This is a genomic window from Fibrobacter sp. UWH5, from assembly GCF_900142505.1.
Lineage (GTDB): Bacteria > Fibrobacterota > Fibrobacteria > Fibrobacterales > Fibrobacteraceae > Fibrobacter.
The window spans coordinates 1-57,671 of sequence record NZ_FRBB01000018.1 but is presented as its reverse complement, the minus strand read 5'-3'; the positions used below and the strand labels follow the sequence as shown (position 1 = coordinate 57,671).

The following is a 57,671-nucleotide window of genomic DNA, read 5'->3' as shown; positions in this document are numbered from 1 at the left end:
TGAATGGCAAGAGCATTAACGGCAATAACAACCACCACGGTATCGCCGAATTCAAGGGCCATTCCTATGTGGTTTACCATGATCGCCGTATTGCCAAGGGCCACGATGGTCTGGAAATTATCCCTGCCGATGATGGCATGCCTAAGCCTAACGAAGGTTACCACCGTAGCGTTTCTGTAGACGAAATGTTCTATAACGCCGATGGTACCATTAAGCAGGTGGTTTGCACTAACGAAGGTCCGGAACAGATTGAAAACTTTGACCCGTACGATTGGTATCCGGCTCTGACTAGCTCCAAGCAGAGAGGCGTCCGTAGCCGTTCCCTGTGGGCTCCGGGTAAGGTATCTGGTAGCCTTCTGTTGCCTCTTTCTACCAAGGAATCCTGGATTCGCGTTTCTGGTGTAGACTTCGGTACTGCTGCAACTGGCTTTATCGTTGAAGCGGGTAGTGTTGCCGATGGGAACACCATTGAAATCCGCAAGGGTTCTGCAACTGGCACCTTGGCTGGTACTTGCGAACTGAAGAATACTGGTTCCAAGACGACCTATGCCGAAAACAAGTGCGAAGTTGAAGGCCTCTCCGGTATTGTGGATCAGCTGTTCCTGGTGTTCAAGGGTGCCAAGGATTCTACCATGGCTATCAAGGCCTGGGGCTTCGAAGGTAGCGGGACTACTGAACCCACGCCGCAGTCACCTTATGGCGGCACCGCCTGGGCTATCCCCGGTGTGATCCAGATGGAGGACTTTGACGTTCCCGGTGTTGGCCGCGGTAGCGATTTGAAGTCCTACTATGACAAGGATTCCGAAAACCACTCCTGCACCGATGCCGGCAAGGAAGCGGAATGCTCCGACTACCGTGACGGTACTGGCGTAGATATCTATAAGAAGGCTGGCGGTAAGCTGATTGTGGGTTACATCAACGAAGGCGAATGGCTGGAATATACGGTGAACGTTGCTGAAACTGGCACTTATACCATGTATGCCGCTGTTGCTTCTGATGGTGGTTCCAGCTTCAAGCTTTCTATCGATGACAAGGATATTACAGAAGATATCATTGTTCCCGCCAACAAGAAGAGCGAAGAATCTGCCCAGAACTTTGACGATTACAGCAAGGTTAGCGCCAATGTGAACCTGACCAAGGGCGAGCACATCCTGCGCTTTACCGCCACTGCAGACTGGTTCGACATCGACTTCATCAACTTCGTTGCTGGCGCCGATGCACCGGATGACGTGGAACTTGATCCTACTTCCATTAAGTCTATCCGTATGAACGTGACCTCTTCCAGAAGCTTCCAGGTGTTCGATGTAAACGGTCAGAAGATGGCTACCATCGAAGCCAAGGACCTGTCTTCTGCAACGGCCCAGTGGAAAAATTCTGCCAAGGGTGTCCAGGGCATCTTCATGATCCGTGGTACCAATGGTGAAAAGTCCATGATCCGTGTGGTTCGCTAAAACGCAGAAAATCGTTGAATTTAGGCGAAAATCGTCAAAAGATACCATAAACGCATCCAAAAAAGCCTCCAGAATTTGCCTGGGGGCTTTTTGTCTATGGACAATTTGTCCATGGAAAGAGGGGGTCCATAGTGGATATATGCTCCGAAATGGAATAGTTTAAGTTGCATAGGGCGAGTGGTGTCGCTCTTCATACATGGAGTATGGGATATGTGGAATAGAAATTGCTCTTGCGTAGGCAAGATTGCGTCTTTGTTTGGCGTCCTGGGCTTTTTTGCCGGTAGCGCCTTGGCTTCGACTGTTACTGTCGATGCAAATACTGAATATCAGGTAATTCGCGGTTTTGGTGGCATGGTCCACAATGAATGGCAGGGCGGTAAAGGTCTCTCCGATGCCGATGCTAAGCTTGCCTTTGGTACCGGTGATGGCCAAATTGGCTTGAATACCCTCCGTATTCCGGTTTACGGAAATTCTAACAGTTTTAACAAGGATGTTGCCGCCGCCAAGTCCGCCAAGAAGTATGCCGGCAATGACTTCATTCTCTATGCAACCCCCTGGACTTCCAACTATGCAGGTGCCGGTCAGCACATCGCCTCCAGCAACTACCAGAAGTATGTTGACCATCTGAATAGCTTTGCAGAATACATGATCAACCAGGGTGTTCCCCTATACGCCCTTTCCATCAGCAACGAACCGGACTGGTGCGGCGAATGGGCCTGCTGGTCTGCTGACGAAATTTACAACTTTACCAGAGATTACGCCGCCAAGATGCGTAAGCATGGCACCAAGGTGATTTCTACGGAATCCTTTGCCTATGCCAAGGGCATGTACGACAAGGTTCTGAAGGATGATAATGTTCTGAAGAACTGGGACATTCTTGGCGCCCACTTCTACGCTAGTGAAGCCTATACCGCAGATTCCTGGTTCCAGTACTCTCTCGCTGACCAGAAAAATGTGGAACGCTGGATGACGGAACACTATACCGAAAGCCAGGGCAGCGGCAACTATTGGCGTAAGATTATGAATACCGGTGACCAGGCAAATCAGAACAAGAAGGACACCGTCCGCGCTATGGACGTGGCCTACGATATTCATCGTGCCTTGGCTATTGGTAACTTCAATCAGTACACCTGGTGGTACATCCGTCGTTGCTATGGCCTGATCATGGAAACGGATTTTAGCAATAAGCTTTCCATTCCTTCCAACGAAGTGGGCAAGGTTTCCAAGCGCGGCTACATCATGAGCCAGTTTGCCCGATTCATCCGTCCGGGTGCAGTTCGTGTGGGTGCAACCCTGAAGCCCGAAACTGACGTTCATGCTTCCGCTTACAAGAGCGCCAATGGCGATAGCGTCATCGTGGTTCTCCTTAATCGTGATGCCAGGAACGCAAAGACTGTTACGGTCAACATAAAGGGTGCTGATGTCAAGACCGTTCGCGCCTACATGACCAGCGAAAACAAGGATGCGGAATACCTGGATGAATATGATGTGGTTAACGGTTCCGTGACCATCAAGATGGAATCCGGTTCCTCCAACAAGGACTGCATTGTGACCCTGGTTGGTGCTGCCGCCTTTGCTCCTCCTACTCCCCGTGAACCGTTCAAGGGTGAAGCCCTCGCCATCCCGGGCAAGATCCAGGCCGAAGACTTTGATATCCCGGGTACAGGTAACGCCAACAAGACTTTCTATGATACCGATTCCGAAAACCATTCTTGCTCGGATACCGATGTTTCTGAATGTTCTGATTACCGCAAAGACACCGGCGTCGATATCTACAAGAAGTCCTTTGGCAACGTGGTCGGCTACAACCGCAATGGTGAATGGCTTGAATACACCGTGAAGGTGGCCAAGTCCGGTGATTACACCATGTTCGCCTATGTGGCTTCCAACAACGGTACTGCAAGTTTCCAGCTCTTGATGGATGGCAAGGCTATTACCGATACCATCGTCGCTCCGGCAACTACTTCTAGCGAAGGCAATTTTGACTCCTTTGACAAGATCCAGAGAAATGTAACCCTTACCGAAGGTGAACATATCCTTCGCTTCCAGGTGACCTCCGACTGGCTGGATGTAGACTACTTCACCTTCGTCGAAGGCAAGGACGCAACTGACCCGGAACCGGTTGTGGATCCCGAAGATCCTGAAGATACGACTAGTATTGTCAAGGTCCGTTTTGACGTGGCTGGCGAACAGAACTACTCCGTGTTCGATATGAACGGTAATTTGATGGGTTCCTTCAAGTCTGAATCTGTGGATCTGCAGAACAAGACTGCTGACCTTGTAAAGGCAAAGGGTTCCTATCTGGTGAAGTCCGTCTCTGGTTCTGCTGTAGTGAACGTAACTAAGTAAGATTCATAAAAACTTCCATAAACCAAACCAAAACCAAAAAGGGGCGTCCTGGGAAACTGGGATGTCCCTTTTTTTTAAAATATGACGTTTTTTGGACATATAATCCATATTTTACGTGTAGAAATTTTGCTTTTTATTCCATTAAAGAATAGTTTATAGTGTGATAAATTGTACGAGGAGTGTTATGAATACAATTAAGTCTAAATTTATGAAGGCGGCGCTGGGTGTATTGGCTGTTGCCGGTTGTGCTTTTGCTGCACCCAATCCGAATTTCCATATTTATATTGCCTATGGCCAGTCCAATATGTCGGGTAACGGTGAAATCGTTCCGTCTGTGGATCAGGCTCAGGAACCCAAGAACTTTATTATGCTGGCTTCTCACACGGCAAATGCCAGCAGCCGTACTGGTTCCACAACCCAGTCTATCAAGACCGGAGAATGGTATCCGGCAATTCCCCCCATGTTCCACTCGTTTGAACAGCTTTCCCCCGCTGACTACTTTGGCCGCGCCATGGTGGACTCCCTGCCGGGTGTGACCGTGGGTATTATTCCTGTGGCTATCGGTGCTGTCAGTATCCGCGCATTTGACAAGGATCAGTATCAGGCTTATTTTGACGGCGATGGTAAGGACATTAAGTCTTGGGGCTGGCCCAAGGATTACGACAACAATCCTCCGGGACGTATTCTGGAACTTGCCAAGAAGGCCAAGGAAGTGGGTGTCATCAAGGGGTTCATCTTCCATCAGGGTGAATCTGACGGTACTGATGATAACTGGCGTAAGACTGTTTACAAGACCTACAAGGACATTATCGACGCTCTCGATCTGGACGAAAACGAAGTTCCTTTCGTGGCTGGTGAATTGCTCCAGGAAGGTAACAACTGCTGTTCCAGCAAGAACGGCGGCATTGCTCTGCTGAAGAACAACTTCAAGAAGTTTGGTTTGGCATCTTCCAAGGGCTTGAAGGGTAACGGCAAGGATGTTTACCATTTCGGACGCGAAGGTGTCATTGAACTGGGCAAGCGTTACTGCTCCGAAATGCTGAAGCTGATCGACAAGACTATTGACCCCAACGCACCCGCCGTGGATCTGGTTGACCCCAGCAAGTCTACAGTGGCTGATGAACCCCCTGAAGAATATGGCCCCTATGCAGATCCTATTGAAATTCCGGGTAAGCTTCAGGCCGAAAACTACAACAAGGGCGGCGCCGGAAAAGCTTACTATGACTTGAGCAAGGGCAACGAAGGTGGCAAGCTCCGTAAGGATGACGTGGATATTTACCAGCCGGATAAGGGTATGGCTATCGGTCATTGCCAGAAGGGCGAATGGCTCAAGTATACCGTGAACGTGGCTGCTGATGGTGAATACGAAATTTCTGCAAGAATCGCTGGCGAAAACAGCACTGGTAGCTTTGTCCTCTACATGGATGAAAAGCAGATCGGTACTGAAATGGTCAACGAGGGCTTGGGCTTTAGCGAAGAAAGCTACACGACTGTGAAGGGCGGCTCCACAACTCTCACCGCTGGTGAACATGAGCTGAAACTGGAAATCACCAACGACTGGATTGACATCGACTATGTGGAATTTGTCAAGGTGGGCGTTTCTGAAGAAGATCCCACGGCAATCCGTTTGGGTGTGAAGTCCAATCAGCAGGTGGATATGTCCAAGGCCCAGTACTTCGATATGCAGGGCAATCGCGTAAGCAAGTCTGCTACCAAGAAGCAGGGCGTTTACCTGGTCAGTGTCCCCGGCGAAAAGAACTTCATTATGCGAGTTGAAAAATAACACCAAGGAAGATTTATGGGCGCTCACGAAATTTCCATCGTAAAACAGATTGTTGTCTGCAGCATTGTAGCAGTAGCGCTTGGTCTGATTTACGGATAAAACGAAATTTTGGTGGTTAGAGGGGAAAGGGTCCGTTCGCGGACCCTTTCCTTTTTTTTGATACCTCACACCCTCTCCCCGCAAAGCAGAACCTATAGAAAACAGTCAGACGTTTATAACGACCCCCCATTGATAAAATGTTTTAGTGAGGAGTGAAAAAGACGTTCCTTTTATGCAATAACGTTCTAATCTGCTTTCACGTGGCCGGGCGGGAAAGGGGTGCGGGGGAGAGGGCTGACGGCCTTCGTAACTCCGAGTGCGGGCCCTCTCCCCGCAAAGCAGAACCTATAGAAAACAGTCAGACGTTTATAACGTCCCCCCATTGATAAAATGTTTTAGTGAGGAGTGAAAAAGACGTTCCTTTTATGCAATAACGTTCTAATCTGCTTTCACGTGGCCGGGCGGGAAAGGGGTGCGGGGGAGAGGGCTGACGGCCTTCGTAACTCCGAGTGCGGGCCCTCTCCCCGCAAAGCAGTACCTATAGAAAACAGTCAGACGTTTATAACGTCCCCCCATTGAAAAAATGTTTTAGTGAGGAGTGAAAAAGACGTTCCTTTTATGCAATAACGTTCTAATCTGCTTTCACGTGGCCGGGCGGGAAAGGGGTGCGGGGGAGAGGGCTGACGGCCTTCGTAACTCCGAGTGCGGGCCCTCTCCCCGCAAAGCAGTACCTACTGAAAACAATCAGACGTTTATAACGTCCCCCCATTGATAAAATGTCAATAAAAGCTTTTGTCTAGGCATGTTTTTTGTCCTTGGACAGAGGTAATTTATAGTCATGAAAACCGCAGGTTGTTGGTGTGGCCTGCTGAGGAGATTGATATGGGATTGTTAAAGAAGTTTTTTGCCGGAGCAGCTTTGCTCGGTTCTGCAGTTGGCGCCTTTGCCGTCACTGTTAATAATCCGGTGATCTGGTCCGATTCTCCGGACCCTTCCATTGTACGCGTCGAGGGCAACTACTACATGGTGACGACCACCATGCATTACGCTCCGGGCATTCCCATTTTCAAGAGCACCGATTTGGCTCAGTGGCGCACTATTGGTTATGTGTACGAAACCCTGACCAATAACGACAACATGAATTTGAACGGCGGTAAGGATGCCTATGGTAAGGGCTCCTGGGCTTCTAGCATCCGCTATCGAGAGAAGGACGGTTACTATTACGTCCTGACTCCGTCTTATACCACCAACAAGACTCACCTTTACAAGACCAAGGATATCGAAGGCGGCCCCTGGAGCGAAGTCCAGCTGCCCTTCTATCACGATCCCTCTCTGTTCTTCGATGATGACGGCACGGCCTGGGTTTTCTACGGTTCTGGCGATCAGATTAGCTATGTGCAGCTGAACGACGATGCGTCTGGCGTAAAGGCTGGCGGCAAGAGCGGCAAGGTTGGTGGCGTTAGTGTCAACAAGATTACCGGCAAGGGCGATCGCGATTACTATGTGCAGCAGGAAGGCTCTCACATGGAAAAGGTGAACGGTGAATACTACCTGTTTACTATTTCTTGGCCCGCAGGCGCTTGCCGTACTGAAATTGTTTATCGTTCCAAGAACCTTTTGGATGGCTTTACCGGCCGAATCTTCTTGCAGGATAATGGCGTAGCCCAGGGCGGTATTTTTGATACTCCCGATGGCAAGTGGTATGCGCTCCTGTTCCGCGATTCTGGTCCTATTGGCCGTATTTCTCACCTGGTTCCCACGGTGTGGAAGGATGGTTGGCCGCAACCTGAAGGCGGTTCCAAGAAGGCTCCCGCAACTTTGGATTTGCCTAGCGAAGTGGAACCGGGTTACGGCATGGTCACTTCCGATGACTTTGATGGCGACGAACTTCCGCTGGAATGGCAGTGGAACCACAATCCGGATAACTCCAAGTGGAAACTGGCTGATGGCAAGCTCCGCATTACCACTGGCCGTACCGATGCCCGCATTACCAGCGTCAAGAATATGCTGACTCAGCGTACCTTTGGCCCCAAGTGCGTTGGCCGTACCTTGGTGGATGGCACTAATATGAATGATGGCGATGTTGCCGGTCTTGCTGCTTGGCAGGACAACAAGGGCATGGTGGCCATTACGAAGGAAAGCGGCAGCTATAAGGTTGTCATGTACAGCGGCACCAAGGATGGTGAAAAGCGCGAGGCTTCTGAAAATCTTTCTGGCTCCAAGGTTTACCTCCGCGTCGATTTTGACATTCCTATCGATAAGGGCACAGCCTCCTTCTACTACAGCGAAGATGGCAGTTCTTGGAAGAAGATCGGTACTAATGTAAGCTTGAGCTTCGATTTGCACATGTTCGTGGGTAATCGTTTTGGCTTGTTCAACTGGGCAACAAAAACCGCTGGCGGATCTGTTGACTTTGACTGGTTCAAGATTGGTGTAGACGCAAATGATGAAATCTACCTGGATGGTGCCGGCGCAGAACCTATTCCCCAGACGGCACACAATGCAACCCAGACTCCGTGGGCACTTCCTGGCCAGATCGAAGCTGAAGACTTTGACGATCCGGGTAAGGGCAAGGGCGGTCCGTCTTACAGCGACAAGGATTCCGAAAATCGTGCCTGCACTGGTGACAAGGTTAGCGAATGCTCCGATTACCGTAAGGATACTGGCGTAGATCTGTACAAGAAATCTGGCGACCGCATTGTGGTTGGCTATATCCAGAAGGATGAATGGCTGGAATATACCATCAATGTTACAAAGGCTGGTGACTATACTTTGTTTGCCGCAGTCGCTTCCGATGGTGGCTCCAGCTTCAAGCTTTCTCTGGATGGTAAGGATCTTACTGAAGACATCGCTGTTCCTGCTGCAAAGAAAGACGGTGATAGCGAAGAACAGAACTTTGATGATTACAACAAGGTGAATGCCAATGTGGTCCTGCCTGCCGGTGAACATATCCTGCGCTTTACCGCCACCGCAGACTGGTTCGACATTGACTACTTTAACTTTGCCGAAGGTAAGGACGCAACGGATCCCGCTCCTATTGGCACCACCTCCATCAGGGACATTCGCATGGTGGTTGGCGGTCAGCAGAACTACCGCGTGTTTAACCTGAACGGAAACTTGCTGGGAATCGTGAACAGCAATGGCGCCGATATCGTGAACGTTACCCGCGATTTTGTAAAGCAGAGCGGCATGTATATCGTAAAGCCTGTCCGTGGTGGCCTGGTTCACAAGATTTCCGTGACCAAGTAAATTTCACAAACGATCTTTCATAACACATCCCATACACCAAAGCGGTACCTGATTTACGTCGGGTGCCGTTTTTTTTGCTTGTTTTGTCATGGACTTTTTATCCATAGTTGTTATGGTTTGATGTTTTCTTTTTGCTTACAACCCATATAGTTTTAAGGTGGGTTCGCGGAGTGGTGTCCGCTAACCTTAAAAATGAGGATGTGGATGTCTGGCAAAAAGTTCTTTGTCGCAGCATTTGCTGCGTTGACTGTATTTATGGGAAGTTCCTTTGGAATTCCTTCTCAGAATATCAATGTGAATGGTGCGAACCGTAATATGCTGGTTTACGCACCCACTAATATCGAAAAAGATCGCCCCCTGATTATTCAGATGCATGGCATGAATCAGGATGCCCCCTACCAGCATGATGCGGCTAAGTGGGAAGAAATCGCGGATACCGCCCGATTTGTGGTGGTGTTCCCCAATGGCGAAAATAAGTCCTGGGATATTTCTGGCGACAAGGATGTGAACTTCCTGAAAGCAATCATCAATGAAATGTATACGAAATACGGAATTGATAAGAAACGCGTATATGTTTCAGGCTTCTCCATGGGCGGCATGATGAGCTATCACGCTGCTAACAAGATGAGCGACCAGATTGCTGCAATTGCTCCCGTGTCCGGCTACCCGGTTGGAAATCCCGCTCCCGCCAGCAAGCGCATGATGCCGATTCTGCATACTCACGGCACGACGGATCCTACGGTGAACTACAACAGCGCTGTTTCCTATTTGAAGCGTTGGGTGGAATACGAAGGCTGTTCCTCCAACTCCGAAAAGATTTCCCAATATCCAGTTGGCAAAACCACTTCTGCAGCCTCCATGGAAAAATGGAGCGGCTGTAAGGAAAATAGCGATATCCGTCTGATTTCCATTAAGGATAAGGGCCATTGGTATTCCATGGATTTGGCCAGCGTCAATACCTCTGACGAAATCTGGAATTTTGTAAAGCGCTTCTCTCTCGACGGAGCGGTAGCGGAAACGCCTGCCGTACCTCCTTTTGTTGAACCCACCAACCGCGACAGCATTTATAATGGTGGTTTCGATTCTACTGCGAATGCATGGACCCTCCAGAATCATGGCGATGGTAAGTCCGTTGGTTCTGTGAAGGATGGCAAGTATGTTCTTGATATTTCCGCTGTCGGGTCGCAGCCTTATACCGTGCAGCTGATCCAGCACAATCTTCATCTTGAACAGGGTGAATGGTACAAGGTCAGTTTTGAGGCCGGTGCCGATGCAGATCGTGTTCTTGAAGTGAACGTGGAACAGCATGAAGATCCTTGGGATAGCTATTTGACCTCGGTCCAGAATTTTGACGTTAGTACTTCCATGCAGCCCCTTTCATTCTATTTCCAGATGACCGCTGCGACGGACACCAATGCCCGCCTAAGCTTTAATGCGGCGACATCTACGGGAACCCTTATGCTGGATAATGTTTCCATTGAAAAGGTTGATGAAAATGATGTGCCCATGGTTCCCTGCTGCGAAACCGCTGTGCATGCGTTGAATTTGGATCGTAATGTTTTACGAACTTATGAAGTCTACGGTTTATCTGGTGCCTACCTTGGAAAGATTGATGCCTTGAATTTCAATGAAATGAAATCGAATGTACTTTCGCTGGTAAAAAAATCTGGCGTGTATATGGTTCGTTCAGGAAGTTCTGTGAAATCGATTCAGGTTGGTCGATAATATCTAGACAAAATGTCCATGAAATATTCTGGTAGGTTGGTATTTTCAGTGACAGAAGTGGATAGTTTAATACCGAATTAAACAGGAGTGAAAAGATGTTCGGTTTGAAGAAACAGATGGGTCTTGCTGCAGCCGCTATGGCTGTAGCTGCCGTTACTGCAAATGCCCACCCAGATAGTCTGGTGCTTACGCCCCCTCTGGGCTGGAACAGCTGGAACGTATTCCACGAAAACATCAACGAAACCCAGATCAAGGAAGTGGCCGACGCCATGGTTTCTTCTGGCCTTCGCGATGCTGGCTATATCTACCTGAATCTGGACGACAACTGGATGGACACCAAGCGCGACGCCAATGGCGACCTCCAGAACCATCCCAAGACTTTCCCCAGTGGCATGAAGGCTCTGGCCGATTACATTCATAAGAAGGGCCTGAAGTTCGGCGTGTATGGCGACCGCGGTAAACGTACCTGCCATCATTACAACAGCAACTGGGTAAGCGAAAACGGCTCCTACATGCACGAAGAACAGGATGCCAAGAAGTTTGCCGAATGGGGCGTTGACTACCTGAAGTACGATAACTGCGACCCGGCTCCCGGCTCCAACCAGGAAGAAGATTACACCCGTATGTCCAAGGCTCTCCGCAATTCCGGCCGCGACATCGTGTTCAGCATTTGCGCCTGGGAATATAAGGACTGGATGCCGAAAATCGCCCATCTGTGGCGTACCACTTTCGATATTGGCCCCGAATGGAGATCTACCTCCTGGTACCGCGGCGTTTACGAAATTATCGATGCCAATGACAAGTACTGGAAGATTGCAAAGCCGGGTAACTGGAATGACCCGGACATGCTCGAAGTGGATAACAGAAACCTGACTTATGAAGAACAGAAGTCCCAGATGACCATGTGGTCCATTATGGCGGCTCCCATCATGATCAGTTCCGATGTCCGCAAGATGAGCGACCAGGTGAAGGATCTTTACCTGAACAAGGATATGATTGCCATTAACCAGGATTCCCTGGGCGTGCAGGGACATCGAATTTCTAATGTAGATGGTAAGCAGGTCTGGACCAAGCCCTTGCGCAATGGTGACCTCGCTGTAGCCCTCCTGAATGACAATACCTCTACCCAGACTATCGAAGTCAACTTTAAGGATATTGGCGTAGAAGGCGAGGTGGAAGTCCGTGATGCCTGGCAGAAGAAGGATCTTGGTCCCAGATCTAGTGTTTCGGCAGAAGTTCCTGCCCACGGTTCTGTATTGCTCCGCTTGATTCTTGAACCCGTTCCCCGCGAACCGTTCAAGGGCAAGGCCTTTGCAATCCCCGGCAAGATCGAAATGGAAGATTTTGACGTTAGCGGTATCGGCCAGGGTAACGTTTCCTATAGCGATGGCGATTCCGAAAATCAGGGCAACAGCGATTACCGTAAGGGAACTCCCGTGGACATTTATGAAAAGACTGACGGCCGCATTGTAATTGGTTACAACCAGAAGGGTGATTGGCTCGAATATACAGTTGATGTTGCCGAAACAGGTGAATACACTTTGGGCGCCTATGTGGCTTCTGCCAACGAAACTTCCAGCTTCAAGTTCTCTGTAGACGGTACTGACATTACCGAAGAAATCTCCGTGCCCAAGGGTGAAGGCGATGATAATTACGATGACTACAACCTGGTTGAAAAGAAGGTGAACTTGACCAAGGGCGAACACATTCTCCGCTTTACTGTTACTAGTGACTGGATGGATATTGACTATGTTCAGTTCGAGGGTAGTGGTACAGCTCGCATTGGTAAGAAGGTGGCTCAGAGCCGTTCTGCCGGTCTTGTGAAGGGCGAACGTAACGCCTATTCTCTGACGGGCCGAAATCTGGGCCGCGAAACAAAGAAGCGTTCCAACGGCATGTATCTGCTTCGCTAAAAAAAACAAGTCAGATTGATTTTGGTTCCTTTGACAAAATGTCAAAGGAACTTTTTTTTTGTTTGCGTTTTTTACCGCTGTGAAAAATATCTTTAGACTTGTAAACAGGATTGTGGTGGTTCCGTTTACGGTTGGTGCGTCGTGGTTGACGCAATTGAGAGGATATTATGGGGAAATTGGTTTCCGTTGCAGCATTTGCTGCTGTTTTTGCCGTTAGCTCCTTTGCGGTAACGAATCAGTTCCGCGGTACGAACTGGGCTGATAAGCGTGACAATTTCGTCTCCGATGTGCTGAAACTTTCCGGCATGACCGGCACTGAGGACTACCAGGCCGCCTACGCGCTGTCCGACCGCGTCATGAGCCAGTTCGTAGAAAAATTGGGCATCAACAGCCTGCGCATTCCTATTAACGAACCTACCGCTTTAAAGGCCTGGAGCTCCTATAAGGGCATTATCGACGGTATTCTGGCTCACGGTCGTATGCTCGTTGGCTACTGGGGCCCTGCACAGCCCGCCGGCCCCAAGAACATGGATGACTGGTGGAAAATGTGGGATACCGTCATCAAGGAATACGGTGACAATCCCAATGCCTATTTCGAAATTTTCAACGAACCCCACATGTACACCAAGGACGAACTTCGTAATCTGTACGCAAAGTGGCTGGCTCGTTACCCGGATGTACCTCGTGACCATATTTTGCTGGATGGTACGGGCCTTGCATGGAATGTACCCGAAATCGCCGACGATTCCCGTTTTGATGGATGCCTTTTCGCAGTGCACGAATACACCTTCTGGAACATGAGCATTACTACCGAACAGGGCTGGATGAACAGTTTCAAGGGCAAGGTGGGCAAGTACGCCGACCGCACCGTGGCAACCGAATGGGGTGGCGCTATGGGCCCTGGCGACAAGAACGGCGTTCATTACGAGATCATGGATTACAACGATCCCAATCCCACCAACTACTTCATGGCCTACATTCGCGGTATGTCCGAACAACTTCGTGAATGGCAGATGGGCAGTTTCTACTGGGTTGGCCTCCGCGATGGTGACTGGTATAGTATGGTAACCCGTTCCGGTGAAGGAGCCAATACCAAACTTGAAATCGTGAACCAGTCTGGCGTAGACCGTATGCAGTATTCCTGGACGGATACTGTTGAGACGACTCCTGCCGTTCAAGAACCGTTTGACGGAATCATTGCGTTGCCCGGAAAAATTGAAGCTGAAAATTATGACAAGGGCGGAAACCGTGTTTCCTTCTACGACAAGGATGCTTCAAACCAGGGAAATGTCTATAGGGATGATGCTGTGGATATCGTTGGCTTTGGCTGCTCCGACTCCCTGAATACCAAGGATTGCGAAGGCTATTCCTTGGGCTATACCCAGGTGGGTGAATGGCTGGAATATTCTGTGAACGTTGGAGCCCATGATTCTCTTGTCGGTTCTGCCCGAGTGGCTAGCGGTCTCGAGGGGGCAGGCTTTATCCTGTACATCGACGACAAGACGGTGACCGATACGGTCAAGATTCCCAAGGGCGGAGATTGGGTAACCTATTCCGAAATCGAATTCCCCGTGTCTGAAATCGCCGAAGGGGAACATGTGCTGAAGCTACAGTTTACGGGTACTTACGGCAATGTGGACTGGGTCAGTCTTGGAGATCCGAATGCGGTTGTCGGAACACGCCTGCAATTTAACGTGGCTACTCCGCAGAACTATTCAGTCTTTACCGTAAATGGAAATTATGTGGGGACTGTGTACGGTTTGTCTGCGGGTATTGCGGAACAGGTTCGCGGGCTTGTGAAAAATCCTGGAATTTATGTGGCGAAACCCGCTTATGGTCCCGCTGTAAAGTTTAATGTGAAGTAGCTGTCGGCTGTATACAGGCGTTTTGGTTATATTTTAACCCATGAAGACGTCTATTCATAGCAAAATCCTAAGATTAAACCTCTCCGTATTGCTGCTCTGCGCAGTATTCGTGGGAGGTTTTGGCATTTTGTGTGCTAGTCATTTTGTCAAGGACGACACCCAGGAACATCTGCAGTTGATCAGCCAGAGGGAATCTGCCCGCATTTCTGCCAGGTTGCAGAATATCGAGCAGTATGTGAAGACCGTATCTTATGTGGTGTTGGATGGGCTTGATGATTTGGATGAATTGAAGGATACCTTGCGCCAGCAAGCGTTTACGGATTACAACCTGAATTTTATGCGGGCGACCATCCATAACGTGAATAGTGCTGTGGCTGTGTATTTGCGTTATAATCCCAAGTTTACGCCTCCCACTTCTGGGGTTTTTCTGGCCAAGACAAGTAAGAACGGAAACATCCTGAAGCAGGTCCCGACCGATTTTTCAAAGTACGATCCCAGCGACATCGAACATGTGGGTTGGTATTACGTCCCCGTTATTTCGGGTAAACCCATCTGGATGGATCCTTACGAAAATAAGAATGTCGATATTTACATGATATCCTATGTGATGCCCTTGGTCAAGTTCGGAACGGAAGTTGGCGTTGTTGGTGTTGATATCGACTTTGGGTATCTGACTTCAGAAATCGCGAGCATTTCATTCCTTGAGTCTGGATATGCCTACCTGGAAAACAAGAATGGAACTGTAATTTATCATCCGTCTCTGTCGAGAGGTTCTAGGGTTCCTGATAATTTCCGCAGGGTCTGCGTGAAGAGAGTCCTTTCTAATGGGATGGTGCTTGTGCTAGAAGTTCCAGCCTCCGAGACCAATATGCAGCGCGATGCACTGGTTGCCGAAATTATGGGCTTTACTTTTATAATCCTTCTTGTTTTCGGTTTGATTTCTGTACGTATGGCCCGCTCTATTACAGAACCTCTGACGGCGCTGACTGAATCCGCCAATCAAATGGTTGCCGGAAATATTGATGTTTCGCTGGAATTCCATTCTGATGATGAAGTGGAGGATCTTGCCCGTAATTTTGCTGCAATCCGAAAGTATGTGAAGGAGTATATGGGTTTTGTAAGGGGCGTGGCCTTTAAGGATGGCCTCACTGGGGTGCGCAATAAAACGGCCTTTGATACTTTTTTGGCAGACCTGCAGAATAAGGTGAACATGTTTGCCGTTACGGAATTGGGCTTTGTCTCGTTTGATGTGAACAACTTGAAAAAGGTAAATGAATGCAGCGGCCATGATCATGGTGATTTGCTCTTGCAGAACGCTTGCCAGATTATTTGCCAGGTGTTTGGCCATAGTCCCGTATTCCGTGTTGGCGGAGACGAATTTGTGGCTGTCCTCCAGTATGAAGACTACAGAAACCGCGAGGCTCTTCTGGCTGAAATGGACCGCAAGATGGCTGCTACCCGTTCCGAAGATTCTGCTCCCTGGGATCGCATCTCTATTGCCAAGGGACTTGCCGTCTATAACTGTTACACGAACGAACCTCTTGTTGATGCGGTGCAGCGTGCCCATGACGCCATGTACGAAAATAAGAGAGCGATGAAAAGTTTCGGTTAAAAGCTATATTTGGCATCGTTAAATTAGCCTCCCGGCATTTGACCGGGATTTTTTGAAATTGGTAAGTATATGCAGAACGAATTCGATAACGCCCTGGAAGGATTGCTGAACTTTAAGCCCGTTGACAGTCAGTCCGCTGACCGTTACAATGAACTTTTCAAGCAGTTGATTTCATCTTCTATGAAGATTTGTAGCGAGACGGATTATGCTGCCCTTGTCAAGCAGAAGGCCGACTCTGTAGAAAAGAAGTATGGTGTCAAGATGGAAACTTCTGACGATGAAGGTGACGTGTATAAGAAATTGCGTGAAGTCGTCCGCTTTGAGATGGCTCGCGAATCTATTCTGAATAACAGGGAGCATGAAGTCTGCTGTACTGAATCTAATTTCAGGAATGCCGTGGGTAAGTTCCGTGGCGAGTTAGAAAAGATTGTTCCCGAGTCTCAGATGGAAGTGCTGGAATCCATGTCCCAGTCGCTGTATTCCGACTTTACCAACTTCTTTGTCTGTGCCTCTATGGATTTGATTGCAGACGCAAAAATCTATCAGATGAAAGAATTCCGTCCCTTACAGCTGAATGCCATGGGCAAGGAAATCCGCACCTATGTAAACGTCATCAAGCAGCAGAATGCCAAGCCCCAGAAATCCCAGGTCGTTACGGACTGGTTCAGGAGTGTAATGGTGTTGCCCGCCTTCCTGTTTAGAAAGCTGTACGGTGTCAGCTTTGTAGAAATGTTTGAAGTGCCTCAGAAACTGGTAGACGATGTGGCCCACACTTTCAATATCTTCCAGAAGAATTTCGAGGCTTTTACCGCAGGCGATGAATACAGAATCCTTCATGAATTCCTGAGGGCTCTGAATCTGGAAAACTGCTTTACGGTTCGCATTAAGATCGGTGACCAGAACCGAAAAGCAGACAAGGCTAAGGTGAACTGATTTTCTATTTCTGTTTGCGCTTGATGCCTGTATTCAAGACTCGGAGTTCGGAATGCCCGTCTTCGAATCTGAATAGGATTCTCCAGGTGTAGACTCCGGTTCCGGCGAGTCGTCCTTCTGACGAACGCTGGTTCCAGCTGATGAATCCAACCTTGTAACGGTGCTCGCTGCTACTGCGGCTTTCCATTTCCATTTCGCCGTTTGAGCCGAATTCCTGGTTGAAGGTGGCAAGCACCTGGGCCATTCCATCGTAAATGGTGACAGAGACCTTATAGGGGGCGATTGTCCATACCTCTACGCTAGAAATAGAATCGGGTTGAGTTTCCCATTCGTCCTGACCGTCGGGAATCCATTCGACAGGTTGGCCTAAGCCGCTGACAGAGGGGTTGCTCCTGATCTTGTAAAGATAGGTGGCGATGTCGGTGCCGGTAGCCTCTACGCCTCCGCGGCCCATAGCGTTTCCTGCTTCATCCTGATAAGGGGCCTGATGGTCTGTGATGATGCAGTTGCCTACGTTTACGACGCGGTCTTTCAGAAGTAAGGTCCACACCAACCCCGATGAATCCTTTTTCGGAATGCTCAGCAGATTGATGGGGTGGGAAACTGTATCTTCGCAGTTTTCTGAATATCGGAACAGTTTTTGCCAAGGTTCCCTATCTTCAGATTTTTTTGATTTCTTGGAAGAGGTCGTTTCTTTTACTTCGATAGGTTCTGACAGTTTGACGATTAATGTGTCGGGGTAGATTTCGTTGATTCCGCCCATGTCGTTGTTTATGGCGAATTCGCCGGGGCGCTTCTGGGCGCTGACAACAACTGCGCCAATCTTGTCCCTGATTTTCAGTTTCTGCGTCTTGCCCCTTTTCTTGTGAAGGATTCTCAGGTAGGGTGAATTCTTTGCGCTGGTAAGGCCATATTTGAAGGGCTCCAAATTGGCTGTAATCCAAAGGGAATCGCTTGAAATTTCCACGTTGTTCTGGGTAACGCTTCGCCAATCTCCATCGGGGCTATTCCAGAACAAGGTGTCGATGCCGGCGATCTTTTTCAGAAGCTTTTCCTGGAAACGGATCTTTATAAAGTCTGCGGTACCATCCAGATTCAAATCATATATTTCGGCCTTGTCCGCTACACGGGTGGAATCTTCTTCGGGGATATCCTCTTCCTCTTCAATAGGTTCTTCGCAGGCGTTGATGAATGAATTCCTGAAGGTTTTCCAGCGGGTGGTAACGCCAGCCTTGTCAGTGGCTCTCAGGTAGAATTCAACGCTATCACCTTGGAATAAACTTGACGGAATTTTTACAGACCAACGGTTTTCGCCGGCCAGGTGACTAAGGGCTTTGCCGTTGAAGACAACCATGTCGGAATTCTTGTAGAACAGTCTGGCTTCGTAAATGCCGTCGTTGTCCAGGATGTTAAAGGAGAAGGTTGCCTTTCCGTTAGAAGTGTCTGCGCAGTTGTAAACCATGGAAACGGAAGGTGCCTGGTTGTCAATGGGAATGGTGTAGGGTTGCGCGGCGGGGTTGCTGACGTTAGGGCCGCGGCCCATTAGACCTGTCGTGTCAGCGGCTATGATGTAGAAGTCGATTCCCGGAGCCACGGCCATGGAGTCGCTAACCACAAAACGCCACAAGTTGCCAGAAACATTTTCCATGTCATAAGGGCTGAAGGATCCTTGGGGGATGCCTGCATGACGCAAGTAGATTCGGGCGTAGTCCACGTCGCTCTTGGTGGTAATGCGAGCCTCGATAACAATGGAGTCGCCTGCGGCTTGCTTTTTGCCGATGAGGGCCTTGGTGGAGTCCGTTAGACGGATAATGGGTGGCGTAAAATCTTCACTCCAGGTGGCGGTTTTCTGAGAAGCGTTTTCCAGGAATTTGACGTTCACTGAAACGGTATGGACGTCTCCGTCAAGAATCATATCGGGGCTTCGGTAACAGACAACGTAGCGGGTCTGTACGGAGGTTCTGACTTCGGAATAGATGGAAGCCAATTGTCCTGCGGTAGGTGCGTTAGTGTAGGTGCCTCCAGTAGCTTCTGCCAATTCTTTCAGGGGAACTTCGTAGTTGCCGCCGATGCCTACAGAATAGATGGTGGTATTTAGACTTTTGGCGTAATCGATTACTTCGTCGCTGGAAATGGTTTCGGATCCGTTATCGCCGTCAGAGAAAATGATGACTGCCGTTGGGTTGGTTTCGCCAAAGACCTGTTCTACGCCGTAATAGGCTCCGGTCTTGATGTTGGTCCCGCCGGATGCTGTAAGCCGGTCAACGGCATTCATCAGCAATTCCTTATCCGATGTCATGGTCTGGTGGACCTTGTAATTGCTTCCGCCAGAGAAGCCTACGATTGCCGTTCTATCGTATTGGCCCATATCCGAGATGAATTGACGGATGGATTCCTTGGCTTCGGTAATTCTTGTTCCCGACATAGATCCGCTTTCATCAACGACCAGGGCCACGGAAACGCCTCCCACCTGCTCCATAGTGGAAACCTGGGTGGGAACACTTTTGCCATCCTGGAAGATTTCGAAGTTTTCTGCGGACAAGTTCTGGATGGGGTTCCCTGTTTTACTGTCGCTTGCCGATACGGAAACGCAAACGCCCGGATGTTCGTTCAAGTTGATGTCCAGGATGCTTACGGCGGTAACCGTACTGGAGTCCAGCTCGAAATTCGGGCGGATGGTGCATTGTCTGGAAGTGGGCTTGATTCTCGTGGTGGCGGAATCCTTGCTTGCGAAAGTGGCTGTTCCGGTTACCAGTTCCCAGGACTTGAATTTGTAGCCGCCATAGGGAATCGCGGTCAAGGAGGTGTCAAAGCCGGGGTAAGTTATGATTTCGTTTTTAGGGAAGACTCTGCCGTTACTTGATTCTGAAACGATAACTGTGACGGGAGTCTGTTCGCTGATGGTGAAACCCGGGTTTTTGAATCCGTATGCGCTGCTCAGCTTAACTTCAAAATAGAGGGGGACTCCGGGTGTTCCTGAAACTTGGGCTTGGAAAGTGTTGCCAACTGCAACCCAGGATCGCGTAGAGTTGCTCAAGGTGGAATCGGTTCCCCAGTGATTGATGGTGTATGACGTAGTCGAATCAAACGTGATACCCAGCATGTGCTTTAAGGTGTCTGTGGGAGTCCACTTGAACAAGACAGAAGTACGGAGACTTTCGCTGTAGAAGTCCTTATAGAAGTCGTAATGCTTCTTGACTGTAGACAAGGTCTTGAAGACGCCTTTCTTGAATACAGCCTTGATTGTGGAGGAATCCCTGATAATGACCACGGTTCCGTTACTTAGGGAATCTTTGATGATTGCCTTTCCCTTGATGACTCTCCAGTGGTCAAACCGGTTGTGTTTGGAAGAAGAAATTCGGATGGGATAGGCCACGTTTGTGTAGGCCGACGAGTAACCGCTGGGGGAGGCTGTTCCTAAGGAATCTGTGATGATCGTCAGGGAGGCTGTATTCTGGGAATAGCTGATCCAGAAGGGATCGTCCTGATAGTTGCTGTAATAAGATTTCACTGAGTAGAAAATGGAATCTCCTGCGTTCATGTTCAGTGTGTCTATCAGGATGCTTGATACGTAGCTGAATAAGGTGTCTGCAGTACTGAATGCTGAAGATTTGTATCGGGTGATTTGTAGGGCTCTTTCGCTGTAATCTACGACAGGGCGTGATATGGCGATGGTGTACTTTCCTGCCTTTGGGGCTACGAACTTGAGACGGACTTCCTTGTTGTATGAAGCGTTGCTAAAGCTGTGATCGTTAAAGTCGTACGAAACGGGCGTTGCGATGATGGGATAGACCTGGCCCAGCCTATAGACGGCCTTTATGCGGCAATCGCTGTTGATGACCAGTTTTGTGCTAGCTTTCTTGGGGTCGAGAACGGAGCATTGCCCGCTTGTCACTTCCCACTTGGAGAATATGTAGTCGTTGCGGCTGTAAGCGGATAGGCTGAGAGAGTCTCCCTTGATGTGGGAGTAGTCGTAATTTTTCTGGTTGCCGGAGATGTAGATGTATCCTTGCGTGGAGTCGATGTCTGCATCCACCTTCAGCGCTTTCTGTACGCTTACGTTTATTGTCTCGGCCGGGTCTGAATATTGGTCCAGCAAGAAGTAGTAGGTTTTCCCCTTTTCGGCGGTAAAGGCATGGCCGTTGCCGTTATAATTGTAGGTGCTGCTCTTGCTGCGAGAAAACAGGCTGTCGTCCTGATAAGAAAGTATGTGTATGGTATTTTGGGTGTTGTACGAGATTGTATAATTGCTGGAATCTGTGGCGACGAACTTGAAACGTATGCCGTAATAACCGTCTTTAGTGGCGGATCCGTTTTTAGGGGTGCTGTAAGAGGTCGGCTTACTTGTCAGGGTGTACATCTCGCCCAGTTTCAACTTGTAACCAATAGTAGCCTGGGCCGTAGAAGGTATGAATAGGGTACTTTTGAGGGAGGAGTCTGCGAAAGTACCTTTGCCCGATATGACGTACCAGTTGACCAGTTGGGAGTCTGCCTTGACGCTTACCGATACTGAAAGGGTGTCGTTGATTCCGACGGTGTCGGGCCTGGTCTTGCCCTGGGTGGTGACAATGGCGGCGTCCATTGCCTGGATGAAGAGGGAATCTTTGTAATCGTAGTATGATTGCTTGTCTTTGAAATACCAGGAGTCTCCCTTCTTGCCCTTGACTGGGACGAAGGAATAGCGGTAGAGGCTTCTGTTCCCTTTTGAGGTCGTGAAGGTGGAATCGTTTTCGTATGAGTAGAAATAATGGGTCCTGCTCTTGGGGCTGCCCTTGATCACGTGGAGGTTCGTGTCTGGGAAGACGTAGCGGAACCATATGCCGTTTTCTGGCTTGACGTCATAAAAATCGCGGTCGGTGTCGTAGCCAGTACGCTTGGTGGTGATGTCGTAAATTTTGCCGGGTTCGCACTGGAGTTCCAGCTTTGTGTTCCCGTAGAAATAGGCGCTAAACTTATAGGTGATGTTATCGTATGCGCGAAGGGAATCGGAAGTGTATTTCCAACCGGCGGGGCGGTACCCCTCTTTCCCGTATCCGAAAAAAGTCTGCTTTGTGCCGACGACCACTTTGCCGGAGGAGCCGCTGGTGTAGCAATTTTTCGACGCTGAAGTGACGGTCAAATTTTTTGTGGTGGCCGTAAGGGTGCTGTAGCTGACTTTGAAGTTTTCCAGCGTATCGGCGTACCAGTAGTTGTTCACCTTGTAGAAGAGGCTGTCGCCAGCATTTACCGCCACAGAGTCCTTGAAGGTGGAATAGAAGTAGGTGGTTAAAAAGTTGGCGTTGTAGGACGAGTCTGTCTTTATGATCTTAAACTCTTTGTCGGGGGCGTCGGTTTGGAAATTGATGGTATAGGTGCCTGTGGTGGGTGCGACAAAGATAAGTCTGACCCCTTCGTTGGAATAGTTGGTGGAACCTAGGAAACCATTATTCTTGACGTTGTATTCTGTGGCGGTGGCGGAAATCTTGTAGGTGGAGCCTGCAGCAAAAGCACCTGCCGTAAAAACAGCAGATGCGGCTAGACTAATAATACACACTCCTAAGACACGCCCGAAAAAATTCTTGAGACTCAAGGTTGACCTCAGAGATTTTTGAGATTTTTATGCGGACAAGGCGAAATTTAGAAATAGGGCCCTTGGTCGCAAACTTTTTTTTGAAAACAAAAATGTGACGGAAATGTTACGGGGTAGGGGTGAACGTGGGGATGTCTAAGCAAACTATAACAAAGAAAAAATTTACACACTTTCGAGTGTACAAATGGATAGTAATTCTATTTGGAATAGGCGTTTTAAGTTCTTGTTTCGGAAATTTTACTCTTGGACTGTTTATCAAAAAGTCTGCATTTATAAAAATTCTTAAACATTTTGAAAAAAAACAAGCCCCAGCATATGCCGGGACTTGTAGGGGGTTAGGAGGATAACAACAAAACTTGTCATTCAAGTTTGGAGTTGTCCATAATATAGTAATATTTTATACGAAATTAAGTTATTTGGTAAAATTTAATCAAATTAATTAAAAAATATGTTTTTGGTCTAGTTTTTGACGCGTAAATCGTCTGACTTGGAGTGTTGACAACTTGTCCATGGGATGTTTTGTAGGGGCAATTCTTTTTTCCCTGCATAGAAATATCTTTTAGGATGTGGTTGGTATATCCGTGTGGTAACGGAAAAAGCGAGGAAGTATGGCTTTTAAGCATGTTTTTGGTGGCGCAGTTCTGGCTTGCGCATCTATCTTTGGCCTGGCTCAGGCTGCGACTCAGGCTACCTTTTATGTGGCTCCCGATGGCAGTGATGCCGCGAAGGGTACCAAGGACGCCCCTTTTAAGACGATTACGGCTGCCCAGAAGGCGGTTCGTGCTATCAACGGCTCCATGACCGGCGATATCGAGGTCATTCTCCGGGAAGGTACCTACCAGCTGACCAACACCGTGAACTTTACCGAGGCTGATGGCGGTCAGAACGGCTATTACGTCCGTTATAAGGCTGCCGATGGCGAAAAGCCCCTGATTACCGGTGGTATGCCCATTACCGGCTGGACTATCCATGACGAAAAGAATAACATCTGGAAGGCCGAAAACGTAGATGGCCGTTTCCGCCAGCTGTATGTGAACAACAAGAAGGCCGTTCGCGCTTGCTACCCCAACATGGTCAACGACATGGACCATGATTTTAGGCGCCTGACCAAGGTGGACTCCGCTGGCCGCGCTTTTGATGTTTCTACCGACGATGTAAAGATGATCAAGGATGCGGACAATGTGGAAATCCACTTGATGATTGCCTGGTCCGAAAATATCCTCCGTCTGGAAAAGATTCAGAATAACGGTGGTACTTCCAAGTTGATTCCCAAGGATCCGGAACGTACCCGCCTCTTCCACCGCGCCTACCCTATGCTGGGTACCGCCTTTGCCAGCAATCCGCCCAAGCAGCAGGCTTTCTATCTCGAAAACTCCTACGATTTTATTGACGCCCCGGGTGAATGGTTCCTGGACGAAAAGGAACATGTGCTTTACTACAAGGCCCGCGAAGGCGAAAATATGGGCTCTGCAGTTGTTGTGGCTCCCCGTGTCAATACCCTGTTTAACGTTCTGGGTAAGGATACCAAGAACAAGGTGGGCTATATGGCATTCGAAGGCCTGTACTTCGGCCATTCCAATTACCTGCGCCCCAGCGATGAAGGCTTCCTGGATCTGCAGGCCGCAAACTTCAATATCGATGTCTTGGCTGACCCGGGTCGCGGAAACTGGGAAAATTTGAACAGCAATAAGTTCCTGCTGTGGCGTCCGGATGCCGCATTCCGCGTAGAAAATGCCCATCATTTCAAGGTCCAGGGAAACGTTTTCTCCCAGATTGCCGCAACGGCACTTGATTTTGTTAGCGGTACCAATGACGATATGATCCAGGGCAACGCCTTCTTCGATATTGGCGCTGCTGGTATCATGATCGGTAAGTTTGCCCAGGACTCCCTCACCGAAATTCACGAAGCCTACAATCCTACCGATAAGGAAGAAATCAGCACCCGCGATACCATCAAGAACAACTTGGTCAATAACGTGACTACGGAACATCAGGGTGCTGTTGGTATTGGCGCTGGTTACCCCCGCTTTGTGGAAATTGTCCATAACGAAATTTCCTATACGAACTACTCCGGCATTTCCGTTGGTTTCGGCTGGACCAAGAAAGAAACGGCCATGACCAATAACCATATTAACTGGAACGAGATTCACCATATCGCTCGTCTGCTTTGCGACGCAGGTCCGATTTACACTTTGTCTAACCAGGGTGTTGGTGGTGAAATCCAGTACAACTATATTCACGATAACACCACTTCCAAGTGGGCTGACTACTGGAATGTGCCCATCTACCTGGATGAAGGTACCAGCGGCTTTACCATCAAGGAAAACGTGTTCAAGAATGCCCAGGGTGGTGTAGGCCAGAACCAGGCAGGAACCAATACAATTAACCAGACTGGTGATTACTGGAACCAGAATACTGCAGACAATGCCGGTATCGAAAAGGATTTCAAGTACATCAAGGAAATCACGGAAATTCCGCTGCCCGATTTCTCCAATACGGTGCCCCAGGCTCCTTTCGGTGGCGTGGCCGCAGCTATCCCGGGCGTAATCCAGCTCGAAAACTACGATGAAGGCGGTCAGAGCGTTTCCTTCAGCGACAAGGATTTCATCAACGAAGGTAACGTATACCGCGAAGATGGCGTAGACGTTGTGGGCTATGGCTGCTCCGACACCTTGAATACCGAAGATTGCAAGGGCTATGCCATTGGTTACACCAATCCTGGCGAATGGCTGGAATACACCGTGAACGTGGCTGAGGATGGCGAATACCTGTTCCGTGCCAATGTGGCTAGCGGCCTGGATGTGGCAAGTTTCCGCCTGTTCATGGATGGCAAGGCCATTACCGATACCATTGCGATCCCCCAGGGCGAAGACTGGGTGACCTACGATACCATCGATGGTAAGACGGCGAAACTGACTAAGGGTGAACATGTGCTCCGTGTGACCATTACCGGTACATACGGCAACCTGGACTGGATCAAGTTCGCTCTGACCGAAGAAGAACTGAACGCCATGGGTATCAAGTCGGTGAATTACGGAATCAGCTTGGATTTGAACAGCGTTGGTGCCTACAAGGTGTATACCGCTCAGGGCCGCCTCATGGGCTACGTGAATGCAAATTCCGCCCGCGAAGCTCAGAATGCCGCCCGTGCCATGATTCATGATGCCGGCATCTACATGGTGAAGGCTCCCAACGGATCCGCCTTCCGCATGAAAGTGAAGTAGTTTTTTAAAGAATGAAACATTGTTATCCCATTGACAACTTGTCAATGGGATTTCTTCTTTTTGTTGGTCGGTTAGCGGTTCCTAAAGATATTTTTATAAAAAAACATAAAAGGGTATGGTATTGTATGAAAAAGAGTTTCAAGAAGTGGATTGCTCCGGCCGCATTCGGCCTGTTTGGCTTGGGTCTCGTGCCCTCTGCCATGGCTGATAATCCGATTATCCAGACGTACTATTCCCCGGACCCGGCTCCGGTTGTGTTTGGCGATACCCTTTGCTCCTATTCCGGTAACGACGAAGGTGGTTCCTTCTTTACCATGCACGGCTGGCGTGTTTCCTGCACCACCGATATGGTGAACTGGACCGATATGGGTACGCTGATCCTGGAAGCTGGTGACTTTAACGGCAGCGCCAAGAAGAATGGCGACTGGGCTGCCCAGGTAATCCGTCGTAAGGATGCCAGCGGCAAGTACAAGTATTACTACTACGTTACAGTGGAATCAACCCGTGGTGGCCGCGCCATTAACGTGGCTGTTTCCGACACCAAGGAAGGTCCCTTTAAGGATGCCTTGAATGGTAAGCACTTGGCTGGCCCCAACTGGGACTACATTGATCCGACTGTATGGATTGATGACGATGGCCAGGCTTATCTGTACTGGGGTAACCCCAAGCTTTATTATTGCCCTCTTAAGGAAAACATGATCGAATGTGCCACCGACGTGAAACTTACCGACATGTCTAGCTTTAACGGCAAGTATACCGAAGGTCCGTGGATCCATAAGCGCGGCAACAAGTATTACATGATTTACGCTGCAAGCGGTGTTCCTGAATCTATTGACTATTCCTGGAGTGACAAGCCCACTAGCGGCTGGCAGTATAAGGGCACTATTATGCCTAGCGGCGAATCGGGTGCCGCATTTACAGTTCATTCCGGCATTGTGGATTTCCAGGGCCGTAGCTTCTTCTTCTATCATAATCAGCGCCGTGTTCCTGGTGCAGGTGGCTATTCCCGTACTTCTGCAGTGGAGGAATTCACCTGGGGTGCTGATGGTACCATTCCTACCATTCACATGACGGATGAAGGCGTCAAGACTCCTATCAAGAATCTGGACCCGTACGAAAAGGTACAGGCCGAAACCAAGGCTTGGATGGAAGGCATCAATCTAGATAAGAGCGGTGGTTATACCATTATCAAGAATGTTGAAACCGAAGGTAAGACTGTTTACCTTACCAATATGAATGCGGGTTCCTGGACTAAGGTCCGTTCTGTGGACATGAGCATGGGTGCCGATGATATTGTGGTCTGCACCAAGGGCGGCTCTGGTGTGATTGAACTTCACTCCGGTTCTGCAACTGGTCCGCTGATGTCTACCATCGAGGTTCCTGCAAGCACCGATTGGCAGGAAAACTCCTTTAAAGTGACCGGTGCCGAAGGCATTGGAGACTTGTATTTCGTATTTAAGTCGGGCAACTTCAAGTTTGACTACTGGTACTTTGAAACTTCTGCAACCGCTGTTCCTCAGGAACCGTATCTGGGTGCTGCATTCGCAATTCCCGGTAAGATCCAGGCCGAGAATTTCGACAAGCCGGGTGTGGGTCGCGGTAACAGTTCCTACATGGACAAGGATGCCGAAAACCATGCTTGCTCCGGAGACGATCTTTCTGAATGTTCCGACTACCGTGATGGCACTGGCGTTGATATTTACAAGAAGAAGGATGGCCGTATCGCTATCGGCTTTATCCAGGAAGGCGAATGGCTGGAATACACCGTGGATGTGGCCAAGGATGGTGATTACACCATGTATGCTGCGGTGGCATCTGCAGGTGGCTCTACCTTCAAGCTTTCTATTGACGGTGAAGATATTACCTCTGACGTAGAAGTTCCCGCCGCCAAGGAAGAAGGAAGTTACAGCGAATACGCCAAGGCAAAGGCCAATGTGAAGCTGACTGCGGGTAAGCATATTCTTCGCTTTACCGCTACCGGCGACTGGTTCGATGTGGACTACTTCAACTTTGAATCTGGCAAGGATGCTGAAGACAGCTCTCCCATAGGTAATGAATCTAATGATGAGGAAGTCTCTATTGGATCTCGTGTTCAGTTCGTCAAAATTCAGCCGGCTTCTTATGAAGTGTTTAGCATGAACGGCAAACTGATTGGCAATGTGGAATTGTCTGCAACCGAGGCTGTTTCCATTTCGCAGGAAATGAAGTCTGCAGGATTTGTTCGCGGTGTATACCTGCTCCGTGGCGTAGGCGTTAATGCCATGCAGAAAGTTCAGGTGAAGTAAAAATCTTTTGATACTCCGAAAGGGAGTTTTGGGGAAAGTCTCAGTCTTCGGACTGGGACTTTTTTTGTCCATAATGGACGCTTTTGGACAATCTGTCAATGAGATTTTCACAACAGATATTTCGCTACCTCTTTAAAAGGGGTATTTTTTTATTGGTTGGTAATAAAGCGAGGACCTTATGAAAAAAGGATTGGTTTTGTGTGCTGCATTGGCTTCTGCCGCAGCGGTTATGGCTCAGCCTAACAATGAATGGAATGGCAAGCCCACGGTGTTCGGAGTAAATACTCTTACACCCCATGTGACTTCCATGCCTTACAGCACTTTGGAAGAAGCTCTGAAAATGGACCGTCGTGCTTCTGAATGGTATCAGACCTTGTCTGGCACGTGGAAGTTCTTTCATGTGAATGCACCTGCTCAGCGTAACAACGAATTCTACGGCGATACCTACGATGTTTCCAAGTGGGACGATATCCCGGTTCCTGGTAACTGGCAGATGTATGGTTACGATCATCCCATTTACAGTAATGTAATTTATCCCTGGAGCAAGAACGACTGGATCAGCCCTCCCGAAGCTCCCACCAAGTTCAATCCCGTTGGACATTACCGTCGTGACTTTACCGTGCCCAAGGCTTGGGACGGCAAGCGTATCCGTCTCCATTTCGAAGGCGTGGAATCCGCCTACTATGTCTGGGTGAACGGTAAGTACGTGGGCTATAGCGAAAACTCCTTCACCGATCACGAATTTGATATTACAGACAAACTTCGTAGCGGTACCAACAATATTTCTGTGCAGGTGTTCCGCTGGTGTGATGGCTCCTGGATGGAAGACCAGGACTTTATCCGTCTGGCCGGTATTCATCGCGATGTCTATATCTATGCTACTCCCAAGACTCACATTCAGGATTTCCAGGTCAATGCGTCCCTGGCTAGCAATTACAGCGATGGTACCCTGGATGCAAGCGTCTGGGTAAGAAATACTAGCGGTTCTGCATCCGGTTCCTACACTTTGGAAATGGGCGTGTATAATGCCGCCGGTACCGCTGTGGCTACCGACAAGGCTACTGTTTCTGTTGCCGCCGGTAAAGAAGAAAAGGTTTCCTTCAGCAAGACCATTACTTCTGTCAAAAAGTGGGCTTCTGAAACTCCCAACCTGTATACCTTTGTGTTGACCCTTAAGGATGGCTCTGGCAAGACCGTGCAGGTGGAAAGTAACCGCATCGGTTTCCGCAAGGTGGAACTTAAGAAGGATGGCAACGGCATTACCCGTTTCTATGTGAATAATTCTCCGGTGATCTTGCGCGGTGTGGACCGTCACGAAATCGATCCGGATTATGGTCATACCATGAGCTATGAACTGATGGAAAGGGATGTCTTCCTGATGAAACAGTTCAATATCAATGCTCTCCGTATGTCTCATTATCCCAATGACCCCCGTATGTACGATCTTTGCGACAAGTACGGCATCTACGTCATTGACGAAACTAACCTGGAAACTCATGGTGCCAACGATAAGGTTCCCAAGAGCGATGACAACTGGCGTGCCGCTTCCGTGGAACGTATCAGCTCCATGATCCAGCGCGACAAGAACCATCCTTCTATCTTGATCTGGTCCCTGGGTAACGAAGCCGGCTGGGGTAACGTTTTCGGCACCATGCAGGAATATGCCCATCAGGCTGACGCTTCTCGTCCGGTTCATTACGAAGGCGACAACGACCACGCCGACGTGAATAGCTGTATGTATTGCAGTGACTGGACTGCAGCCACCTACAATAACAATAACAAGCCCTGGATGCTTTGCGAATACGAACATGCCATGGGTAACTCCGTAGGCGAACTGAAGGAATACGTGAAGGCCTTCTATGATAATCCCCGCGTATTCGGCGGATTCATCTGGGACTTTATCGACCAGGGCCTCCGTCGCAACGGAACCAAGTACTTTAACTTTGGCGGTCTCTGGGGTGATGAACCTAACGATGACAACTTCTGCGCCAACGGCCTGGTTTTCCCGGATCGTAGTCTGCAGCCCGAAATGTGGGAAGTCAAGCACCAGTACCGTAACGTAGTGGTTCACGCCAAGACTCTGGAAAAGGGACTTGTAGAAATCGAGAACCGCTTTGACTTCGTGAACCTGAAGGATTACGCCAACGCTGTCTGGACCTTGAAGGAAGACGGCAAGGAAATCGCTACCGGTAAACTTTCTGGCTCTGACTTGGATGTGGCTCCCTTGGCCAAGAAGGAAGTGACCATCAATTTCAAGAAGCCTGAATTGAAGGCCGGTTCCGAATATATGCTGGATATTGATTTCCAGTTGAAGAATAAGGAAGACTGGGCTGATGCGGGTTTCAGCATTGCTCATGAACAGTTTGCCGTTCAGCTGGGTCAGGGTGATATTCCCCAGGTGGATTACTCTAGCCTGCCCAAGCAGAAAGTTTCCGAAGGTTCTGGCAAGACAACCATTGATGGCAGCGATTTTTCCGTTACCATCAATATGGATAATGCAACCATTGAAAATTACAAGTTGAATGGCCTGGAATTGATTCAGCAAGGTGGTGTGCCTAACTTCTGGCGTGCACCTACCGATAACGATAAGGGCTACAATATGGAAAAGGTTAGCGGTGTCTGGCGCAAGGCCGGTAGCTCCCGCAAGGTGAACAGCTCCAAGGTGACCAAGGTCGACGAAAATGAAACTCGCGTTGACTTTAACCTGGGAATTTCCGCCGGCTATTCTACCATGACCTTGAGCTACACCATTTACGGTAGCGGCGATATCCTGGTGGACTACACCCTTACTCCCGATGCCGCCCAGCCCGATATTCCTAACGTAGGTACCCTCTTCACCATTCCGGGTGGATTTGAAAAGGTCCAGTGGTATGGTCGCGGCCCCAGCGAAAACTATGTTGGCCGTCGTGAAGGTAGTTATGCCGGCATCTATTCTGCAAATGTAGACGATTTCTTTGTGCCTTACATGGAAGTGGGCGAAACCGGTCAGCGTAGCGATGTAAAATGGATGATGCTCACCAACGCTCAGGGCAAGGGCCTTATGGTTGTGGGTTCTCCCCGCATGGAATTCAATGCTTTGCATTACACTCCGGAACAGCTGACCGATGTAAAGCTGCCCTGGGATCTTAAGCGCGATAAGGAAATCACTCTCCGCGTTGACCTTCAGCAGATGGGCCTCGGTGGCACAAATAGCTGGGGCGCAAAGCCGCTCAGTTCCTACATGATTGGTGCCAAGAATACCTACAAGCATAAGTTCCGCATTTCTCCGGTTCGCGGTCTTATGGAAGATCCTACCGTGTTGGCAAATGTTGGTTTCCCCAACTTGGAAACCAGCAAGGTGATTAACGCCAAGTATCCGACTATCGAGTACGGAGAGGTTCAGCAGGAAGCTTTCGTTGAACATGTCTTCCCCTGCACCATCCAGATGGAAAATTACGACAAGGGTGGTGAAGACCTGAGCTTCCATGATGTGGATATGAAAAACGAAGGCGGCCTCTATCGCGAAGATGGAGTGGATATTGTTGGTGTCGGTTGCGATGCGAAGGGCTCGAACTGCACTGGTTATGCCGTGGGCTATACTCAGCCTGGCGAATGGCTGGAATTTACCGTAGACGTGAAGACTGCAGATGATTATCTGTTCCGTGCTAACGTGGCTAGCGGCCTTGAAGGAAGTGGCTTCAAGCTGTACGTTGACGGTAAGGCTGTAACGGATACGGTCAAGGTCCCCAAGGGCAATGACTGGGATACTTACGGAACTATCGATGGAAAGATTGGCAAGGTATCCGCAGGTAAGCATGTGATCAAGGTTGAAATTACTGGCGCCTACGCAAACATTGACTGGATCCGCTTTGATACGACTGAAGAAGGCCTGCCCATTCGCAACCCGCTGAAGTTGGACGTGGCAGAATCCCAGGACTTCTACGTGTTCAGTGCCAAGGGCAGAATGTTGACGAAGGTGAATGCGGCTGACTTGAACCAGGTCCGTGAGGAATTGCAGGTTCGCGGCATGCAACCCGGAGCCTACATTATTCGCAGTGCGGATGGTAACGTAAAGCAGTTGATCAAGATTATGAAATAAAATTAGCGGAATCTGTATACGCCACACCCATAGCACTTCGAGAGAAATTTCGAAGTGCTTTTTGTTGTTAATGGGCTTTGACAATCTATCCATGGGACTTTGTAAATGACGTGGGTAAAATGCGTCATACAGGAATATTTTTACAGAGAAAAATTAAAGGGAAAGAGGTCCATATGTTTTCTAAAAATTTGTTGTTTGGTTTGGGTTTGAGTCTTGCCGCTCTTTCCTCACCGATGTTCGTGGCATCTGCAAATGCCGCGCCCGAAACCTCTCACGTTCTTTGGTACAACCGTGATGCCGGCGATGTGTTCACCGATGCGCTCCCCATTGGTAACGGCTACATGGGCGGCATGGTCTATGGCGGAGCCGGCAAGGATATCATCGGACTGAATGAAGGTACCGTATGGAATAGCGGTCCCGGTAGCAACAATAAGAGTGGCTCTGCAAGCAAACTGGGTCAGATCCGTAACGCCCTTTTCTCTGGCGACTACAAGACTGCTGAAGATGTAACTGGCAGTTTTGCCACCTATGACATTGCTGCATTCCAGCCTGTTGGTGACTTGGTGATCAATACTGGCCACACCGCTTCTGACTATCGTCGTGAACTGGATCTTGAGACCGCAACGGCAAAGACTACCTATACGGCAGGCGGCGTAAAGTACACCCGTGAATATTTTGCCAGCTATCCCGACAATGTGATTGTGGTCCGCCTGACCGCAAGCGAAAAGGGTAGGGTTGGTTTTAGTGCAGGTCTAACTACGCCTCACAAAAATAATAGTGTGAAGAATGTGGGCTCCAACACCCTCACCATGGATGCGACCGTCAACTCCATCAAGTTCCAGACCCGCTTTGTGGTGCAGACTGATGGCGGTACCGTTTCTGCAGGCAATGGAACCGTCAACGTTTCCGGTGCAAATTCCGCAACCATCATTTTGAATACGGGTACGAATTTCGTTTCTTTCGATAATGTGACCGCAGACCCAGCTGCCCGCGCCGAGGCCACCATCAAGGCTGCTAGCGCCAAGACCTACGATCAGCTGCGTTCCGCTCATCTTAAGGACTATCAGGAATTGTACAATCGTGTGCGTCTGAACTTGGGCGCTGCCGCTTCTAACGCAGGTGATATTACTACCAGCCGCGTCAAGGCTTTCAACACTACCGATGACCCTTCCTTTGTGGAACTTTACTACCAGTTTGGTCGTTACCTCATGATTTCCAGCTCCCGTAAGGGCGGCCAGCCCGCAAACCTTCAGGGCATCTGGAACAAGGATACTTCTCCTATGTGGGGTTCCAAGTACACCACCAACATCAACCTTGAAATGAACTACTGGATGGTTGAATCCGCCAACCTTCAGGAATGCGGTGTACCTCTGTTCGACAAAATCAAGGCTCTCGTCACTCAGGGCTCCAAGAGCGCCAAGGAAATCTGGGGAACGGACCGCGGCTGGGTTGTCCATCATAATACTGACCTCTGGAACCGTACCGGTCCCGTAGATGGCTCCTGGGGCGTATGGCCTTCTGGCGCAGGCTGGCTTAGCACCCACCTGTGGGAACATTACCTCTATACCGGTGATAAGCAGTTCCTGAAGGACGCCTACGAAACTATGAAGGGCGCCGCAGAATTCTACCTCACCACTATGGTTGAAGAACCGAAGAGTGGCCATAAGTATCTGGTAACCGCACCTAGCGATTCTCCCGAAAATACACACGGTGGTTACAATGTCTGCTTTGGCCCTACCATGGATATTCAGATCGCCCGCGATGCCTTCAACAATGCCATCGAAGCTTCCAAGATTTTGGGCGTTGACGCAGATCTTCGCGCCGATTTTGAAGCGGCCGTGAAGAAGCTTCCGCCTAATCAGATCGGTAAGTATGGCCAGCTTATGGAATGGTTTGAAGATTGGGATGATCCTAAGAGCGATCATCGCCATGTTTCTCACCTTTACGGCCTTTTCCCCAGTGCCCAGATTTCTGTAGACGGCACCAAGGAAGAAGCGGAAGCTGCAAAGACTACTTTGACCCAGCGCGGCGACAATGCCACCGGCTGGTCTCTGGCCTGGAAGATTAACTTGTGGGCTCGTTTGCAGGATGGCGATCATGCCTACAAGCTGGTCCGCAACCTCCTTACACCGGACCGTACCTACAATAACCTTTTTGACGCACATCCGCCTTTCCAGATTGATGGTAACTTCGGTGCCGTTTCCGGCATTAACGAAATGTTCATCCAGAGTCAGGGCGGCAAGATCCGCGTTCTGCCCGCACTTCCTTCCAAGTGGTCTAGCGGCAGCATCGCAGGTCTCAAGGCCCGCGGCGGAATCACTGTGGATTCCCTGGCCTGGAATAACGGCAAGTTGACTTATCTTGGCCTTAGCTCCACCAACAAGGATAATCTGACCATCGAATATAACGGCAATATCGCCAGCACCACCACCATGGCGGGCGGCAAGTACGAATTCGACGGTAACTTGAAACTGACCAACGAACCTTTCGAAGCCGTGGCCATTCCCGCGACCATCGAAGCGGAAGATTACGTGGCTATGGACGGTGTGGTTATTGAACCCGATGAATCCGGCGAACCCAATATCGGCTGGATCGAAGACGGCGACTGGTCCGAATACTTCGTCAAGGCCCCTGTTGCTGGAACCTACACTTTGAAGGTCCGCGTGGCTTCCGGTTCCGAAGACGAAAGCACCATTACGGTGACCGACGAGGCTGGCAAGAAGCTGGGTGTTATTACCGTTGATCCTGCAAAGACTAGCGGGTGGAATGATTGGTACGAAGAATCCACTTCTATCGAACTCCCTGCCGGAGAACAGACTTTGCGCTTTACCTACAACGGCGAAGGCTTCCTCATGAACGTGGATAAGTTCTCCCTGGAAGGCGATCCCACCGCTATCGGCACCGTTGCCTCCCAGCGCTTCAACTCCCTGGAAGTGTCCCGCGTGCCTATGTCCAACGCCTCTATTGCTCTCATGGTAAAGGCCCCTGCTGGCGAAAGCTACACCGTGCGCCTCCTGGATGTGGATGGCCGTCAGGTGGGAATCTCCCGCGGCATTGGCGGTTCCTCCAACCTGGTGGAATTCGGTGTGAGCGAGGCCCTGGCACAGGGAAATTATGTCGCCATTGTCCGCTGCGGGTCCCGCCAGAAAGTCCTTCGCCTTTCCGCCTTTTAAACGCCAATTCCGTAATCGGTTGGAAAAGCAGGAAAAATAATGTCGAAAAGAAAATTCCCAGGTCAAGTGACCTGGGAATTTTTAAATGCACCTTTTATTGCGCTTCGCGCCGTACCTAAGGCCGACTAGGGCTGGTTACGGCCGATGCTCTAGTTACGGCATGGTGAATTGCTTCAGGAAGGCCCAGCCGATGCGGGCGCAGCCTGCTTCGTGACCGTTGCCAGTGCAGGTTCCTCCTAGCTTGTCTATACAGAGTCCCACCTTTACGCCACTGGCGCAGTTCTCGTACATCTGGCAGCCGTTTTCGGGAGTGGAGCCCTTTGGGGAACCGGTGCACTGGTTCATGGAGGCCCATTCCTTAAAGTTGTTTTCGGCGCCAAGGAAGGTGATGGGCTTGCCCGGTACTACGCTGGAGTAGCCGCCATTGTAGCTTACGACATTGTCTCTTGTTCCGCGGAAGTTCAGCACGGGAATGGGACGGCTAGGCTTGCAACCTCCGTTCATGCCGTTCTTGACGACTTCTTCGGAAAGGTCCATGGAGGCGGGGGCCACTGCGGCGTAAATATCGGCCATCTTGCAGGCTGCATAGTTGGACATGCCGCCGCCCATGGAGAAGCCCACGGCGTAAATGCGCTTGGAGTCGATATAGACTTCCTTCTTGGCTTCCTCAATAAACTTGCGGCTGAAGGTGACATCGTCTGCATCGTTGCAGCAGGGGCCGACGTTCCAGGCATGTCCCATGAATCCGCCGGCGCTTGCTTCACCGTCGGGGTAGATGATGATTACCTGGTCTGCCTGGGTTTCGCTTTCATAAGTCTTGCTTCCTGCCCACTGGTCAGCGTTTCCGCCAATGGGGTGGTAGTCCACAATCAAGGGAACCGGCTTGTCGCCCTTGTAAGTGCTGGGAACGTGAATAATGTATTTGCGTGAACCGATCGTCCTGTCGTAATTTCCCGGGGCGAGCACCTTGGAGGGCTTCACGTCTACAGCGGCGCTGCTTGACGATACGACCGGGGTAACATTGCTGGAGCTGGAAGCAGGCGGGACAACCCCGGCGCTGGAGGTGGGGATGGGGCCCGCCTTTTTCAGTACGATCTTCACGCCGGTTTCTTCATCCGATGTCATTTCGTGATAAGTCAGGCCGTATCCGTCCAAGGTAAAGGTAAGGGTAGGCAAGGTTTCGCCGTCCTTTTTCAGAACCTGCCTTGCGCCATCCTTGTTCAGCACATAATTGCTGCTGGTTCCATTGGAGGAAACCTTTAGGATCATCATTTTCTGGTTGGAGAACTTCTGCAGGTCTATTTGGGCGTTCGGGGCGTTAAATTCCTGCTGGAAGGCCATCTTTCCCAGGGCGTCCATTAGGGAAACCTTGAAATTTGTGCCACTTTTGTTTGAGATATTCAGTACAGAACCCTGATAACGCACGGCAAGCTTGGCCTCCTTGAGGCCGAAGTCCGCAATTCCCGTCTGCCCGTCGCTGGAAAGTCTGAATTCCCCTTCCGCGTTGGTGACTGCGGACACCCCTGCCACGTTAAAGGAGGATATTGATACCCCCGGCAGACGTGCTTCGCTTTCGTTGACGACGTAACCGTCAATGCTCCAGGCAAAGGCCATGCTTGCCAGAGAGCTAAAAAACAAACCCAGTGCGCCCTTTCGGGCTACACTGCCTAAATCCATCTTGTGGATATGCATAGCTACTCCTTGATAAGGGAGATCTCCCCAAAAAAAGGAACTTTCTCTCCCAGTATACAATAATACGATGTGGAATAGTAAAAAGCAACAACATTATGGGGGAGTCGGGTGAATTCGTTGTATGTTTTAACAACAGGTTTTTGGTGTAAAAGTTCCCGGAATGTTTTTTTTTCGCTTAAATGTGGACTATTCGTCCACGCTGCCTATTTTTTTTGAATGTGTTTTTACGTCAGGACTAGGTAGTTTAATAGAAAAAAGAAAAGGATTTGGTTTATGAAAAAGTACATCACTATTGCAATTGCTGGCCTTGCGGCAGCTACCATTTCCCATGCAGCCCTTGCCGATGGCGGTGCCAAGTTTCTTGGCAATATCACCACTAAAGGCGATATTCGCAGTGACATGGGTACCTACTGGAATCAGATTACGGCTGAAAACGGCTGTAAGTGGGGCTCTATCCATTCTCTTGACGCACAAGGGAAAAGTCAGTTTGCATGGGATAACTACGACAAGTGTGAAGGAGCCTATAATTGGGCCAAGGAAAAACCGGGTGAACGTTTCTTCAAGTTCCATGCCCTGGTTTGGGGTTCCCAGTATCCCAGCTTCCTTTGCAAGGCCAAGAACTCCAGCATCACCGTAGAAAAGACCAAGCAGTACATCACTGAATGGTTCGATGCTGTTGCTGCCAAGTTCCCTGATCTGGAATATATCGATGTGGTGAACGAAGCTATTTGGTCTGGTAACAATTATCATTCCGGCTATAAGCTCCCTGCTACGGGCGCCGAAGGCGTCAGCACCGACGATGCTGCTTGCGGTGGCTCCTATATTATCGAAGCTCTTGGTGGTGATGATGTTGTCAATGGCAAGCATCAGTACAACTTCATTACAACGGCCTTCAAGATGGCCCGTGAACGTTGGCCCAAGGCTGTTCTGATTTACAATGACTACAACACCTTGCATTGGCAGAAGGATGAAGGTATTGAACTGGTGCAGACCATTCTTAAGAATGGTGCTCCTGTAGATGCCTATGGTCAGCAGGCTCACGATGCCGGCGACTTCCCCGATGCAGAAAGCTTCAAGAATGTCCTGACCGAAGTTTACAATGGTGTTAAGATTCCTCTGTTCATCACCGAATATGACATCGGTGAGGCTGATGATAACAAACAGAAAAACATTATTGCAAACCAGATTCCTTTCCTGTGGGAAACCGAATGGATTGCCGGCATTACCATCTGGGGTTACATCAATGGTTCTACCTGGCGTCAGAATACTGGTATCATGAATTCCGACGGATCGGATCGTGCATCCATGAAGTGGCTCAAGGAATACTTTGCCGCAAATCTGGACAAGGGCCAGAACACCACCGGAATGGGTGGCGGAGTGCCTGTGGACCCCGTGGCCCAGCAGCCGTTCCATGAAGTTGCCATGACCGTGCCTGGCAAGGTGGAAGTGGAAGACTTCGACATTTCCGGCAAGGGCAAGGATCCGGAGACTGGCGCAAGCAACGCTTCCTACTCAGACAAGTCTTCCGAAAACGCAGGCAAGTCCACCTACCGTAGCAATGACGCCCCCTCTGTAGACCTTTACGACGAAGGTACCGGCGTTGTTCTTGGCATGACCCAGGCCGGTGAATACCTGGAATACACCCTGGACTTTGCTGAAGGCGACTATGAAGTGGTTGTAAACGCTTCTTCCGGTAACGCCACCTCCGCTTTCCAGCTCTACATCGACGACAAGAAAGTCGGTGATGAAGTGAAGATGGAACAGACCGGCGAGGGCGACTGGAGTAACTACGTTGACGTCGCTGTGAAAATCGGCAAGGTTTCTGCAGGCAAGCATGTGTTCAAGCTGGAAATTACCGGCGACTACGTGAACATCGACTACTTCAATTTCAAGGCGGATGGCGTCGATGCCGTGCTTGCTAGACCGGCGATGAAAAAGGTCCGTGCCGATTACGATGTATTCGACATGCAGGGCGTTTTCGTTGGCCGCCTCAGCGCCTACTCCATCGGTGAGGCCGTGTCTATCGTAAAGAACAGCAAGACTATCAAGGCGAACGGCATTTTCCACGTTCGTGCAGTAAAGTCTAACGTTTCCCGGACGGTTCGTATTACCAGGTAGCTGGTCCTACCCTCTGTTCACAATCCTATTGAGGCGACCCCTTGTTGACAAGGGGCCGTTTTTTTGTTGGCTTTTTACACACTTTAGCCCCCTTTTTACACGAAAAACGGCGTTTTTGAGCGAATTTCGCCATGGATAAAATGTCCATGGCATTTGATTTTCGGGGTGGAATGTTCCATCCTGGACGATATAGTTTTATGGGCATCGGGGGGATTAACCTCTGACAATATAGGATGTGGATTATGAATAAAATTTTCTCTCTCGTTGCCGCCGGTCTTACCGCTGCATCGATCTCCTATGCAGGCCCGGGTATTGCCGATGGCGCTGCAAAGTTCGTGGGTAACATTACCCAGTCTAACACCGCTCCCGGTCCCAACGATGAATTTACCAAGCTCTGGAACCAGGCCACAGCCGAAAACGGCTGTAAGTGGGGTTCTATCGAAGGCCAACGTGGTAAGTATAACTGGGCTGGCTGCGACGCCGCCTACGATTGGGCAAAGAATAACGGTGGCCACTTCAAGTTCCACGCTCTTCTCTGGGGGTCCCAGTATCCCAGTTGGCTCGAATCCCTGAGTGTTGACGATACCAAGAAAGCTATTACCGCATGGTTCGATGCTGTCAAGGCTCATTACCCCGATATCGAAATGATCGACGTGGCTAACGAAGCTATCCGTACCGGTAACGGCCAGTATCATTCCAACTATACCAAGACCAAGATTATTCAGGCTCTGGGTGGCGACAACAACGGCGATTACCAGTTCTTGACTACCGCTTTCAAGATGGCTCGCGAACGCTGGCCCAAGGCAATCCTGATCTATAACGACTATAACACCATCCAGTGGAATGTGGACCAGGGCATTGACCTGATCAATACCATCCGTAAGAATGGCGCACCTGTTGACGCATACGGCCTTCAGGCTCATGACTTGATGAGCACTGGTGGTGGCTACAACGGCACCGGTGGTGGTGGCAACTGCCTCAACTACAACACCTTTAAGTCCACTATGGAAAAAATCCATAGCAAGACAAACAACTTCCCGATTCTCATTTCTGAATACGACGTTCCTTCTACCGATGACAACATCCAGGAACAGTGCTATAAGGAACAGTTTGCATACTGGATGGAAGATCCCAATGTCGCAGGCATCACCATCTGGGGTTACATCTATGGTCGTACATGGCTCGACTGTAACGGTCAGGCAAGCGGTTGTTCCGGCTTGATCAAGAACGGCCAGGATCGTAAGGCCATGACCTGGATGAGAAACTACTTGAAGTCCAACAAGGGCGTGAACACCACTGGCCTTGCAACAGGTCTTGTGGCAGAACCGGAACCGCAGACTCCGTTTGGCGGCAAGGCTGCAACCATTCCTGGCAAGATCGAAGCTGAAAACTTTGATGAACCGGGTATTGGCGCAGGCAATGATTCCTACTACGATACCGACAGCGGCAACAACGCCTGCGCAGAAAACAATCCTGCACTGGCTTCCGACTGCAAGTCGAATTATCGTAAGGATGCTTCCGTTGATATCAAGACTTCTGGCTCTGGCTACGTAATCGGTTGGGGCGCAACTGACGAATGGCTGGAATACACCGTGGACGTTGTCGAAGTTGGTACATATTCCCTGTTCGTTGCAGCTTCTTCTGGTAACGGCGGCAGCTACAAGCTTTCTGTCAAGAATTCCGATGGTACTTTCTCTGACCTTACCGAAACCATCAAGGTCGCTGCAGGTGCCAATGAAGATGACTACAATAGCTTTGCAAAGAATGCTGTCAATGTGAATTTCAAGAAGGCTGGCAAGCAGATCGTTCGCTTCACCATCGTTGAAGGCTACGTAGACTTTGACTATATGACCTTCGTTGCTGGCGCCGACGCAACTGACCCGGAACCGATTTCTTCCTCTGCTGTAGAAGCTCCTGCCTCTAGTGATTCTAAGACTCCTGAAGTTGGCGACAAGGAAAGCTTCGTGCAGAACCTCAAGATGGAATTTGAAACCCTCCAGAAGTTCGACGTATTCGATATGCAGGGTTCCTTCATGGGCCGTCTCAATGCCTACAGCTTTGACCAGGCAATCAATACCGTCAAGGAAAGCGATGTCAAGTTTGCAAAGGGTGTCTACTATATCCGCAACAAGGATACCAAGCAGATGACTTCCTTCACCATCGCTCAGTAAAGTTTGGGACTTCGGTCCTCAAGAATCCTAATCCAAAACACCAAACAAAGGGCCCCGTGGCGTATGTCATGGGGTTCCTTTTTTTAAGATCTCTGAGCTTGCAGAAGTGGATTCATCACTTTATACAAACAGATCGCTATAAAAATCATCAAATTTTATATATTAATTATAAGGATTGATATAATTGATAGAGTGAAAATCCTTTAAACTACGGACTTTTTTCAAAAAATGCAACTTTTTTACCTTGAAACAGTCTCGATTTTCTTCTAAATTTTGCCTCGCATTGTCCGGGACGGAGCTGTTCCGGAACATTAACGAAAAACACAAAGGATTTACATGAAGACCATTACGGTAAACCCGAAGAACGTCGAACGCAAGTGGAAGCTTGTGGACGCCGCCGAAAAGCCGATGGGCCGCGTAGCAAGCGAAGTTGCTCGCCTCCTCATGGGTAAGCATAAGGCCATCTTCTCCCCGAACGTCGACACTGGCGACTTCGTGGTTGTGATCAACGCTGAAAAGGTTGCAGTTACTGGCAACAAGAACCTGAAGAAGGAATACTTCCACCACACCGGTCACATCGCTGGTGAACGTTGGATCAACTTTGCCGATCTCCAGGCTAAGCACCCGACCGCTCCGCTGGAAGCTGCCATTTGGGGCATGCTGCCGCACAGCGCTCTCGGTCACAAGATGATCAAGAAACTCAAAATCTATGCTGGCGCCGAACATCCGCACGCTGCACAGAATCCCGAAGTCGTAGACTTGTAATTTTAGAACGGAGGATACCTCTATCGCTACCGCAAAGAATAAGAAGATCTACCGCGGCACTGGCCGTCGCAAGAACGCTATCGCCGCTGTGATTTTGAAGCCGGGTACCGGCAAGCGCACCATCAATGGTCGTGATTTTAAGGATTACTTCCATTCTGAAGTGCAGAACATGATTGCAAATCTTCCGTTCGCCATCCTCGGCAACGCTGAAGAATGGGACGTCGAAGTTACCGCTCGTGGCGGTGGCATCGCTGGCCAGATGGGCGCTGTCCGTCTCGGCATCTCCCGCGCACTGGTTGCTAACGACGCAGAATGCAAGCCCGCCCTCAAGAAGGAAGGCCTCATGACTCGCGACTCTCGTGCTGTTGAACGTAAGAAGTTCGGCCGCAAGAAGGCTCGTAAGCACTTCCAGTTCTCCAAGCGCTAATCGTTACGATTTTGCTTGGAAATTGCAAAGGCAATTTCAGGAAGCTCCCGCTCGGCGGGGGCTTTCTTTTTTTCCTCATGGGAAAATGAAAATCGCCCCTATTTTCTAACCTTTTAGCCTTTCCTCTTTAACCTCTAACCTTTAATCTTTCCCCTTTTTTTGCTATCTTTACGCCCACTCGGGCAATTACGCCTGGGGAAATAAACAATCACTGGTCTCGTAAGAGCCGCTTCGGTGGTACCAAGGTACTTTGCGGCTTAATTACCGACCGGGTAGAAATAACCGAAAAAAGGAATACTACTATGGCAAATCTGCCTTCTGTTGAAGACCTGCTCGCTGCAGGTTCCCACTTTGGCCACCAGACTCAGCGTTGGAATCCGAAGATGAAGCCCTACATCTTGGCTGAAAAGAACGGCATCTACGTTCTCAACCTGTCCAAGACCCGCGACCTCCTCGAAGCCGCTGCTGCAGCTGCTAAGAAGATTTCTGAATCTGGCAAGACCGTGCTCTTCGTTGGTACCAAGCCCACTGCTCGTCAGTGCGTGCTGGATGCTGCTGGTTCCTGCAACCAGTTCTCCGTTACCAACCGCTGGCTCGGTGGTATGCTGACCAACTTCCAGACCGTTCGTAAGTCCATCAAGAAGATCGACAAGATCGACACCATGGAACAGGATGGTACTTTCCAGGTTCTTTCCAAGAAGGAAGTTCTGGACAAGACCCGCGAACGCGCTAAGCTCCTGGACGTCTTCGGTGGCATCCGCGAAATGGTGAACCTTCCTGGCCTCATGGTCGTGACCGACCTCGCTCACGAAAAGATCGCCGTTGCAGAAGCTCGCCGTCTTCACATTCCTATCATCGGCATTTGCGATACCAACGTTGACCCGACTCTCGTCGACTTCCCGATTCCGGCAAACGACGACGCAGTGAAGTCCATCAAGCTCATCGTTGACTACATCGCTGCTAACGTTGCAAAGCGTTCTGTCGATAAGAAGGACAAGGAAGAAGCTAAGAAGTTTGATAACGGTGAGGACAAGTAATCATGGCAACTATTACCGCCTCTCTCGTTAACGAACTCCGCCAGAAGACTGGCGTGGGCATGATGCAGTGCAAGAAGGCCCTCACCGAAACTGACGGCGATCTGGACAAGGCTGTTGAACTCCTCCGTAAGCAGGGTGCTGCTGTTGCTGCAAAGCGCGCAGACAAGGCTGCCAAGGAAGGCCGCATCTACCTCATCGAAACTGCTGACAAGGCTGCTGCATTCGAACTGTCTTGCGAAACCGAACCGGTTTCTAACAACGACGACTTCGTTGCTCTCGCTAACCTCGCTGTCAAGGCTGTCGAAACTCAGGCTATCTCCTCTGTGGAAGACCTGAAGAACGCTGTCGTCGATGGCAAGAAGGTGAACGACATCCTCCAGGACGTGCTCGTCAAGATCCAGGAAAACATCGACTTCCGCAAGTTCGCAGAAATCAAGAAGTCTGCAAACTCCGTCTTCGGTGTCTACAGCCACATGAAGGGCAAGATCGGCGTTATTACCGAACTCGCTTATGAAGGCTCTGCCGACGAAGCTGCTCTCAAGGCTGCTGCTAAGGACATCGCTATGCAGGCCGCTGCTTTCGCTCCGGTTGCATTGAACGACGCTGCAGTTCCTGCTGAAACTATCGAAAAGGAACGCGAAATCGCTCGCGCCCAGATCGAAGCTCAGGCTCAGGCAACTGGTAAGGCAACCAAGCCGGAATTCGTTGAACGTCAGCTTGAAGGCCGCGTTGCTAAGGTCCTCAAGGAAATCGTTCTCGAAGACCAGGAATTCTTCATGTCTGAAAAGAACCCCAAGAAGCTCAACGTCAAGGACTACCTCCAGGAAGTCGTTGCAAAGCAGCTTGGCCTCTCTTCCCTGAAGGTCGTAAACTTCATCCGCTTCGAACGCGGTAACTAATTCGCTTTTTGTCATCCCGAGCGTAGTCGAGGGATCTTGCGAAATAGAAAATGGCCGTCCCTTTGGGGGCGGCTATTTTTTATACCCTTCTTTTTACTACATTAGCCATGATTAAGTAATTGGAGCTTATTATGGCAAAGTTTAAGCGAGTTTTGTTGAAGCTTAGTGGCGAAGCCCTCGCAGGCGAAAAGGGCCATGGCATCGACAACGGTATTTTGACAGAAATGGCAAGCGAAATTGCTTCTGTCGTTAAGCAGGGTGTTCAGGTCGCTCTCGTGATCGGTGGCGGCAATATGATCCGCGGCGTGTCCGCATCAGCCGGTGGCATGAACCGTGCCCAGGGCGATGCCATGGGCATGCTGGGTACCGTGATGAATGGACTGGCTATGCAGGACGCCCTTGATAAGCAGGGCATCGACAGTGTGGTCATGAGCGCCATCCGTATGGAACCCATCTGCGAATTTTTTGATCGCCGTAAGGCTATCAAACTTTTGAATGCTGGTTCCGTGGTGATCTTCTCCGCAGGTACCGGCAATCCCTTCTTCACTACCGACAGCTGCGCCGCTCTTCGCGCCATTGAAAGCGAATGCGACGTGATCATGAAGGTGACCAAGGTGGACGGCATCTACTCCGCCGACCCCATGAAGGATCCTACTGCAACCCGCTTCGATGACATTACCTACCAGGAAGTTATCGCCCGCGGTCTTAAGGTGATGGATACCGCCGCTGTGGCCCTGTGCATGGAACACAACATGCCCATTTTCGTGTTCAAGATGGAAAAGGGCTGCTTGACTCAGGCCGCCGTTGAAGGTAATTTAGGTACACTGGTTCATTGTTAATGGAGTAAGAAGTGGTTAGTGTTTAGTGGTTAGTTTTGAGGAAAGATGAAACCTCCTGAACCACTGTTTACTAACCACTGTTTACTAACCACTGTTTACTAACCACTAACTGCATTTCATATCTTTATTCTAAAAGGTTTTATTATGGCAGATTATCAAGTTAAGATGGACAAGGCTATTGAAGCTACTGAACGTGAATTCACCAAGATCCGCGCTGGACAGGCTTCTCCCGCTATCCTGAACGACATTCGTATCGACTATTATGGCACTCCCACTCCTATCTCCCAGGTGGCTAAGGTTTCCGTTCCGGAACCCCGTATGCTTCTGGTTGCTCCGTGGGAAAAGGCACTGGTGGACCTGATCGAAAAGGCTATCTACGCAGCAAACATCGGTCTGACTCCCATGAAGGATGGCAACTCCATTCGCGTTAGCCTCCCGATCCTCACTACCGAACGTCGTCAGGAACTGGCTAAGGTCGCTCGCAAGCACGCTGAAGATGGTCGCGTTGCTATCCGCAACATCCGCCGCGATGCAAACGATGCCATCAAGAAGGACAAGGAAATGCCCGAAGACGAAGCCAAGAAGCAGCAGGACGAAATCCAGAAGGCTACTGACAAGGCTATCGCAAAGATTGACGCTCTCCTTGCTGCCAAGGAAGCAGACATCCTCAAGGTGTAATTGTCCTTTGTAAGGTAACGCGTGGCAAATCAGCTTAGACATGTAGCCATCATTATGGACGGCAATGGCCGCTGGGCCAAGAGCCGCGGCATGGAACGTTTCTTCGGCCATCGCAAGGGGACCGAGTCTACTATCGATGCCGTTGAAATGGGTGTGAACCTCAAACTGGAACACATGACTTTGTATGTCTTCAGTTCCGAAAACTGGGGTCGCCCCTCCAAGGAAGTGGATTATCTGATGAACCTTCTCATTGAGATGGTCGTTAAAGAAATCCCCGACCTGATGGAAAAGAACGTGAAGCTTACAGTCATTGGAAACATGGACCGTATTCCCGAGAAGCCTCGCGCGAGCTTGCAATCTGCAATTGATATTACTGCAAACAATACCGGCATGCAGTTGAACCTGGCTATCTCCTATGGTGGTCGTCAGGAAATCGTCGGTGCCGTAAAGTCCATTGCCGCCCAGGTTGCCGCAGGCTCCCTGTCCGTGGATGATATCGACGAAACCCTGTTTGCAAAAAATCTGTATCTGAAAGGCGCTCCCGACCCGGATCTGATTATCCGTACCGGTGGCGAATTCAGACTTTCCAATTATCTCCTCTGGCAGGCCGCCTATAGCGAATTCTACGTTACCGATACGCTCTGGCCCGACTTCACCAAGGATGAATTTATGCAAGCGGTCGAGTTCTTCAATACTCGCGAACGCCGCTTTGGGAAGGTTCTTCATGAGTAATTTGGCTCAACGTCTGATTACCGCGGTGATTGCAATCCCGCTGGTATTTTTCCTTTTGTGGTTTAACGATTTTTCCCGTGTCGGCCTGATGTGCTTCCTGGCCGGTGTTGGCGCCTGGGAATGGGCTGGCATGGCCACCAAGATGTACAAGGGGCCTAACGTACGTTATCTCTCCTTTGCTTCTAGCCTTGCGTTGACTCTTGCCTGGGCTCTTTCCAAGGGTGGGTACTTTGGTCTTTCTGCCGTGCCCTATGTGGTGGGCATGACCGCCATGGTCATCTTTGCCGTCTACATCGGTGTGGCTTACGCCAAGGTTGAAATTGAAAACCTCTTCCCCTGGCTGGTAATGCAGCTGGCCGCACCTCTGTATGTGGGCCTCTGGGGTGGCATGAATGTCTTGATGATGGGCAATGGCCAGGGCTTTGAACATTGCTATGGATTTATCCTGGTCATGACCAGCGTGTGGCTCTGCGATACTGTCGCTTACTTCTTTGGAAAGTTTGCTGCAGGCAAGGGCCCCTTCGGTCGTCATCTCTTTGCTCCCAGCATCAGCCCCAAGAAAACCTGGGAAGGTTCCATTGCGGGTTCTGTTGCAACCATTGCATGGGTGGCCTACTGGGCAAACTGCAGTTCCGCCCTTGGCGCCTTCAATGTAAACATGGATTGGTGCAAGGCCATTATTCTTGGCGTCATGGTGACCGTGGCTGGTCAGGCAGGCGATCTTCTCATGAGTGCACTCAAGCGCTGGAGCGGTACCAAGGATTCCGGCAACTTGTTTGTGGGGCATGGCGGAGTCCTGGATCGCTGCGATTCCTTCTTCCTGGCAGCGCCGATGCTCTGGCTGTTGCTTGATTTCATGAAGAATCTTGCTTAAAAAATTGGAGGTGCAAACCTCCTTTTTTTATTATTGTTAGGTATAAAGGAGGATTTGTGGATACACCTATTGACATCAGGATGGCACTAGGTACCGACGTTGTCGGTATGATTCTTGTCGTCGTGATGATTGTGGGTAATGTCTGGAGATTGCGTCTAAAAACCAAGGAAAGCAAGCTGCTCATTGCGATGCTGCTATTCTGCTTTTTCAGTTGCCTTTCTGACCTTTTTGCTTATGCCGCCGATGGTTGTTCCTGCGTCTATGCTAAGCAGTTAGTGTATATCACGAACTCGTGGGTCTATGCCTCCAACTTCCTCTGTGCATACAGCTGGATGTCCTTCCTAAAGGAACATTTCCGTATGGAGTTGAATGGCTTCCTGAAATGTATCCTGCGGATTTCCATGGTCGTCTTGCCCCTGATGCTGTTGACGAATCTTTTTGTGCCGTTACTCTTTAGCGTTAACGAACATAACCGCTACGTTCGCTGTTTCGGCTACTGGATTTATATCTTTTTCAACTACAGCATCGTGGTTACATCCCTTACGCTCTACTATAAGAATTACAGGCAGGATGGCCTAATCCGATTTTTCCCCATTTGGTTTTACGCGATTCCGACTGTTGTGGCCATCGTGCTGCAGAGTATCTTCTACGGTGTGTCGTTGATGGCGCCTAGTTTTGCCGTCGCTATTGCGGGCGCGTTCTGTAGCCTGCAGAACGAACGCGTTTTCAGGGATTATCTGACCGGTCTTTTCAATCGCCCCTTCCTTGACTATGTGCTGTACCTGTACAATAACAAAAAGCGTCAGTCCAGCGGGATCATGGTCAGCCTTTGCGATTTTTCAAAAATCAATGACGAGTTAGGCCATAAGGTCGGTGACCGTGCCTTGTGCAATGCGGCCGATATCCTCCGTGAGTCTACGGGGCAGTGGGGTTCAATCCTGCGCTACTCAGGTGACGAGTTCATTATCATGGTCGATACGCATCACGATAACAGTATTGCCAACTGCGTAGAAAAAATCAGGATGAATGTGGAAAAGTTCAATCGCAATAGCGGTGAACCGTATAAGTTGACTGTCGCTATTGGCGTCAAGAAATATGCGGGAAGTTCCGAAAGCGTGGATTACTTCCAGGACTGTCTGTTGGCGGATATGAAAAAAGACAAGCGGCGTATAAAGGGGCTTGCCTTGTAGATATTGGGTTTCGCGGACAGGAAACGCAAACTATTAAAGAGTAATTAGGCCGTGTCAGGGAATCCTTGACGCGGCCATTTAAGTTTTCGCTACTTGATGTAATAGATGTAGTTTTCTTTGCGGGCCAAAGCCTGGGGAACAGGTGTCTGACGGTAACCTAGGGCCACGTGGCCGATGCCTTCGTAGTTGCCCTTGATGCCCAGCTTTTCTAGAATAGACTTTCCGAATTCGCTTTCGAATTCCTGTTTGGCGCGGTGGATCCAGACGCTGCCGAGGCCAAGGCTTGCGGCGGCATTCATCAGGTTTCCCATGACAAGACTGCCGTCGTTGATATAGGTTCCGGAGCCGTTGTTGGCATCCTTGTCTGCAATGACAATCAGGATTACAGGTGCGCCGTAGAAGGGGTCGAAACCTTCGTCCCAACCGCCGATCTTGCGGTTCTCTTCGGCAATCTGGTCGCGGACTTCCTTGTTGGTTACGGCGATGATGATGGAAGACTGCTGATTTTTTCCGGAGGGGGCGAAGGTTCCTGCGCGAAGCACGGCTTCCAATTCCTCGTCGGTAATCATGTCGGGCTTGAACTTGCGGCAGCTGCGGCGAGTTTCCAGAGTTTTCAGGGTTTCGTTCATCATTGTCTTACCTATGGCGAAAAAGTTTTGCCGAGGGCCATTTGGCACCACGTTCATTATAAAAATAGCATTTTCAAATAACTGACTTTATAAAAAAAGAAATTTATTTAAACAAGGTCTTGACCTAGAGTCAACTCTAGATGATATATTATAACAAAAAGAGGTTTCAATGAAAAAGATCATCCTCATCCTTTTAACAATCCTTATGGGGGCTGCCATGGCTGCTGAATCCAAGAAACTGGTCATCTATTATTCCCGTGCCGACGAAAACTATAGCGTGGGCTATATCAAGAAGGGCAATACCGAAATCGTTGCCGAAATCATTGCCGCAAAAACAGGTGCAACGCTTTTGAAGGTGGAACCCGTCAAGGAATATCCGAAAGAATACGACGACTGTATCGCTGTGGCCAAGAAGGAATTGGCAAACGACGCCCGTCCCGAAATTAAACCGGTTAGTGTCAATCCGGAAGAATACGACGAAATCTATGTCGGATATCCCGTGTGGTGGGGCGAAATGCCTATGCCCATGGTAACCTTCTTCGAAAAGTACAATCTGAAGGGTAAAACTATTCATCCTTTTGTCACTCACGAAGGTAGCGGCCTCAGCGGTGTAGCCCGACTTAAGAAGTTGACCGGCGCCAATGTTACTATGGGTCTCGCCATTTATGGTCACGTTGCCCAGAACGAAAAGTCCAAGGCCGAAAAAGACGTGGAAAAGTGGATAAGGTAAAAGGACATTTTTCCTTGAAAAATGCAGCTGTGTCCGTTTTGTAATGGATATGGCTTTTTTATTTTATTCTAAATTTACTGTTAAAAATGAATCGAATTCTTTCCATAATTTTGATTTTTCTTTTTACTGTTCTTGCTCACGGGCAGGAACCGGTTTCGGATACAACGGTGGTTCGTCAGTCAACGGACCATAAAAGTAATTCAGCCTCCGTTACTTTGTCGCCTTTCGATCACCTGGGTCAAAACATGCTGTGGAGTGCCTTTGGCTGGCCTCTCGCTTTTCACCTAGTTGGCGGTGGCGCAACCTACCTGCTTTCTACCAATGATGTGGATTTGAAGGTGGCCCGGTTTGCCGCTCGTCAGAATGAGCTGGCCTTCGGTATCGCCTTTATGCCGGGAATGATGGCGGGAACGTTTTTCCCGTTTCTTGTTCCTGGCTATATGTACTTCTTTAGCGACAATAAAACCTTGAACAATACCGGTGCGGTGGCGGCCCAGGCTACGGCGGTGGCGTTTTTGTACAACAATATCCTGAAGGCAATTTCGGGGCGTGCCCACCCGGTGGCGGATAGCAATAGCGGAAGCCTTTCCCGGGATTTTAAGTGGGGCTTTTTTAAGCGAGGTGTTTTTTATGGCTGGCCTTCGGGGCACTCCATGACCAACGCAGCCCTTGCCATGAGCATCGCCAGCTATCATCGTGACAATCCCTTCGTGGTTGCGGGCTGTGGCCTCTTTGCGGGCTATGTGGCGACCAGCATGGTCCTTGGTGCCAAGGGGGAGGCGCACTGGTTTTCCGATGCGGTGGCCGGTGTTCTGATGGGGGCTTCCATTGGCTGGTACATCGGAAATGCGTTCTATCGTGAAAAAAACGGCGCACCCGAAAAAGGGATGCGGGTTACCGTTGCGCCCCTATTTTATGATGACCAGAAAGGGCTTGTGGCCTCCTTGTATTTCTAGTCTTTAGACATGGGCGGTTTACTCTCGGTGGTGTGAATTATCTACATTATTTGTGGAAAAACATAAGGTCTTAGATGAATATTCTTCTTACAGGTGGCGCAGGTTATATTGGCAGCCACACCATCATTGAACTTGATAAGGCTGGCCACTCCGTGGTTGTGGTCGATAATCTGGTGAACTCCAGCGAGGAATCCCTTCGCCGGGTGGCTCAGATTATTGGAAAGCCGGTTCCCTTTGTAAAGGCTGACGTCCGTGATGCAGCCGCCATGAACGAAGTTTTTGAAAAGTATTCCTTTGATGCCTGCATTCATTTTGCGGGTCTCAAGGCGGTGGGCGAATCTGTTGCCAAGCCTCTGGAGTATTACGAGAACAACATGAACGCCACCTTCGTTCTGTTGGACGTCATGCGCAAGCATAACTGCAAGAACTTTATTTTCTCTTCTTCTGCAACGGTGTATGGCGATCCGGCCATCATCCCCATTACTGAAGAATGCCCCAAGGGTCAGTGCACCAATCCCTATGGCAAGACCAAGTCCATGCTTGAAGAAGTACTGATGGATTTGCAGAAGGCCGATCCTGAGTGGAACGTAGTGCTCCTCCGTTATTTCAATCCCATTGGCGCTCACCAGAGCGGTCTCATTGGCGAGAACCCCAACGGAATCCCCAACAATTTGATGCCTTATATTACGCAGACCGCCGTGGGCTTACGTCAGGAACTGGGCGTGTTCGGCAACGATTACGATACCCCCGACGGAACTGGTGTCCGCGACTATATTCACGTTTGCGATTTGGCTGCGGGCCATGTGTGCGCCTTGCAGGCCATTGAACGTAAGTGTGGCCTTGCCATCTACAACCTGGGTACAGGTCATGGCTATTCTGTATTGGATGTGGTTCACGCATTCGAAAAAGCAAACGGATTGAAGGTCCCGTATAGTATCAAGCCTCGCCGTGCCGGCGACATCGCTACCTGTTACTGCAACCCTGCAAAGGCCAAGGCTGAACTGGGTTGGGAAGCGAAGTACGGTATCGAGGATATGTGCCGCGATTCCTGGAACTTCCAGAAGAATAATCCCAAGGGATACTAGGTAGTAGGAAGGATAAAGTTTAAAGAGCGGTGAGGTCGCTTTGCTTTGAGGGCGGCCTTCGGCCTTAGAGGTATCTTTATTCGGGAATGGAATTATATTATTTTTTTGAGAAAGGTGAGTCTTGAAGCCTGCGAAATCTCGCACCTCAAAGTGAGCGTAGCGAACGACCTCAAGCCTCATACCTAGCTCTTGCATCCAAAGGTTTTAATTATGAAAAATGTCGTTCTTCTCGGTGCTACCGGTTCTATCGGAACTTCCACAGTAGATGTTTGCCTTCAGCATTCTGACCTGTTCAAGGTTTACGCTGTGGCTGCAAATTCCAGCGTTGAAAAAGTTGCTGAAATTGTTCGCAAGTTCAAGGTGGAACGTGTTTGCATGTTCAAGCCCGAAGCCGCCAAGGAACTGAGTGCCATGCTCAATATGCCGGTGCTCTCCGGTATGGAAGGCCTCTGCGAACTGGCTGCCGACCCCAAGGCCGACATCATCATCAACGCCCTGATGGGTGCCGTAGGCTGCTTGCCCACCATTACCGCTATCGAACACGGCAAGCATGTGGCCCTCGCCAACAAGGAAACCATGGTCATGGCTGGCCCCGTTATCTGGGACAAGCTGGCTGAAAATCCCAAGGCTTTCATCACTCCCATCGACTCTGAACACAGCGCTATTTTCCAGTGCCTGGCCGACCGCCCCAACAAGGAAGTGGAATGCCTGGAAATCACCGCTTCCGGTGGCCCCTTCCGCACCTGGGATATCGAACGTTTTGAAAACATCACTGTTGCCGATGCTTTGAATCATCCGGTGTGGAGCATGGGCCGCAAGATCACCATCGACTCCGCTTCCATGATGAACAAGGGTCTGGAAGTTCTGGAAGCCCACTTCCTGTTCCACATTCCTTACGAACAGATCAAGGTTGTGGTTCACCCCCAGTCCATGGTGCACTCTTTGGTGCAGTTCCGCGATGGTTCCCTGATGGCTCAGCTGGGTGCTCCCGACATGCGCATTCCCATTCAGGTGGCCCTCACTTGGCCGGAACGCCTGCCCTTGGAAACCAAGCGCTTGGATCTGCCCACTCTCGGACAGCTCACCTTCTTCGAGCCGGACTTCAACAAGTTCCGCTGCCTGGCCCTCGCCTTCGAAGCTGGCCGCCGCGGCGGTGTCGTTCCCGCCATGATGAACGCCGCCAACGAAGTTCTGGTGGATCGCTTCCTGGATGGCAAGCTGAAGTTCACCGATATTCCCCGTCATGTGGAAACTATCATCAACGGCGCTCCCAACCTTACCGGTCATCTGACTCTGGAACAGGTTCTGGAAGCCGACGCAGAAGCTCGCCGCCTGACTCTTGACTTGATTAAGTAAATTCTGGCAGATTGTTGAAAAAGGGTTCGCTTTGCGGGCCCTTTTTTTGATGTGGAACACATTTTGGAAACAGCTGTTACACTTGTAAACAGAATTAATGATGTTTTTTAGCTTTGTTCTAAAAAATCTCCTATATTGATTTTGAATAAGTGTAAGGAGATGTGTATGTTTTCAAAATTCGGTCTCAAACAGTTTGCGCCGTTGGCCATTTCTGCATTGACTCTGGCTTCTACAGCTTTTGGTGCCAATGCCTACATCAACCAGATTGGTTATCGTTCAAATGATGCCAAGGAATTCACCGTTCAGGATGTTAGCGGCCCTGTCGAAATCGTGGATGCTGCGGGCAGTATCGTCATGACAGCCACCCCGTCTGCCTCCGCCCTGTGGGTTCCCAGCAACCAGAATGTGTCTCTGGTGGATTTCTCCGATTTGAAGACTCCTGGTGTTTACTCTATCCGAGTGGGCGGCCAGGTTCTCCGCAATGATCTTAAGATTGCCGACAATACGTTTGAAGATGTAACTAAGGCCGCCTTGAAGTGGTTCTACTATCAGCGTGCCTCCATGGCGTTGGAACAGACCTATGCTGGTCAGTGGGCTCGTGCCGCTGGCCATAACGCAGGCACTTACCAGCTTCACAATTCCGCAGGTTCGGGCTCCATTTCTTCCGGTAAGGGCTGGTACGATGCTGGCGACTATGGTCGTTATATCGTGAACTCCGGCATCACTACTTATACACTCCTTTCTCTGTTTGAACACTATCCGGATTACTTCAGGACCCTCAAGTGGAACATTCCTGCCGAAGGTACTCTGCCTGATCTGTTGGCAGAAATCAAGTACAATCTGGATTGGATGCTCACCATGCAGGATACCGATGGTGGCGTATTCCATAAGTTGACCTCCCTTGGTTTCCCTGGCGATGACATGCCCGCTGCAGACAAACTTACTCTTTATGTTATCGGTAAGGGTACTGCAGCCACCTTTGATTTTGCAGGCGTCATGGCAACCGCTTCCCGAGTCTACAAGGCCTACGATGCAACTTTTGCTGCCCAGTGTCTTGAAGCCGCCAAGAAGGCTTACGCATGGGGTGCCCAGAATCCCAATGTAACCTATTCCAATCCCCAGGGCGTTTCTACTGGGGAATATGGTGACCAGTGGCTCGACGATGAAAAGCTGTTCGCAGGTACCGAACTGTTCATTGCCACAGGGGATGCTTCCTACAAGCAGAATGTTTCTAAAGCCAATGTTCCCAACTGGGGCGATGTCTCTGGTCTTGCCGCCTATGGTGCTGCCACATACGGTACCGATGATGGTAGCAAGAACATTTTGATCAAGACCGCCGATGAATTTGTGAAACGTTCCGAAACAGGCTTTGGTGTTGTTATGGCCAAAGATGATTTTGTCTGGGGATCCAACGCAGTGGCCGCTAATCAGGGCATCTGGCTGTTGCATGCCTATTACCTGACTGGTGAAGATAAGTACTACAAGGCAGCCCGCAAGGTCCTGGATTATCTGTTGGGCAAGAATCCTCTGGACATGTCCTTTATGACAGGTTTTGGAACCAAGTCCCCGAAGAAGCCTCATCATCGTCCCAGTACCGCTGACAAGGTGACTGACCCTGTGCCCGGTATGTTGGTGGGTGGTCCTCAGCCCGGCGGTGAAGACATCGGTTCTGAAAGTTGGGAATGTAAGGACTACCGCACTGGCGTTCCTGCAACTTCCTATATCGACCACAACTGCAGCTACGCTTCTAACGAAGTGGCCATTAACTGGAATGCTCCGCTGGCTTATTTGGCTGGTGCAATCGAAGCCCTTAATGCTGGCCATGCTCCTAGCTTTGCTGTGGGTGGTGTGGCCAAGGGCGAAGCTACATCAATTAAACCCTCTGTGACAAGGCACTCCTCTTCAGAAGGCGCTCTCCGTATGCGATTTGTGGATCAGCAGGTCTTCATTGAACGCAATGGAAAACGTTTTGATTTGAAGGGTATGCAGATAAAGTAGTTCTAACCTTTTGAAAACCGGCCCTTGGCCGGTAAATAAAAAACTGCGGATGGGCGAGCCTTGCGGCTCGCCTTTCTGCTATAAAGCCCATAGTGTTACTCGTCGTTGCTCTCGCCTTTTGCTATATTGAAAAACGATGGAAAATGTCCTTGATAATGTTTTGATGTTTGTTTTGGGCCTGATTGGCCTGAGTTTTTTGGTGACTATCCATGAGCTGGGTCATTTCCTGGTGGCAAAGTGGAATAACGTCAAGGTGAACACCTTTAGTGTTGGCTTCGGCAAGAAACTTCTGAAGTACAAGATTGGCGAAACCGAATACTGTATTTCCGCCATTCCCTTTGGTGGCTATGTGGCCATGGCCGGTGAAAATCCCGACAAGATCCAGGAAGGCGAAGCTCTGAATGAACGTGATTTTATGGCTAAGTCCGTTGGCGCCCGCGCAGCCATCGCCTTTGCCGGACCTTTCATCAACATTGTGTTTGCATTTGTCCTTTTGATGATTCTTTACATGGTGGGCGTTCAGGAACCCGCTAACAAGGAATTGATTATTGGCTTTGTAGGTAAGAATTCTCCCGCCGAAGTTTCAGGCATTATTCCCGGCGACACCATCACCGCCATTAACGGTAAGCCCACTCAGGGCTGGGATGATTTCCGCGAGCAGATCGGCGTAAGCCTTGGCGCCAATGTGGAATTGGAAGTCCATCGCGAAGGTTCTGTGCAGACCATTGTTGTGGTGCCCGAAGAACTGGTAATTCCCGCACAGGACTCCACCGATTCCGAAACCAAGATGGGTATCGGCGATATTGGCATTTACCCTCAGAATCGCGTGATTGTCCGTTTGCCGCCGGTGGCAGGTTCCGCTGCAGAAAAGGCTGGAATTCTTCAGAACGATACCGTTCTTGAAATTAACGGCAAGCATATTGGCCGCTACGAAGATGTGGTCCGTCAGATTGATGGTTCCAAGGGCGAAGAAGTCCGCGTAACCGTTACACGCAATGGCGACACTCTTACTCTCCCCATGACTCCGGTCTATAACGAAGAATACAAGCGCTATATGGTGGGTGTGCAGATGGGCTATGTCCTCTTCCGCGAAACAAAGTTTGTTCGTCGCGGTCCCATCGAGGCTCTTGAAAAGACTTGCGCTACCAGCTGGAAAATGACCACCAGCATCTTCCGTTATTTTGGCCGCCTCTTCAAGGGTCAAGTCAAGATGGACGCATTCTCCGGCCCCGTTTCCATCGTGGCGGTCATGGGTAACGTATGGATGAGCGGCTTCCAGGAATTCCTTATGCTCCTGGCACTCATCAGCATCAACCTTGGCGTTATGAACTTGCTTCCGCTGGCCATTACCGATGGCGGCCTCCTCATGTTCCTCGGCATCGAAAAACTCCGTGGCAAGCCCTTGTCCACCAAGACCCAGACCATTATCCAGAACGTCGCTGCAGCCTTCTTCATCAGCTTCTTCGTGTTCATCACAATCCTTGACTTTGGAAAGCTGTCCCTGTTCTTAAAATAAGTACATCGCGCACGCATCATCCAGCGCGCCATCTCACGCGTGTCATGAGGTCTTTCTCTCTCTCGTCATTCTGAGGCTTTTCTCTTTCGTGTCATCCTGAGTCACCCTTTTGTGTCATCATGGGCAAGGCCCCGGTGTCATCCTGAGCGAAGCGAAGGATCTAGCATCCTTATCCATAGTTCGGTTGACCTACGTCCCTCGTTAGTTTATATTTTCGCTATGCTAACAATCCCCTCCCAAACAAGTATTTTCACTCGCCTCCACGCATTGCCATTAATGTGTGCTTTTGGGCATGAAATTTGCAGGGGGGGGGGTACGCATTTTCAGGCTTTGGCATTGATGCCGTAATTTCCTTTTTCAAAACAACAAAAGCAAGCGCAACGACCTTCTCTTTGACAGAGGAGGCGTGTTTCGTTGTATTCCATAAGGAGAACGAATGATGTGTAGTTTTGCATCATCTTCAGTGGCAGATACTGTTGCCGCTGTGGCTGCAATTTTAACATTCATTTTAGGGGGCGTGAGTGCTTGGTTTGCATTCCGTAAATGGGCGAAATCCATGCAAATAAACCAGTCCAAGGCGGTTTATTCCATGACTCACGATTTGTTCGAAGATGAAAAAGTGTGCCAAATGCTCTATGTCTTATCCTGAAAAAAGTTGACACTATACAAAAAGGCAGGTATAGTGCAAATGGAGACAAAACAGGTCACAAAGTCGGTTCTCGCATACGACG

Annotated in this window: 34 protein-coding genes (1 of these 34 running past the window's edge); 31 read left to right on the top strand and 3 right to left on the bottom strand. The window is 49.8% G+C overall.

The window, feature by feature from the left end; translation table 11 throughout:
- The 9 genes from BUB38_RS12770 to BUB38_RS12730 all read left to right on the top strand — a co-directional run.
- A protein-coding gene (locus BUB38_RS12770) for a carbohydrate-binding protein (RefSeq protein ID WP_073161126.1) crosses the window boundary here: on the top strand, window positions 1-1,451 show its 3' portion. 817 nt of this gene lie to the left of the window's left edge; the window shows 1,451 of its 2,268 coding nt (coding positions 818-2,268); the start codon falls outside the window, past its left edge; the stop codon is at window positions 1,449-1,451.
- Window positions 1,452-1,661: 210 nt separating this feature from the next.
- Complete coding sequence (locus tag BUB38_RS12765; RefSeq protein ID WP_073161125.1) at window positions 1,662-3,800, top strand: carbohydrate-binding protein; 2,139 nt, start codon at window positions 1,662-1,664, stop codon at window positions 3,798-3,800.
- A 184-nt stretch (window positions 3,801-3,984) separates the two neighbouring features.
- Complete coding sequence (locus tag BUB38_RS12760; protein ID WP_073161124.1) at window positions 3,985-5,583, top strand: sialate O-acetylesterase; 1,599 nt, start codon at window positions 3,985-3,987, stop codon at window positions 5,581-5,583.
- Between the two features lie 921 nt (window positions 5,584-6,504).
- Entirely contained in the window at window positions 6,505-8,871 is a 2,367-nt protein-coding gene (locus tag BUB38_RS12755; protein ID WP_073161123.1) for a beta-xylosidase family glycoside hydrolase, read from the top strand.
- Between the two features lie 204 nt (window positions 8,872-9,075).
- A complete protein-coding gene (locus BUB38_RS12750; protein WP_073161146.1) occupies window positions 9,076-10,596 on the top strand; it encodes an extracellular catalytic domain type 1 short-chain-length polyhydroxyalkanoate depolymerase in 1,521 nt (506 codons plus the stop codon).
- Window positions 10,597-10,691: 95 nt separating this feature from the next.
- Window positions 10,692-12,509, top strand: a complete 1,818-nt coding sequence (locus BUB38_RS12745; protein WP_073161122.1) for a carbohydrate-binding protein — start codon at window positions 10,692-10,694, stop codon at window positions 12,507-12,509.
- Between the two features lie 167 nt (window positions 12,510-12,676).
- Window positions 12,677-14,374, top strand: a complete 1,698-nt coding sequence (locus BUB38_RS12740) for a carbohydrate-binding protein (protein WP_073161121.1) — start codon at window positions 12,677-12,679, stop codon at window positions 14,372-14,374.
- A 40-nt stretch (window positions 14,375-14,414) separates the two neighbouring features.
- The gene (locus tag BUB38_RS12735) at window positions 14,415-15,986 is read left to right on the top strand and encodes a sensor domain-containing diguanylate cyclase (protein ID WP_073161120.1); all 1,572 of its coding nucleotides are present in this window, start codon (window positions 14,415-14,417) and stop codon (window positions 15,984-15,986) included.
- Between the two features lie 69 nt (window positions 15,987-16,055).
- On the top strand, window positions 16,056-16,919 hold the full coding sequence (locus tag BUB38_RS12730; protein WP_073161119.1) for a hypothetical protein: 864 nt from the start codon (window positions 16,056-16,058) through the stop codon (window positions 16,917-16,919).
- A gap of 4 nt (window positions 16,920-16,923) precedes the next feature.
- Here BUB38_RS12730 and BUB38_RS12725 read toward each other — a convergent pair whose 3' ends face one another.
- Entirely contained in the window at window positions 16,924-22,452 is a 5,529-nt protein-coding gene (locus BUB38_RS12725) for a vWA domain-containing protein (RefSeq protein ID WP_073161118.1), read from the bottom strand.
- A gap of 644 nt (window positions 22,453-23,096) precedes the next feature.
- On the opposite strand from BUB38_RS12725, the gene BUB38_RS12715 reads away from it, so the two are divergent.
- The 4 genes from BUB38_RS12715 (at window position 23,097) to BUB38_RS12700 (ending at window position 35,248) form a co-directional block, all read left to right on the top strand.
- A complete protein-coding gene (locus tag BUB38_RS12715; protein ID WP_073161116.1) occupies window positions 23,097-25,712 on the top strand; it encodes a carbohydrate-binding protein in 2,616 nt (871 codons plus the stop codon).
- 125 nt (window positions 25,713-25,837) lie between these two features.
- Window positions 25,838-27,997 carry a carbohydrate-binding protein gene (locus tag BUB38_RS12710; protein WP_073161115.1) on the top strand — a complete coding sequence of 720 codons (2,160 nt, stop codon included), beginning with the start codon at window positions 25,838-25,840 and terminating at the stop codon, window positions 27,995-27,997.
- Window positions 27,998-28,175: 178 nt separating this feature from the next.
- A complete protein-coding gene (locus BUB38_RS12705) occupies window positions 28,176-32,075 on the top strand; it encodes a beta-galactosidase, LacZ type (protein WP_073161114.1) in 3,900 nt (1,299 codons plus the stop codon).
- A 173-nt stretch (window positions 32,076-32,248) separates the two neighbouring features.
- The gene (locus BUB38_RS12700) at window positions 32,249-35,248 is read left to right on the top strand and encodes a glycosyl hydrolase family 95 catalytic domain-containing protein (protein ID WP_073161113.1); all 3,000 of its coding nucleotides are present in this window, start codon (window positions 32,249-32,251) and stop codon (window positions 35,246-35,248) included.
- 153 nt (window positions 35,249-35,401) lie between these two features.
- On the opposite strand, the gene BUB38_RS12695 is transcribed toward BUB38_RS12700, so the two are convergent.
- Window positions 35,402-36,940 (bottom strand): PHB depolymerase family esterase, encoded by a 1,539-nt coding sequence (locus tag BUB38_RS12695; RefSeq protein WP_083539706.1) that lies wholly within the window; start codon window positions 36,938-36,940, stop codon window positions 35,402-35,404.
- 273 nt (window positions 36,941-37,213) lie between these two features.
- Between BUB38_RS12695 and BUB38_RS12690 the strand changes: the two genes are divergently transcribed.
- The 11 genes from BUB38_RS12690 to BUB38_RS12640 all read left to right on the top strand — a co-directional run bounded on the left by BUB38_RS12690 (window position 37,214) and on the right by BUB38_RS12640 (window position 48,670).
- The gene (locus BUB38_RS12690; protein ID WP_073161112.1) at window positions 37,214-39,058 is read left to right on the top strand and encodes a cellulase family glycosylhydrolase; all 1,845 of its coding nucleotides are present in this window, start codon (window positions 37,214-37,216) and stop codon (window positions 39,056-39,058) included.
- 242 nt (window positions 39,059-39,300) lie between these two features.
- On the top strand, window positions 39,301-41,229 hold the full coding sequence (locus BUB38_RS12685) for an endo-1,4-beta-xylanase (protein ID WP_073161111.1): 1,929 nt from the start codon (window positions 39,301-39,303) through the stop codon (window positions 41,227-41,229).
- 336 nt (window positions 41,230-41,565) lie between these two features.
- Window positions 41,566-41,994 carry a 50S ribosomal protein L13 gene (gene rplM, locus BUB38_RS12680; protein WP_073161110.1) on the top strand — a complete coding sequence of 143 codons (429 nt, stop codon included), beginning with the start codon at window positions 41,566-41,568 and terminating at the stop codon, window positions 41,992-41,994.
- A gap of 22 nt (window positions 41,995-42,016) precedes the next feature.
- The gene (rpsI, locus tag BUB38_RS12675; protein ID WP_073161109.1) at window positions 42,017-42,421 is read left to right on the top strand and encodes a 30S ribosomal protein S9; all 405 of its coding nucleotides are present in this window, start codon (window positions 42,017-42,019) and stop codon (window positions 42,419-42,421) included.
- 302 nt (window positions 42,422-42,723) lie between these two features.
- A complete protein-coding gene (gene rpsB, locus BUB38_RS12670; RefSeq protein WP_073161108.1) occupies window positions 42,724-43,458 on the top strand; it encodes a 30S ribosomal protein S2 in 735 nt (244 codons plus the stop codon).
- A gap of 2 nt (window positions 43,459-43,460) precedes the next feature.
- Entirely contained in the window at window positions 43,461-44,357 is an 897-nt protein-coding gene (gene tsf, locus BUB38_RS12665; protein WP_073161107.1) for a translation elongation factor Ts, read from the top strand.
- A gap of 131 nt (window positions 44,358-44,488) precedes the next feature.
- Complete coding sequence (gene pyrH / locus BUB38_RS12660) at window positions 44,489-45,196, top strand: UMP kinase (RefSeq protein WP_073161106.1); 708 nt, start codon at window positions 44,489-44,491, stop codon at window positions 45,194-45,196.
- Window positions 45,197-45,340: 144 nt separating this feature from the next.
- A complete protein-coding gene (gene frr, locus BUB38_RS12655; protein ID WP_073161105.1) occupies window positions 45,341-45,874 on the top strand; it encodes a ribosome recycling factor in 534 nt (177 codons plus the stop codon).
- A 21-nt stretch (window positions 45,875-45,895) separates the two neighbouring features.
- Window positions 45,896-46,606 carry an isoprenyl transferase gene (locus BUB38_RS12650; RefSeq protein WP_073161104.1) on the top strand — a complete coding sequence of 237 codons (711 nt, stop codon included), beginning with the start codon at window positions 45,896-45,898 and terminating at the stop codon, window positions 46,604-46,606.
- The gene (locus BUB38_RS12645; protein WP_073161103.1) at window positions 46,599-47,480 is read left to right on the top strand and encodes a phosphatidate cytidylyltransferase; all 882 of its coding nucleotides are present in this window, start codon (window positions 46,599-46,601) and stop codon (window positions 47,478-47,480) included. The genes BUB38_RS12650 and BUB38_RS12645 overlap by 8 nt, the downstream gene beginning before the upstream one ends.
- Window positions 47,481-47,536: 56 nt before the next feature.
- The gene (locus tag BUB38_RS12640; protein ID WP_139258445.1) at window positions 47,537-48,670 is read left to right on the top strand and encodes a GGDEF domain-containing protein; all 1,134 of its coding nucleotides are present in this window, start codon (window positions 47,537-47,539) and stop codon (window positions 48,668-48,670) included.
- Between the two features lie 89 nt (window positions 48,671-48,759).
- Here the strand turns inward: BUB38_RS12640 and BUB38_RS12635 are convergent, their stop codons facing one another.
- A complete protein-coding gene (locus tag BUB38_RS12635) occupies window positions 48,760-49,299 on the bottom strand; it encodes a nitroreductase (RefSeq protein WP_073161144.1) in 540 nt (179 codons plus the stop codon).
- Window positions 49,300-49,468: 169 nt separating this feature from the next.
- Between BUB38_RS12635 and BUB38_RS12630 the strand changes: the two genes are divergently transcribed.
- From BUB38_RS12630 to BUB38_RS12600, 7 genes are all read left to right on the top strand, one after another.
- The gene (locus tag BUB38_RS12630) at window positions 49,469-50,029 is read left to right on the top strand and encodes a flavodoxin (RefSeq protein ID WP_249505647.1); all 561 of its coding nucleotides are present in this window, start codon (window positions 49,469-49,471) and stop codon (window positions 50,027-50,029) included.
- Between the two features lie 86 nt (window positions 50,030-50,115).
- A complete protein-coding gene (locus BUB38_RS12625) occupies window positions 50,116-50,985 on the top strand; it encodes a phosphatase PAP2 family protein (RefSeq protein WP_083538085.1) in 870 nt (289 codons plus the stop codon).
- Between the two features lie 74 nt (window positions 50,986-51,059).
- A complete protein-coding gene (gene galE, locus BUB38_RS12620; RefSeq protein ID WP_073161100.1) occupies window positions 51,060-52,070 on the top strand; it encodes a UDP-glucose 4-epimerase GalE in 1,011 nt (336 codons plus the stop codon).
- A gap of 210 nt (window positions 52,071-52,280) precedes the next feature.
- Window positions 52,281-53,426 (top strand): 1-deoxy-D-xylulose-5-phosphate reductoisomerase, encoded by a 1,146-nt coding sequence (locus BUB38_RS12615; protein WP_073161099.1) that lies wholly within the window; start codon window positions 52,281-52,283, stop codon window positions 53,424-53,426.
- Window positions 53,427-53,591: 165 nt separating this feature from the next.
- Window positions 53,592-55,424: a glycoside hydrolase family 9 protein gene (locus BUB38_RS12610; RefSeq protein ID WP_073161098.1), complete on the top strand. Its 1,833-nt coding sequence runs from the start codon at window positions 53,592-53,594 to the stop codon at window positions 55,422-55,424.
- 136 nt (window positions 55,425-55,560) lie between these two features.
- Complete coding sequence (gene rseP, locus BUB38_RS12605; protein ID WP_073161097.1) at window positions 55,561-56,940, top strand: RIP metalloprotease RseP; 1,380 nt, start codon at window positions 55,561-55,563, stop codon at window positions 56,938-56,940.
- Window positions 56,941-57,376: 436 nt separating this feature from the next.
- A complete protein-coding gene (locus BUB38_RS12600) occupies window positions 57,377-57,589 on the top strand; it encodes a hypothetical protein (protein ID WP_073161096.1) in 213 nt (70 codons plus the stop codon).
- Window positions 57,590-57,671 lie beyond the last annotated feature (82 nt).

Excerpts from the sequence above, each read along its gene's own strand:
- rpsB (WP_073161108.1), top strand. The coding sequence starts at position 42,724 with ATGGCAAATCTGCCTTCTGTTGAAGACCTGCTCGCTGCAGGTTCCCAC.
- BUB38_RS12730 (WP_073161119.1), top strand. The coding sequence starts at position 16,056 with ATGCAGAACGAATTCGATAACGCCCTGGAAGGATTGCTGAACTTTAAG.
- BUB38_RS12705 (WP_073161114.1), top strand. The coding sequence starts at position 28,176 with ATGAAAAAAGGATTGGTTTTGTGTGCTGCATTGGCTTCTGCCGCAGCG.
- BUB38_RS12755 (WP_073161123.1), top strand. The coding sequence starts at position 6,505 with ATGGGATTGTTAAAGAAGTTTTTTGCCGGAGCAGCTTTGCTCGGTTCT.
- BUB38_RS12710 (WP_073161115.1), top strand. The coding sequence starts at position 25,838 with ATGAAAAAGAGTTTCAAGAAGTGGATTGCTCCGGCCGCATTCGGCCTG.
- BUB38_RS12700 (WP_073161113.1), top strand. The coding sequence starts at position 32,249 with ATGTTTTCTAAAAATTTGTTGTTTGGTTTGGGTTTGAGTCTTGCCGCT.
- BUB38_RS12615 (WP_073161099.1), top strand. The coding sequence starts at position 52,281 with ATGAAAAATGTCGTTCTTCTCGGTGCTACCGGTTCTATCGGAACTTCC.
- BUB38_RS12685 (WP_073161111.1), top strand. The coding sequence starts at position 39,301 with ATGAATAAAATTTTCTCTCTCGTTGCCGCCGGTCTTACCGCTGCATCG.
- BUB38_RS12715 (WP_073161116.1), top strand. The coding sequence starts at position 23,097 with ATGGCTTTTAAGCATGTTTTTGGTGGCGCAGTTCTGGCTTGCGCATCT.
- BUB38_RS12645 (WP_073161103.1), top strand. The coding sequence starts at position 46,599 with ATGAGTAATTTGGCTCAACGTCTGATTACCGCGGTGATTGCAATCCCG.
- BUB38_RS12690 (WP_073161112.1), top strand. The coding sequence starts at position 37,214 with ATGAAAAAGTACATCACTATTGCAATTGCTGGCCTTGCGGCAGCTACC.
- BUB38_RS12625 (WP_083538085.1), top strand. The coding sequence starts at position 50,116 with ATGAATCGAATTCTTTCCATAATTTTGATTTTTCTTTTTACTGTTCTT.
- tsf (WP_073161107.1), top strand. The coding sequence starts at position 43,461 with ATGGCAACTATTACCGCCTCTCTCGTTAACGAACTCCGCCAGAAGACT.
- BUB38_RS12635 (WP_073161144.1), bottom strand. The coding sequence starts at position 49,299 with ATGAACGAAACCCTGAAAACTCTGGAAACTCGCCGCAGCTGCCGCAAG.
- BUB38_RS12600 (WP_073161096.1), top strand. The coding sequence starts at position 57,377 with ATGATGTGTAGTTTTGCATCATCTTCAGTGGCAGATACTGTTGCCGCT.
- BUB38_RS12750 (WP_073161146.1), top strand. The coding sequence starts at position 9,076 with ATGTCTGGCAAAAAGTTCTTTGTCGCAGCATTTGCTGCGTTGACTGTA.
- frr (WP_073161105.1), top strand. The coding sequence starts at position 45,341 with ATGGCAGATTATCAAGTTAAGATGGACAAGGCTATTGAAGCTACTGAA.
- BUB38_RS12760 (WP_073161124.1), top strand. The coding sequence starts at position 3,985 with ATGAATACAATTAAGTCTAAATTTATGAAGGCGGCGCTGGGTGTATTG.
- pyrH (WP_073161106.1), top strand. The coding sequence starts at position 44,489 with ATGGCAAAGTTTAAGCGAGTTTTGTTGAAGCTTAGTGGCGAAGCCCTC.
- BUB38_RS12735 (WP_073161120.1), top strand. The coding sequence starts at position 14,415 with ATGAAGACGTCTATTCATAGCAAAATCCTAAGATTAAACCTCTCCGTA.
- BUB38_RS12765 (WP_073161125.1), top strand. The coding sequence starts at position 1,662 with ATGTGGAATAGAAATTGCTCTTGCGTAGGCAAGATTGCGTCTTTGTTT.
- rseP (WP_073161097.1), top strand. The coding sequence starts at position 55,561 with ATGGAAAATGTCCTTGATAATGTTTTGATGTTTGTTTTGGGCCTGATT.
- BUB38_RS12630 (WP_249505647.1), top strand. The coding sequence starts at position 49,469 with ATGAAAAAGATCATCCTCATCCTTTTAACAATCCTTATGGGGGCTGCC.
- BUB38_RS12610 (WP_073161098.1), top strand. The coding sequence starts at position 53,592 with ATGTTTTCAAAATTCGGTCTCAAACAGTTTGCGCCGTTGGCCATTTCT.
- BUB38_RS12745 (WP_073161122.1), top strand. The coding sequence starts at position 10,692 with ATGTTCGGTTTGAAGAAACAGATGGGTCTTGCTGCAGCCGCTATGGCT.
- BUB38_RS12740 (WP_073161121.1), top strand. The coding sequence starts at position 12,677 with ATGGGGAAATTGGTTTCCGTTGCAGCATTTGCTGCTGTTTTTGCCGTT.
- galE (WP_073161100.1), top strand. The coding sequence starts at position 51,060 with ATGAATATTCTTCTTACAGGTGGCGCAGGTTATATTGGCAGCCACACC.
- rplM (WP_073161110.1), top strand. The coding sequence starts at position 41,566 with ATGAAGACCATTACGGTAAACCCGAAGAACGTCGAACGCAAGTGGAAG.
- BUB38_RS12695 (WP_083539706.1), bottom strand. The coding sequence starts at position 36,940 with ATGCATATCCACAAGATGGATTTAGGCAGTGTAGCCCGAAAGGGCGCA.